At 73.2% G+C, this 57,410-nt stretch carries 51 protein-coding genes and 1 pseudogene (2 of these 52 cut by a window edge); 34 read left to right on the forward strand and 18 right to left on the reverse strand.

The genetic code is table 11. The annotated features are described in order from the left end of the window. Both GA0070608_RS13720 and GA0070608_RS13725 read right to left on the reverse strand, forming a co-directional pair. A protein-coding gene (locus GA0070608_RS13720) for an alpha/beta hydrolase (protein WP_091627839.1) crosses the window boundary here: on the reverse strand, positions 1-1,567 show its 5' portion. The gene continues 137 nt to the left of window position 1, outside the view; only the first 1,567 of its 1,704 coding nucleotides appear in the window; it begins with the start codon at positions 1,565-1,567; its stop codon lies off the left edge, out of view. Then, the gene (locus GA0070608_RS13725; RefSeq protein WP_091627841.1) at positions 1,564-1,860 is read right to left on the reverse strand and encodes a type VII secretion target; all 297 of its coding nucleotides are present in this window, start codon (positions 1,858-1,860) and stop codon (positions 1,564-1,566) included. Before GA0070608_RS13725 ends, GA0070608_RS13720 begins: the two co-directional genes overlap by 4 nt. A gap of 176 nt (positions 1,861-2,036) precedes the next feature. Here GA0070608_RS13725 and GA0070608_RS13730 point away from each other — a divergent pair, with 176 nt between their 5' ends. The 16 genes from GA0070608_RS13730 to GA0070608_RS13805 all read left to right on the forward strand — a co-directional run bounded on the left by GA0070608_RS13730 (position 2,037) and on the right by GA0070608_RS13805 (position 18,097). Then, positions 2,037-2,405, forward strand: coding sequence for a holo-ACP synthase (locus GA0070608_RS13730; protein ID WP_091627844.1), 369 nt, complete (start codon positions 2,037-2,039; stop codon positions 2,403-2,405). A gap of 52 nt (positions 2,406-2,457) precedes the next feature. Then, the gene (locus GA0070608_RS13735) at positions 2,458-3,927 is read left to right on the forward strand and encodes an NAD(P)H-hydrate dehydratase (protein WP_091627847.1); all 1,470 of its coding nucleotides are present in this window, start codon (positions 2,458-2,460) and stop codon (positions 3,925-3,927) included. Positions 3,928-4,008: 81 nt separating this feature from the next. Beyond that, positions 4,009-5,127 (forward strand): alanine racemase, encoded by a 1,119-nt coding sequence (gene alr, locus GA0070608_RS13740; protein ID WP_091627850.1) that lies wholly within the window; start codon positions 4,009-4,011, stop codon positions 5,125-5,127. Continuing rightward, a complete protein-coding gene (locus tag GA0070608_RS13745; RefSeq protein ID WP_091627853.1) occupies positions 5,124-6,227 on the forward strand; it encodes an alpha/beta fold hydrolase in 1,104 nt (367 codons plus the stop codon). Before alr ends, GA0070608_RS13745 begins: the two co-directional genes overlap by 4 nt. Beyond that, positions 6,212-6,694 carry a tRNA (adenosine(37)-N6)-threonylcarbamoyltransferase complex ATPase subunit type 1 TsaE gene (gene tsaE / locus GA0070608_RS13750; protein ID WP_091627856.1) on the forward strand — a complete coding sequence of 161 codons (483 nt, stop codon included), beginning with the start codon at positions 6,212-6,214 and terminating at the stop codon, positions 6,692-6,694. The genes GA0070608_RS13745 and tsaE overlap by 16 nt, the downstream gene beginning before the upstream one ends. Before the next feature lie 198 nt (positions 6,695-6,892). Further along, positions 6,893-7,594: a uracil-DNA glycosylase gene (gene ung, locus GA0070608_RS13755; RefSeq protein ID WP_091635037.1), complete on the forward strand. Its 702-nt coding sequence runs from the start codon at positions 6,893-6,895 to the stop codon at positions 7,592-7,594. A gap of 83 nt (positions 7,595-7,677) precedes the next feature. Beyond that, positions 7,678-8,529 carry a hypothetical protein gene (locus GA0070608_RS13760; protein WP_091627858.1) on the forward strand — a complete coding sequence of 284 codons (852 nt, stop codon included), beginning with the start codon at positions 7,678-7,680 and terminating at the stop codon, positions 8,527-8,529. A gap of 50 nt (positions 8,530-8,579) precedes the next feature. Next, positions 8,580-9,257, forward strand: a complete 678-nt coding sequence (gene tsaB, locus GA0070608_RS13765) for a tRNA (adenosine(37)-N6)-threonylcarbamoyltransferase complex dimerization subunit type 1 TsaB (RefSeq protein ID WP_091627861.1) — start codon at positions 8,580-8,582, stop codon at positions 9,255-9,257. A 120-nt stretch (positions 9,258-9,377) separates the two neighbouring features. Continuing rightward, on the forward strand, positions 9,378-9,830 hold the full coding sequence (gene rimI / locus GA0070608_RS13770) for a ribosomal protein S18-alanine N-acetyltransferase (protein ID WP_091635040.1): 453 nt from the start codon (positions 9,378-9,380) through the stop codon (positions 9,828-9,830). Next, complete coding sequence (gene tsaD, locus GA0070608_RS13775) at positions 9,827-10,873, forward strand: tRNA (adenosine(37)-N6)-threonylcarbamoyltransferase complex transferase subunit TsaD (protein WP_091627863.1); 1,047 nt, start codon at positions 9,827-9,829, stop codon at positions 10,871-10,873. Before rimI ends, tsaD begins: the two co-directional genes overlap by 4 nt. An 18-nt stretch (positions 10,874-10,891) precedes the next feature. Then, a complete protein-coding gene (locus tag GA0070608_RS13780) occupies positions 10,892-11,146 on the forward strand; it encodes a hypothetical protein (protein ID WP_091627865.1) in 255 nt (84 codons plus the stop codon). Between the two features lie 160 nt (positions 11,147-11,306). After that, positions 11,307-13,007, forward strand: a complete 1,701-nt coding sequence (locus tag GA0070608_RS13785) for an ABC transporter ATP-binding protein (RefSeq protein WP_091627868.1) — start codon at positions 11,307-11,309, stop codon at positions 13,005-13,007. Beyond that, positions 13,007-14,782, forward strand: coding sequence for an ABC transporter ATP-binding protein (locus GA0070608_RS13790; RefSeq protein WP_091627870.1), 1,776 nt, complete (start codon positions 13,007-13,009; stop codon positions 14,780-14,782). Before GA0070608_RS13785 ends, GA0070608_RS13790 begins: the two co-directional genes overlap by 1 nt. A gap of 181 nt (positions 14,783-14,963) precedes the next feature. Beyond that, positions 14,964-16,541 (forward strand): Na+/H+ antiporter, encoded by a 1,578-nt coding sequence (locus tag GA0070608_RS13795; RefSeq protein WP_091627873.1) that lies wholly within the window; start codon positions 14,964-14,966, stop codon positions 16,539-16,541. Positions 16,542-16,793: 252 nt separating this feature from the next. Beyond that, positions 16,794-17,468, forward strand: a complete 675-nt coding sequence (locus GA0070608_RS13800) for a nucleoside/nucleotide kinase family protein (RefSeq protein WP_091627875.1) — start codon at positions 16,794-16,796, stop codon at positions 17,466-17,468. 188 nt (positions 17,469-17,656) lie between these two features. Beyond that, positions 17,657-18,097: a hypothetical protein gene (locus tag GA0070608_RS13805; protein WP_091627877.1), complete on the forward strand. Its 441-nt coding sequence runs from the start codon at positions 17,657-17,659 to the stop codon at positions 18,095-18,097. Between the two features lie 166 nt (positions 18,098-18,263). Here GA0070608_RS13805 and GA0070608_RS13810 read toward each other — a convergent pair whose 3' ends face one another. Next, on the reverse strand, positions 18,264-18,551 hold the full coding sequence (locus tag GA0070608_RS13810; protein WP_225851988.1) for a hypothetical protein: 288 nt from the start codon (positions 18,549-18,551) through the stop codon (positions 18,264-18,266). Between the two features lie 355 nt (positions 18,552-18,906). Then, the gene (locus GA0070608_RS13815) at positions 18,907-19,860 is read right to left on the reverse strand and encodes a serine hydrolase domain-containing protein (protein WP_091627879.1); all 954 of its coding nucleotides are present in this window, start codon (positions 19,858-19,860) and stop codon (positions 18,907-18,909) included. 451 nt (positions 19,861-20,311) lie between these two features. Here GA0070608_RS13815 and GA0070608_RS13820 point away from each other — a divergent pair, with 451 nt between their 5' ends. Then, positions 20,312-21,055 (forward strand): SDR family NAD(P)-dependent oxidoreductase, encoded by a 744-nt coding sequence (locus GA0070608_RS13820; protein ID WP_091627881.1) that lies wholly within the window; start codon positions 20,312-20,314, stop codon positions 21,053-21,055. 383 nt (positions 21,056-21,438) lie between these two features. Here the strand turns inward: GA0070608_RS13820 and GA0070608_RS13825 are convergent, their stop codons facing one another. From GA0070608_RS13825 to GA0070608_RS13850, 6 genes are all read right to left on the reverse strand, one after another. Then, entirely contained in the window at positions 21,439-22,620 is a 1,182-nt protein-coding gene (locus GA0070608_RS13825; RefSeq protein WP_091627886.1) for an ROK family protein, read from the reverse strand. A gap of 27 nt (positions 22,621-22,647) precedes the next feature. Beyond that, a complete protein-coding gene (locus tag GA0070608_RS13830; protein ID WP_091627891.1) occupies positions 22,648-23,907 on the reverse strand; it encodes a sugar ABC transporter permease in 1,260 nt (419 codons plus the stop codon). Next, positions 23,904-24,728: an ATP-binding cassette domain-containing protein gene (locus GA0070608_RS13835; RefSeq protein ID WP_091627893.1), complete on the reverse strand. Its 825-nt coding sequence runs from the start codon at positions 24,726-24,728 to the stop codon at positions 23,904-23,906. The genes GA0070608_RS13830 and GA0070608_RS13835 overlap by 4 nt, the downstream gene beginning before the upstream one ends. A 105-nt stretch (positions 24,729-24,833) precedes the next feature. Then, on the reverse strand, positions 24,834-25,934 hold the full coding sequence (locus tag GA0070608_RS13840; RefSeq protein WP_091627895.1) for a sugar ABC transporter substrate-binding protein: 1,101 nt from the start codon (positions 25,932-25,934) through the stop codon (positions 24,834-24,836). 196 nt (positions 25,935-26,130) lie between these two features. Beyond that, positions 26,131-26,610 (reverse strand): Cys-tRNA(Pro) deacylase, encoded by a 480-nt coding sequence (ybaK, locus tag GA0070608_RS13845; RefSeq protein ID WP_091627897.1) that lies wholly within the window; start codon positions 26,608-26,610, stop codon positions 26,131-26,133. Positions 26,611-26,692: 82 nt separating this feature from the next. Next, complete coding sequence (locus tag GA0070608_RS13850; protein ID WP_091627899.1) at positions 26,693-27,916, reverse strand: THUMP-like domain-containing protein; 1,224 nt, start codon at positions 27,914-27,916, stop codon at positions 26,693-26,695. 249 nt (positions 27,917-28,165) lie between these two features. Between GA0070608_RS13850 and groES the strand changes: the two genes are divergently transcribed. Together groES and groL are read left to right on the forward strand one after the other, a co-directional pair. Next, positions 28,166-28,480, forward strand: coding sequence for a co-chaperone GroES (gene groES, locus GA0070608_RS13855; protein ID WP_091627901.1), 315 nt, complete (start codon positions 28,166-28,168; stop codon positions 28,478-28,480). 70 nt (positions 28,481-28,550) lie between these two features. Next, complete coding sequence (groL, locus tag GA0070608_RS13860) at positions 28,551-30,191, forward strand: chaperonin GroEL (RefSeq protein ID WP_091627903.1); 1,641 nt, start codon at positions 28,551-28,553, stop codon at positions 30,189-30,191. Positions 30,192-30,425: 234 nt separating this feature from the next. Here groL and GA0070608_RS13865 read toward each other — a convergent pair whose 3' ends face one another. Beyond that, positions 30,426-30,809 carry a WhiB family transcriptional regulator gene (locus GA0070608_RS13865; RefSeq protein WP_091635048.1) on the reverse strand — a complete coding sequence of 128 codons (384 nt, stop codon included), beginning with the start codon at positions 30,807-30,809 and terminating at the stop codon, positions 30,426-30,428. Positions 30,810-31,061: 252 nt separating this feature from the next. Between GA0070608_RS13865 and GA0070608_RS13870 the strand changes: the two genes are divergently transcribed. Beyond that, a complete protein-coding gene (locus tag GA0070608_RS13870; protein WP_091627905.1) occupies positions 31,062-31,889 on the forward strand; it encodes a helix-turn-helix transcriptional regulator in 828 nt (275 codons plus the stop codon). A 51-nt stretch (positions 31,890-31,940) separates the two neighbouring features. On the opposite strand, the gene GA0070608_RS13875 is transcribed toward GA0070608_RS13870, so the two are convergent. Continuing rightward, positions 31,941-32,351, reverse strand: a complete 411-nt coding sequence (locus GA0070608_RS13875) for a DUF5319 domain-containing protein (RefSeq protein ID WP_091635052.1) — start codon at positions 32,349-32,351, stop codon at positions 31,941-31,943. A gap of 186 nt (positions 32,352-32,537) precedes the next feature. Here GA0070608_RS13875 and guaB point away from each other — a divergent pair, with 186 nt between their 5' ends. The 4 genes from guaB to GA0070608_RS13895 all read left to right on the forward strand — a co-directional run bounded on the left by guaB (position 32,538) and on the right by GA0070608_RS13895 (position 38,350). Further along, on the forward strand, positions 32,538-34,100 hold the full coding sequence (guaB, locus tag GA0070608_RS13880) for an IMP dehydrogenase (RefSeq protein WP_091627907.1): 1,563 nt from the start codon (positions 32,538-32,540) through the stop codon (positions 34,098-34,100). Positions 34,101-34,129: 29 nt separating this feature from the next. Beyond that, positions 34,130-35,248: a GuaB3 family IMP dehydrogenase-related protein gene (locus GA0070608_RS13885; protein ID WP_091627909.1), complete on the forward strand. Its 1,119-nt coding sequence runs from the start codon at positions 34,130-34,132 to the stop codon at positions 35,246-35,248. Positions 35,249-35,297: 49 nt separating this feature from the next. Further along, positions 35,298-36,725: a M1 family metallopeptidase gene (locus GA0070608_RS13890; protein WP_425413229.1), complete on the forward strand. Its 1,428-nt coding sequence runs from the start codon at positions 35,298-35,300 to the stop codon at positions 36,723-36,725. A gap of 161 nt (positions 36,726-36,886) precedes the next feature. Beyond that, positions 36,887-38,350: a M1 family metallopeptidase gene (locus GA0070608_RS13895; protein WP_091627911.1), complete on the forward strand. Its 1,464-nt coding sequence runs from the start codon at positions 36,887-36,889 to the stop codon at positions 38,348-38,350. 6 nt (positions 38,351-38,356) lie between these two features. Here the strand turns inward: GA0070608_RS13895 and GA0070608_RS13900 are convergent, their stop codons facing one another. Then, positions 38,357-39,475 carry an LCP family protein gene (locus tag GA0070608_RS13900; protein ID WP_091627913.1) on the reverse strand — a complete coding sequence of 373 codons (1,119 nt, stop codon included), beginning with the start codon at positions 39,473-39,475 and terminating at the stop codon, positions 38,357-38,359. A gap of 135 nt (positions 39,476-39,610) precedes the next feature. Between GA0070608_RS13900 and GA0070608_RS13905 the strand changes: the two genes are divergently transcribed. Continuing rightward, the gene (locus tag GA0070608_RS13905) at positions 39,611-41,308 is read left to right on the forward strand and encodes an FAD-dependent oxidoreductase (RefSeq protein WP_091627915.1); all 1,698 of its coding nucleotides are present in this window, start codon (positions 39,611-39,613) and stop codon (positions 41,306-41,308) included. A gap of 217 nt (positions 41,309-41,525) precedes the next feature. After that, positions 41,526-43,079 carry a glutamine-hydrolyzing GMP synthase gene (gene guaA, locus GA0070608_RS13910; RefSeq protein WP_091627917.1) on the forward strand — a complete coding sequence of 518 codons (1,554 nt, stop codon included), beginning with the start codon at positions 41,526-41,528 and terminating at the stop codon, positions 43,077-43,079. Between the two features lie 7 nt (positions 43,080-43,086). Here the strand turns inward: guaA and GA0070608_RS13915 are convergent, their stop codons facing one another. Beyond that, positions 43,087-43,404, reverse strand: coding sequence for a PspC domain-containing protein (locus tag GA0070608_RS13915; RefSeq protein WP_091627919.1), 318 nt, complete (start codon positions 43,402-43,404; stop codon positions 43,087-43,089). A 144-nt stretch (positions 43,405-43,548) separates the two neighbouring features. Here GA0070608_RS13915 and GA0070608_RS13920 point away from each other — a divergent pair, with 144 nt between their 5' ends. The 3 genes from GA0070608_RS13920 (at position 43,549) to GA0070608_RS13930 (ending at position 46,999) form a co-directional block, all read left to right on the forward strand. Continuing rightward, positions 43,549-44,496 (forward strand): NUDIX hydrolase, encoded by a 948-nt coding sequence (locus GA0070608_RS13920; protein WP_091627921.1) that lies wholly within the window; start codon positions 43,549-43,551, stop codon positions 44,494-44,496. Between the two features lie 121 nt (positions 44,497-44,617). Then, the gene (locus tag GA0070608_RS13925) at positions 44,618-45,544 is read left to right on the forward strand and encodes an NUDIX hydrolase (protein WP_091627923.1); all 927 of its coding nucleotides are present in this window, start codon (positions 44,618-44,620) and stop codon (positions 45,542-45,544) included. A 534-nt stretch (positions 45,545-46,078) separates the two neighbouring features. Beyond that, positions 46,079-46,999 (forward strand): CDP-alcohol phosphatidyltransferase family protein, encoded by a 921-nt coding sequence (locus GA0070608_RS13930; protein WP_091627926.1) that lies wholly within the window; start codon positions 46,079-46,081, stop codon positions 46,997-46,999. A 64-nt stretch (positions 47,000-47,063) separates the two neighbouring features. Here GA0070608_RS13930 and GA0070608_RS13935 read toward each other — a convergent pair whose 3' ends face one another. From GA0070608_RS13935 to GA0070608_RS13945, 3 genes and pseudogenes are all read right to left on the reverse strand, one after another. Beyond that, positions 47,064-48,317, reverse strand: coding sequence for a phosphatidylserine decarboxylase (locus GA0070608_RS13935; RefSeq protein WP_091635058.1), 1,254 nt, complete (start codon positions 48,315-48,317; stop codon positions 47,064-47,066). A 602-nt stretch (positions 48,318-48,919) separates the two neighbouring features. After that, positions 48,920-49,103: pseudogene (locus GA0070608_RS13940) on the reverse strand (hypothetical protein); the annotation flags it as partial. Then, positions 49,100-50,767 carry a PspC domain-containing protein gene (locus tag GA0070608_RS13945; RefSeq protein ID WP_091627928.1) on the reverse strand — a complete coding sequence of 556 codons (1,668 nt, stop codon included), beginning with the start codon at positions 50,765-50,767 and terminating at the stop codon, positions 49,100-49,102. The gene GA0070608_RS13945 and the pseudogene GA0070608_RS13940, both read right to left, overlap by 4 nt. A 165-nt stretch (positions 50,768-50,932) precedes the next feature. Here GA0070608_RS13945 and GA0070608_RS13950 point away from each other — a divergent pair, with 165 nt between their 5' ends. From GA0070608_RS13950 to GA0070608_RS13960, 3 genes are all read left to right on the forward strand, one after another. Beyond that, on the forward strand, positions 50,933-52,198 hold the full coding sequence (locus GA0070608_RS13950) for an ATP-binding protein (protein ID WP_091627931.1): 1,266 nt from the start codon (positions 50,933-50,935) through the stop codon (positions 52,196-52,198). Next, a complete protein-coding gene (locus GA0070608_RS13955; RefSeq protein ID WP_091627933.1) occupies positions 52,198-52,884 on the forward strand; it encodes a response regulator in 687 nt (228 codons plus the stop codon). Before GA0070608_RS13950 ends, GA0070608_RS13955 begins: the two co-directional genes overlap by 1 nt. Before the next feature lie 188 nt (positions 52,885-53,072). Further along, on the forward strand, positions 53,073-54,230 hold the full coding sequence (locus tag GA0070608_RS13960; protein WP_245715783.1) for a Cys-Gln thioester bond-forming surface protein: 1,158 nt from the start codon (positions 53,073-53,075) through the stop codon (positions 54,228-54,230). Positions 54,231-54,347: 117 nt separating this feature from the next. Here the strand turns inward: GA0070608_RS13960 and GA0070608_RS13965 are convergent, their stop codons facing one another. Then, complete coding sequence (locus tag GA0070608_RS13965) at positions 54,348-55,082, reverse strand: PIG-L deacetylase family protein (RefSeq protein WP_245715784.1); 735 nt, start codon at positions 55,080-55,082, stop codon at positions 54,348-54,350. Positions 55,083-55,514: 432 nt separating this feature from the next. On the opposite strand from GA0070608_RS13965, the gene GA0070608_RS13970 reads away from it, so the two are divergent. Continuing rightward, positions 55,515-57,158, forward strand: a complete 1,644-nt coding sequence (locus GA0070608_RS13970) for a peptide ABC transporter substrate-binding protein (protein ID WP_091627939.1) — start codon at positions 55,515-55,517, stop codon at positions 57,156-57,158. A gap of 147 nt (positions 57,159-57,305) precedes the next feature. Further along, positions 57,306-57,410 carry the start of an ABC transporter permease gene (locus GA0070608_RS13975; RefSeq protein ID WP_091627942.1) on the forward strand. It continues 822 nt past the right edge of the window, so only the first 105 of its 927 coding nucleotides appear in the window; it begins with the start codon at positions 57,306-57,308; its stop codon lies beyond the right edge, outside the window.

Raw genomic sequence — 57,410 nt, forward strand, 5'->3', positions numbered from 1 at the left:
GCTCGCGCTCCGGCGCGCCGAGCAGGCTCCCGATCGCCGGGCCGACCGGCGACGCACCCAGCAGGGCCCGCCGGGCCAGCTCGTCCGGCGGCCGGGCCAACCGGATCACGTCGTCCGGCGCGGTGCTCGCCCAGACCTGTCCGGGTGGCAGGCCCAGCTCACCGGCGTGCGCGACCCCCACCCCGGGCGAGCCGACGAAGACCAGCGCGTCGGCGGCCAGCCCGTGATCGCGGGCGGCCGTGCCGACCACCAGTGAGCCGTAGCTGTGCCCCAGCACGGTCTGCCGGCCCGGGGGCTCGTCGTGGGTCGCCCGCAGCCCCTCCTGGAACCGGTGCAGCGCCGGGCCGGCGTCCCGGGCCTGGCCCGGCCACGCCGCCTCGTGCAAGGAGTCGGGGGCGTCGTAGTCCAGCCAGAGCGCCGCGGCTGTCTCCTCCTCGGGGGCGAGGGCGGCGCAGCGGGACAGCACCAGGGCTGCCCGGCCCAGCTCGCCGGGCACGTCGCCGAGGCTGGCGGTCATCCCCGGCACGTAGGTCAGCATCCGCGTCGACCGGTCCGGGTTGCCCAGCGTCACGACCGCCCGTCCCTCGCCGGCCGTGCCCAGCCCCAGCAGGTAGGCGCGGGGCTGCTCGTCGCCGGCCAGGCGGGCGGCCAGCGCGTCCAGCCCCGCCAGGGACTTCCCGACCCGCAACAGCCCGGCCAGCTCGACCGGCCCGCGCGGCACCCGCTCCAGCAGTCGCCGCCGCGCGGCCAGCAGCTCCTCCCGCCGTGCCCCGAGCAGCAGCCGGTTGGCCTGGTCGCGGTCGGCCGCCGGCACCCCGTCGAGGCGACCGACCAGCCCCGGCTCGTGCACGACCAGCCAGCGGCGCTGCGCGGGGGTGAGCCCGGCCCACCACGCCCGCACCGCTGCCGGCTCGGCGCCGGGCGGCGGCCGACCGGGCGGCGGCGCGGCGACCCACGCCGCACGGGCGGCGGCGGCCAGCGCGTCCAACCGGCCCGCAGCCTCCCGGTCGGCCGCCCCGGCCAGCTCCAGCGCCGCCCGGATCGCCGTGCCCGCCTCGGCCGCCACCGGCCTGGCCCGGACGGTCGCCGGCGCGCGGGCGGGGTCGACGGCGACCCGCCCCTGCCGGTCGACCAGCAGCCCCGCCGCGTCCGCGCGGGCCACCGCGGTGGCGAGCCGGGCCCTGGCCGCGCCCAGCCGGCCGGCGAACTCGGCCAGCACCTGGTCGGTCTCGATCAGGGCGGGGGAGGCCGCGGTCAGCTCGGCGCGCAGCGCCGCGAGCCGGGCGTCGGCGGCACCGGCCGCACCGCCCGACCAGCCGCCTCGCAGCACCGCCGCGTTGGCGGCCAGCTCGTCGGCCCGGCGCGCCACCGGCTCGGTCAGCCCTCGCCAGGCCACCCCGGCGACCCGCCACGCCCCCGGGTCGGCCGCCCAGAGCTGCCGGTAGCCCACGACGGTTGCCCGGTCGGCGGGGTGGGCGGGGCGTCGGGCCGGGCCGGTCCCGGCGGGTTGTGCCGGGCGTACGGGCGGGGCCGTTCCGCCGGCCGCCGGTGTCGCGGGCGCGGTCACCGGGGCACGGTTCCCATCCGGCCGGCCGCCCGGTCGTCCACCGCCTCGTACGCCCCGGCAGCGGCCCGGACCGCCCCGGCCGTGCCGGCCACCCGGGCGCCGAGCCCACCCGCCCAGGCGTGCACGGCCGACTCCAGCCCGGTCAACGCCGCCCCGGCCGACCACTCCGGGGCCACCACCACCAGCCCGGACGCCCCGGCAAACCCGTGCCCCAGCCGGTACGCGTCGTCGTCGAGCCCACTCGCGGCCCGGCGTAGCACTTCGGGTCGTACGGTCAACGGCTCCTCTGCCATCCTCTGCCCCCCCGCCTCGCGGAAACATCGACAGCCGCGACGCTAGGCGGCGTCCACACCCCCGCGCGTGGCCTGTGGACAACGGCCCTGCCGGCGTACGGCCGGTCGTCCACAGGCGTTGCCCCGCGCGGAACCGGCGGCTAATGTGCGGTCGCCCGCGCCGGTAGGGTGAGCGGGTGATCGTCGCTGTCGGCATCGACGTCGTCCTCGTCGAGCGGTTCGCCAGGGCCCTGGCACGGACACCACTGCTGGCCGACCGGCTCTTCACGGAGGCCGAGCGCTGCACCCGTTCCGGCAACCCGCGTTCGCCCGAGTCGCTGGCCGCCCGCTTCGCGGCCAAGGAGGCGGTCGCCAAGGCGCTCGGCGCCCCGGCCGGCCTGAGCTGGCACGACTGCGAGATCGTGCCGGACCCGGACGGCCGTCCCTGGCTGACCGTCTCCGGCACGGTCGCGGCGGCGGCCGTCGAGCGTGGGGTCAACCGCTGGCATCTCTCGTTGTCCCATGACGGCGGGATCGCCTCGGCAATGGTGGTCGCGGAACGGTGAACGGGGGCGTGCCGGGTCGCGGCGCGCCGGGAATCGGACGGGACGGGGTGGCATGAGACCGGTGTGGCGGGTCGCGGACGTACGTGCGGCGGAGGCGGGACTGATGGCCACGCTCCCGCCCGGGACGCTGATGAAGCGGGCCGCCGCCGGGCTGGCCCGCCGCTGCGCGCTGCTGCTCGCAGACCGGGGCGGCGTCTACGCCGCGCGGGTGCTGCTGCTGGTCGGCTCCGGTGACAACGGCGGCGACACGCTCCTCGCCGGCGCCCACCTGGCCCGGCGGGGCGCGGCCGTGTCGGCGCTGCTGCTGACCCCCGGCCGGGCGCACGCGCAGGGGCTGGCCACGCTGCGGGCGGCCGGCGGGCGGGTCGTCGACCGGCCGCCGGGGACCGTCGACCTGGTGCTGGACGGCATCGTCGGGATCGGCGGGCGCGGCGGGCTGCGGGACACCGCCGACCAGCTCGCCGCCAGCCTCGTCCGGCACCGTGGGCGCGACGGCGCCCCGGCCGCCGTGGTCGCCGTGGACGTGCCCAGCGGGGTCGCGGTCGACACCGGAGCAGTGCCGTTGACCGCCTCCGGCCGCCCCAGCGCCGTGCGCGCCGACGTGACGGTGGCGTTCGGCGGGCTGAAGCCCGCCCTGGTGGTGGGCCCGGCCGCCGCGCTCGCCGGTGAGGTGGAGCTGGTGGACATCGGGCTGGAGCCGTGGCTGCGGGGCAGCCCGGCGCTGGGCGTCACCGAGTGGTCGGACGTCGTCGACTGGTGGCCCCGGCTCGGCCCGGCCTCGGAGAAGTACAGCCGGGGTGTGGTGGGCGTCGCGACCGGCTCGGCGACCTATCCCGGCGCGGCCGTGCTCTCCGTCGCCGGGGCGTTGGCCGGCCCGACCGGCCTGGTCCGCTACGCCGGCTCGGCCCGGGCCGACGTGCTGCGCCGGCACCCGTCGGTGATCGCCACCGATCGGGTCGCCGACGCCGGACGGGTGCAGGCCTGGGTCTGCGGCTCCGGCCTGGGCACCGGCGAGGAGGCGGCCGGGGAGCTGCGGGCGGTGCTCGCCGCCCCGGTGCCGGTGGTGCTCGACGCCGACGCGCTGACCCTGCTGGTCGACGGCTCGCTCGCCGACCGGCTGCGCAAGCGGGACGCCCCGATCGTGGTCACCCCGCACGACCGGGAGTTCGCCCGGCTCTGCGGGGAGGAACCGGGCGACGACCGGGTGGGCGCCACGCTGCGGCTGGCCGCCTGGATGAACGCGGTGGTGCTGCTCAAGGGCGACCGCACGGTGATCGGCACGCCGGACGGCCGGGCGTACGTCAACCCGACCGGCACCTCCGCGCTGGCCACCGGGGGCACCGGCGACGTGCTGGCCGGCCTGCTCGGCTCGCTGCTCGGGGCCGGGCTGCCCCCGGAGCGGGCGGCGGCCACCGCCGCGTACCTGCACGGGCTGGCCGGCCGGGAGGCGGCCCGGGGCGGGCCGGTGACGGCGCCCGACGTGGCCGACGCCCTCCGCCCGGTCGTCGCCCGCCTCGGCTGACCCGCCCGCCTCGGTTGCCCCGGCCGTAACGTCTGCCCCGGCCTCGCTCGGGGAGATCGGCGCGGAAAGTAGGCTGGGGGCATGTGGCAGGCCGAGGTGCGCGTGGACCTGGACGCGATCCGCGAGAACGTGAGCCGGCTGAGGTCCGGCACCGGCGCCGAGTTGATGGCGGTGGTGAAGGCCGACGGCTACGGCCACGGCATGGTCCCGGCCGCCCGCGCCGCCCTCGACGGCGGGGCGGACTGGCTGGGGGTCTGCACGCTGGACGAGGCGTTGACGTTGCGCCGGGCCGGGATCACCGTGCCGGTGCTGGCCTGGCTGCTCGCGCCGGGGCTGCCGCTGCACGAGGGTGTCGCCGCCGGGGTCGATCTCGGCGTCGCCAGCCTGCCCCAGCTGGACGAGATGGTCGAGGCGGGCCGCGCCGCCGGCCGGCCGGCCCGGCTGCACCTCAAGATCGACACCGGGTTGGCCCGGGGCGGCGCGACCGTCGCCGACTGGCCGGCCCTGCTCGACGCCGCCGCCAAGGCGCAGGCCGACGGCCTGGTCGAGGTGGTCGGGGTGTGGAGCCACTTCGTCTACGCGGACTCGCCCGGCCACCCGACCATCGACCGCCAGCTCGCCGTCTTCCACGAAGGGCTGGGCATGGCCGAGCAGGCCGGCCTGCGACCGCGCTACCGGCACCTGGCCAACTCGGCCGCCACCCTGACCCGGCCGGACACCCACTTCGACCTGGTCCGGCCCGGGCTGGCCGTTTACGGCCTCTCCCCGGTGGCCGGCGAGCGCTACGGGCTGCGCCCGGCGATGACCGCCCGGGCCCGGGTGATGCTCACCAAGCGGGTCCCCGCCGGCTCCGGCGTCTCGTACGGGCACACCTACACCACCGATCGGGCGGCGAACCTGGCGGTGGTGCCGCTCGGCTACGCCGACGGGGTGCCCCGGCAGGCCTCGAACAGCGGCCCGGTGCAGCTCGGCGGCAGGCGCCGGACGATCTCGGGCCGGGTCTGCATGGACCAGTTCGTGCTCGACTGCGGCGACGACCCGGTGGCCGCCGGCGACGTGGTCACCCTCTTCGGCAGCGGCGCCGACGGTGAGCCGACCGCCGACGACTGGGCCGAGGCGGTCGGCACCATCAACTACGAGATCGTCACCCGGTTCGGCAGCACGCGGGTGCCCCGTGTCTACGACGGCGAGCGCCCGTGACGCCCCGCTCCCGCATCCCGCTGCCGCGCACCGGGCACGCCAGGGCCGCCATCGGTGCGCTGGCCGCCGTCGGAGTCGCCGCCGCCGGGCTCGCGGCCGGCGTCGCCACCGAACGCGCCCTGGTCCGCAAGCTCAAGGCCGACCCCACCGACCGGTACGCCGGGGAGGCCTTCGGCGAGCAGCGGTACGACGAGTCGTTCCGGCTGGAGATGCCCGACGGCACCGACATCCACGTCGAGGTGGTGGAGCCGACCCGGCCCCGGCCCGGCAACCCGACCGTGGTGCTGGTGCACGGCTTCTGCCTCGACATGGGCACCTTCCACTTCCAACGCGAGTTGCTCGCCGAGCGGGGCGAGCACCGGATCGTCGCGTACGACCAGCCCGGGCACGGCCGGTCCGGGCGGCTGGAGACCGGCGAGTACGACCTCACCGCGCTCGGCCGGACGCTACGCGAGGTGATCGACCGGACCGCCCCGGAGGGGCCGCTGGTGCTTGTCGGCCACTCGATGGGCGGGATGACCATCATGGCGTTCGCCGAGCTGTTCCCGGAGCTGTTCGGCGACCGGGTCGTGGGCACCGTGCTGATGGCCACCTCGGGCGGCCTGCTCGCCGAGACCAAGCTGGTGGCGCCCGCGCTGCTCGGCCGGGTCGGCGCGCCGGTGCTGCACGTGGTCGGCAACGTCACCCGCTACGGCGCCCCGGTGATCGACCGGGCGCGCAGGTCCACCACGAACGTGGCCTGGCTGCTCACCCGCAGGTACGGCTTCGGCACCCGCCATCCCAGCCCGGCCCTGGTGTCGTACGTCGAGACGATGAACTCCCGCACGTCCGCCGACACGGTGACGCGTTACCTGCGGACCCTGGCGACGCACTCCCGGTTCCCGGCCCTCGCCGCGCTGGCGGACACCCCCGTGCTGGTGGTCGTCGGCGACAAGGACATGATCACGCCGGTGACGCATTCCGAGGAGATCGTCCGGCGGCTGCCGCACGCCGAGTTCGTCAAGATCTCCGACAGCGGGCACGTGGTGATGCTGGAGCACGCCGACGAGGTCAACGAGGCGCTGGCCCGGTTCCTGGAGGCGTTGTGCGGCACGTCGTGACGCTGCCGACGGTCGACGACACCCACGGGTTCGGGCGGCGACTGGCCGGGCTGCTGCGCGCCGGCGACCTGCTGCTGCTGACCGGGCCGCTGGGCGCCGGCAAGACCGCGCTGACCCAGGGCATCGGGGCCGGGCTCGGGGTGCGTGGCGACATCACCTCACCCACCTTCGTGATCGCCCGGGTGCACCGCCCCGACCCGGCCCGGGGCGGCACGGTGGCGCTGGTGCACGCCGACGCGTACCGGCTGGGGGATGCCGCCGACCCGCGCGCCGAGATCGACGACCTCGACCTGGACGCCTCGGTGGACGAGTCGGTGACCGTGGTGGAGTGGGGCGAGGGCCTGGTCGAGCAGTTGGTCGACGCCCACCTGTGGGTGCGCATCGACCGGCACGACGACGACACCCGGGTGGTCGGGCTGGAGCCGGTCGGCGGCGACTGGGAGCAGCGCCTGGCGGCCCTGCGCTGACCGGTGGAAGCCGGGCTCAAGGCCACCGTCGACCTTCGAGCCCGACCTGCGTGCACATCGTCACGATCGACGGGTGCCGCCGAGCCGGCCGGCGGGAACGCCTACGGCTGAAGGTCCCTGCGTCCCCGCCGCTGGCGGTGCCGAGGAGTGTCGGCTGCGACTGGTATGAAGGTGGCGATCGACTACGAAAGGTTGCCGATGCCCGACGACGCCCCCACCCTGGACCTGCTGGCGCTGTTGCCGGAGGACTGGCGTGCCGTGCTCACCCCCCACCTCGACCCGGCCCGCACCGCCGAACTGGCCGCGTTCGTCGCCGGGGAATACGCGACCCGCACCGTCTTTCCGCCGGTCGAGGACCTCTTCTCGGCCTACCGGCTCTGCGCGCCGGCCGACTGCCGGGTGCTGATCCTCGGGCAGGACCCCTACCACAAGGCGGGGCAGGCGCACGGTCTCAGCTTCAGCGTGCGGGAGGGCGTGAGCGTGCCGCCGTCGTTGCGCAACGTCTTCAAGGAGCTCGGCGAGGACCTCGGCGTGCCGAAGCCGCGCGGCGGCAATCTGAGCGGCTGGGCGGCGCAGGGCGTGCTGCTGCTCAACTCCGTCCTCACCGTCCGCGAGGCGACACCCGGCTCGCACGCCAACCGCGGCTGGGAGGAGTTCACCGACGCCACCATCCGGGCGCTCGACGCGATGGACTCCCGGGTGGTCTTCCTGCTCTGGGGCGGCTACGCGCGCAAGAAGGCCGCTCTGGTCACCAACCCGCAGCACGTGGTGCTGGAGGCCGGGCACCCCAGCCCGATGAACCCGCGTGGCTTCCTGGGCAGCCGCCCGTTCAGCGCGGCCAACAAGGCGCTCGCCGACGCCGGCCTGCCCACCGTCGACTGGGAGCGTCCCGCCAGCTGACAGTGCGCACTCTCGCGGTAACCGCGCGGCTGCTGTCCGTCGTAGCCTGTGCCTCGGATCGGTCGGCGAGCCGGGAGGCGGCGATGGCGGCGACGGTCAGCGAACAGCGGTGGCGGGTGGCGCGGACGGCCCTGGCGGACCAGACAGACCGCTTCCTCGACCTGGTCCGCGCCACCCCACCGGCGGCGAAGGCCACCGCCCACTGGTCGGTGGTCGACACGCTCGCCCACGTGGGCTCGCTCGCGTGGTACTACGTGTGCCTGGTGGACCCGGAGCATCGACCCCTGCCGGTGCCGGGTCTGCACCGGCAGCTCCCCGACATCACCGTCGACACGGTGGCGGACTTCAACGACGTGCTGCTCCGGCATCTCACCGAGCGCGATCCGCAGGCCCTGGCCGACCGGTTGCGGGCCGACGTCGGGCAGCTCCTCCTCGCCTCCGAGGGCCGGCGCCCCGACGAGACGGTGCCCTGGCTCGGCGGGGCCCGGGTGCCCCTCGCCGGCCTCTGCGCGCACCTGGTCAACGAGCTGCTCATCCACGGCCACGACGTCGCCCACGTCACCGGGCGGCCGTGGTCGCTCCCCGGCCGGGACGCCGCGCTTTTCATGGAGCTGTTCCTGGCCGGAGTGGTCCGGCACGGCTACGGGCGGCTGATCGACGGCGGCGCTCCGCCGAGCGAACGCCCGGTCGTGGTCGAGTTCCGCTCGGCGTACGCGGCCCCGGTCCGGCTCATGCTGCACCGGGGTCGGATGACGTTCGCCGCCCCCGACGCTCGTCCCGACGCCCGGATCGACCACGACCCAGGCACGCTCAACCTGATGATGTTCGGTCGGGTCAGCCGGGCCCGCGCGGTGCTCACCGGCAAGGTCCGGATCAGTGGGCGGCGCCCCTGGCTGCTGCCGGGGTTCCTGCGCAAGTTCCGCACCCCGAGCTGAGCCGCATCCGCCGCCCGGGGCGTGACCGGGGGTGACTAGGCTGGCTTACCGTGCTCGTACTGGTGGTGGACAGCTCGACCCCCGCGGTGACCGCGGCGCTGGTGCAGGTCGCGGCGGACGGCGTCGCGACCCGCGCGTACCGCTGCACGGTCGACGCCCGCGCCCACGGTGAACTGCTCGCCCCTCAGGTCGACGCCGTGCTCGCCGAGGCCGGTGCCCGTCCGGCCGACCTGGGCGCGATCGTCGCCGGGCTCGGCCCCGGCCCGTTCACCGGGCTGCGGGTGGGGCTGGTCACCGCCGCCACCATCGGGCAGGTGCTGGGCGTCCCGACGTACGGCGTCTGCTCGCTGGACGCCATCGGCCACCCGGCGGCCGCCGGCGAGCCGGTGCTGGCGGCGAGCGACGCGCGCCGCCGGGAGATCTACTGGGCGGTCTACGACGGCGCGGGCCAGCGGATCCTCGGACCGGAGGTGTCCGTGCCGGCGGTCGCCGCCGAGCGCGCCCGCGACCTGGCCGTCACGGCCGCGGTCGGCGACGGCGCGCACCGGTACGCGGACGCGCTCGGCCTGCCGGTGCGGGACGAACCCCGCTACCCGGACGCCAACGTGCTGGCGACCCTGGCCGCCGAGCGCATCCGGGCCGGCGCCCCGTCAGAGGTGCTCACCCCGCTCTACCTGCGCCGCCCGGACGCCGTGGCGGCGACCGCCCGCAAGCCGGTTCTGCCGTGAGCGTGAGGAGTGAGCCGGGTTTGCGAGCCCCGCAGTCGCGAACTGAGGTGGCACCGTGAGCGTGAGGAGTGAGCCGGGTTTGCGAGCCCCGCAGTCGCGAACCGAGATCGCACCGTGAGCATCCGGCTGGAGCGGTTTCGGTGGTGGCACGTCGACGAGGTGCTGCCGATCGAGGCGGACCTGTTCGGCGCCGAGCAGTGGTCGGCGGCGATGTTCTGGAACGAGCTGGCCAACGGGCACTTCTACCTGGCCGCCACCGACGACGACGGCTCCCTGCTCGGCTATGCCGGGCTCGCCGCCGCCCCGCCCGACGAGGCGTGGGTGCAGAACGTCGCGGTGCGCCGGGACGCCCAGCGGCGTGGCGTCGGCCGGCTCCTGCTGGAGGCACTGCTCGCCGAGGCCGCCCGGCTCGGCACCCGCAGTACCCTGCTGGAGGTCGCGGCGGACAATGCCCCCGCCCAGAAGCTCTACGCGGCGTACGGCTTCGAGCCGATCGGAGTGCGGCGCGGCTACTACCAACCGAGCAACACCGACGCGCTGGTCATGCAGCGCAACGCGGGAAGTGAGCGATGACGGACGAACCCCTGATCCTCGGCATCGAGACCTCCTGCGACGAGACCGGCGTCGGCATCGTACGTGGGCACACCCTGCTGGCCGACGCGCTCGCCTCCAGCGTCGAGCAGCACGCCCGCTTCGGCGGGGTGGTGCCCGAGGTGGCCAGCCGGGCCCACCTGGAGGCCATCGTGCCGACCATGGACCGGGCGTTGAAGGAGGCGGGGGTGACGCTCGCCGACATCGACGCGATCGCGGTCACCTGCGGCCCGGGGCTGGCCGGCGCGCTGCTGGTCGGGGTGGCCGCCGCGAAGGGCTACGCGCTCGCCGCCGAGAAGCCGGTCTACGGCGTCAACCACCTGGCCGCGCACGTCGCCGTGGACACCCTGGAACACGGCCCGCTGCCCGAGCCGGCGATCGCCCTGCTGGTCTCCGGCGGGCACTCCTCCCTGCTGCTCGTGGACGACCTCGCCCGGGGTGTCACCCCGCTCGGTGCCACCATCGACGACGCGGCCGGCGAGGCGTTCGACAAGGTGGCCCGGCTGCTCGGGCTGCCGTTCCCCGGCGGTCCGTACATCGACCGGGAGGCCCGGGCCGGCGACCCGGCTGCCATCGGGTTCCCGCGCGGCCTGACCGCCCCCAAGGACCTTGCCGCCCACCGCTACGACTTTTCCTTCTCGGGGCTGAAGACGGCGGTGGCCCGCTGGGTCGAGGCGCGGCAGCGGGCCGGCGAGGCGGTGCCGGTCGCCGACGTGGCCGCGTCCTTCCAGGAGGCGGTCTGCGACGTGCTGGTGCGTAAGGCGCTGGACGCCTGCCGGACCAACGGCGTCGAGACGCTGGTGATCGGCGGGGGCGTGGCGGCCAACTCCCGGCTGCGGGTGATGGCCGAGGACCGCGCCGCCGCGCAGGGCATCCGGGTCCGGGTGCCCCGGCCCGGGCTCTGCACGGACAACGGCGCGATGGTCGCCGCCCTCGGCTCGCACCTGGTCGCTGCGGGTGTCGCGCCGAGCCGGCTGGACCTGCCCGCCGATTCCGCCATGCCGCTGACCACGGTCAGCGTTTGAACCCCGAGGATGGCTGACGTGATCGTGCGGATGTGGGAGGCGCGGGCGGAGCCGTACGGCGCCGCGGACCTGATCACCTGGGTCTGCGACACCGCGCTGCCGGAGTTCGAGCACGACCCGATGCACCTGTCCAGCGAGGTGTTCTCCTCCACCGACCACCGGGTGGTGGTCATCTCCAAGTGGCGCAGCAACCCGCGCCCGCTGCCGGAGCCGCCGGCGACGCTGCTGGCCCGCCCGCCGCACTCCTGGGACTTCACCCAGGTCGACCGCTGAGGCGCCCGGCCGGGCGGAGAGTGTCGTGCCCCGGCGGGCCGTGGCCGGGCGGAGGCTGGCGACCGACGAGCCCGGCCGGGTCCGGGAACGTGACTCGCAGCACGCCGCCGCAGTAATTGGTTGGCGGGACGGTCGGCCCGCCACCTAGCGTCGGTGGGCCATGCGCTTTTCACCGGCCGGGAACCCCGGCGTACCTGACACCCGATCGGCGACCCGCTACCTGGTGTGGCTGGCCGGGCGGCACAAGGTGCTGCTCACCGTCGGCATCCTGCTCGGCATCGTCTGGATGGTCGCCCAGGCGCTGGTGCCGGCGGCCGTCGGCCGGGCCGTCGACGGGCTCACCCGCCGGGACGAGGACGCGCTGCTGACCTGGGGGCTGGCGGTGCTCGGGCTGGGTGTGCTCCAGACTGTCGCCGGGATCCTGCGGCACCGCTGCGCGGTGCACAACTTCCTCGCCGGGGCGTACCGGACGGTGCAGTTGACCGTGGGCGCGGTGAACCGGCTCGGCGCCGCGCTGCCCCGCCGGGTCTCCGCCGGCGAGGTCGTGAGCATCGGCACGGCCGACATCAACCACATCGGTTCGGCCATCGACATCACCGCCCGGGGTGCCGGCGCGGTCGTGGCGATCGTGACCGTGGGGGTGATCATGCTCGACGCCTCCGTGCCGCTCGGTCTGGTCGTGGTGCTCGGCGTGCCGCTGCTGATGGCGGTGGTCGGGCTGCTCATCCGGCCGCTGCACCGGCAGCAGCATGCGTACCGGGACTCGGAGGGGGCGTTGACCGCCCGGGCCGTTGACATCGTCTCCGGGCTGCGGGTGCTGCGCGGCGTCGGCGGTGAGCCGATGCTCTCCGCCCGCTACCGGACACGGTCGCAGACGCTGCGCGCCGACGGCCTGCGGGTGGCCCGGGTCGAGTCGCTGCTGGAGGCGGCCCAGGTGCTGCTGCCGGGTGCGTTCCTGGTGCTGGTCACCTGGCTCGGCGCCCGGTTCGCGCTGCGCGGCGAGATCAGCGCCGGCCAGCTCGTGGCGTTCTACGGCTACACCGCGTTCCTGGTCAGCCCGCTGCGGCAGCTCACCGAGGCGGTGGACAAGCTGACCCGGGGGCACGTCGCCGCCCGGCGGGTGGTGCGACTGCTGCGGCTCGCCCCGGAGCTGGTCGACCCGTCCCGCCCGGCCACCCTGCCGGACGGCCCGGGCGAACTGGTCGACGTGGACTCCGGCGTGACGGTGCGACCGGGCCGGTTCATCGCGCTTGCCGCGACCGCGCCCGAGGACGCGGCGGCGATCGCCGACCGCCTCGGCCGGTACGTCGACTCGGACGCGACGCTGCACGGCGTACCGCTGCGGGACGTGGCGCTGGCGACGGTGCGGCAGCGGATCCTGGTGGCCGACAACGACGCGCACCTGTTCACCGGCCCGCTGCGCACGGAGCTGGACCCGCACGACCGGGCCGGTGACGCGGCGATCGCGGCGGCGCTGGTGGCGGCGAGCGCGACCGACATCGTCGAGGCCCTGCCCTCCGGGCTGGACAGCACGGTCGCCGAGCGCGGTCGGGAGTTCTCCGGCGGGCAGCAGCAGCGGCTGCGGCTGGCCCGGGCTCTGGTCGCCGACCCGGAGACCCTGCTGCTGGTCGAGCCGACCAGCGCCGTGGACGCGCACACCGAGGCCCGGATCGCCGAGCGGCTCGGCGCGGCCCGGACGGGCCGCACCACCCTGGTCTGCACCACCAGCCCGCTCGTGCTGCACCGCGCCGACCAGGTGATCTTCGTGGAGGACGGCAAGGTGGTGGCCGAGGGGTCGCACACGGCACTGCTCGACGACGAGCCGCGCTACCGGGCGACGGTCAACCGGGGGGAGGACTGATGGCCACCGCATTGCCGGTCGCCGACGCGCGCCAGGTGCGTCGCTACGCCCGCACGCTGGTCCGCCGGCACCCGAGGGCGCTCGGGACCGCGCTCGGCCTGCACGCGCTGGCCGCCGCCGCCGGCCTGGTCGCGCCGCGGCTGCTCGGCGACCTGGTCGAGGGGATCTCCCGGGGCACCACCGGCGTCACCGTCGACCGGATCGCCCTGCTGATCGCCGGGTTCGTGCTGGTGCAGTCGGTGCTGGTCCGGTTCGCCCACCTGGCGTCGGCGCGGCTGGGCGAGGGGGTGCTGGCCGAGTTGCGCGAGGAGTTCGTCGACCGGATCCTGGCGTTGCCGCTGGCCACCGTGGAACGGGCCGGCACGGGCGACCTGCTCACCCGGACGTCCCGGGACGTTTCCGCGCTGTCGCGGACGGTCCGGTTCGCAGTGCCGGAGACGCTGGTCGCCGTCGTCACCGGCTGCTTCATCGTCGGCGCGCTGCTCCTGGTCAACCCGCTGCTCGCACTGCCCTGCCTGGTCGCGGTGCCGCTGCTGTGGGCCGGCACCCGCTGGTACCTGCGCCGCGCCCCGGCCGGCTACCTGCGGGAGAACGCCGCCTATTCCGACATCACCGACGGCATCAGCGAGACCGTCGAGGGTTCGCGGACCACGGAGGCACTGCGGCAGCAGGCGCGCCGCCGGGCCCGCAGCGACGCCGACATCCGCCGGTCGTACGCGGCCGAGCGCTACACCCTGCGGCTGCGTACGGTGTTCTTCCCGGTCGCCGAGATCGGCTACGTGCTGCCGGTGGTCGCGACGTTGATCGTCGGCGGCTGGTTCTACCTGAAGGGCTGGGTGAGCCTCGGCGAGGTCACCGCCGCCACCCTCTACGTGCAGCAGCTGATCGACCCGGTGGACCGGCTGCTCTCCTGGCTGGACGAGTTGCAGGTCGGCGGCGCCTCGATGGCCCGCCTGCTCGGGGTGGCCGACGCCGACCCGCCGGCCGGGTTTCCGACCCGGCCCACGTCGTCGGCCCCGGCCGACGCGCCGGGCGCGGGGGACCGGCGGCTCGCCGCCCGGGACGTCCGGTACGCGTACCGGGAGGGCCGGGACGTCCTGCACGGGGTGACCCTGCTGCCGGAGCCGGGGGAGAAGCTGGCCATGGTGGGCCCCTCGGGCGCCGGCAAGTCCACCCTCGGCCGGCTGCTCGCCGGGGTGCACGCGCCCCGCTCCGGCTCGGTCACGGTGGCCGGTCGGCGGCTCGACGAGCTCCCCCTGGCCGAGCTGCGGACACACGTCGCCCTGGTCACCCAGGAGCACCACGTCTTCATCGGCACGCTGCGGGAGAACGTGGCGATGGTGCGACCGGGTGCCGACGAAGCGGCCGTCCGGTCGGCGCTGACCGCCGTCGACGCGCTGGACTGGGCCGACGCGCTGCCGGACGGGCTGGGCACGATCGTCGGCGCCGGCGGGCATCCGCTGTCGCCCGCGCAGGCCCAGCAGTTGGCGCTGGCCCGGCTGGTGCTGGCCGACCCGCACACCCTGGTGCTGGACGAGGCCACCTCCCTGATCGACCCCCGCGCCGCCCGGCACCTGGAACGCTCCCTCGCGGCCGTCCTCCAGGGGCGTACGGTCGTGGCCATCGCGCACCGCCTCTTCTCGGCGCACGACGCCGACCGGGTCGCGGTGGTGGAGGACGGCCGGATCATCGAGCTCGGCTCGCACGACGAACTGGTCGCCGCCGACGGTTCGTACGCGGCCCTCTGGCGTTCCTGGCACACCACCGGCTCCTGACCGCACGGCTGCACCGGCTCCTGACCGCGCCGCGCGGCTGGGCACCGGCTCCTGACCGCGCCGCGCGGCCCCGTTTCGGGATTCGGCGGTGCCGCGTCGCAGCGCCGTACCACGATGGTGGAGCGGCAGGCGACCGGCGCGCACCCGTCACCACGGCGCCGGCCGGTGACGGGGGTGCGACGTGGGTGGTCTCGAACTGATCGTGGTGCTGGTCGTCACGGTGCTGGTCGGCACCACCCTCGGCGGGCGGTACAGCGTGGCGCCCCCGGTCCTGCTCATCACGATGGGCGCGCTGCTCGCGCTCCTGCCGCCGCTGTCCCACGTGGTGCTGGAGCCCGACGTGGTGCTGCTGCTGTTCCTGCCGGCGATCCTCTACAAGGAGAGCATCACCACCAGCCTCCGCGAGATCCGCACCAACCTCCTCGCGATCACGTTGCTCGCGGTGGGACTGGTGGTGGCGACGATGGCCGCGGTGTCGCTCGTCGTGCAGCGGTTCGGCATCGACCCGGCCGCCGCCTGGGTGCTCGGCGCGGTGCTCGCGCCGACCGACGCCGCGGCGGTCGCCGGCCTGGCCAAGCGGATGCCGCGCCGGATCCTGACCACCCTGCACGCGGAGAGCCTGATCAACGACGGCACCGCGTTGGTGCTCTTCTCCGTCGGGCTGGGCCTGATCGTGGGTGGCACCGAGCCGGGGGTGCTCGGGCTGGCCGAGCGGTTCGTCGGCGCGTCGGTCGGCGGCATCGCCGCCGGCCTGCTGGTCGGCGGGGTGGTGATCCTGGTCCGGCGACGCCTCGACGATCCGCTGCGCGAGGGCGCCCTGAGCGTCCTCACGCCGTTCGTGGCCTTCCTCCTCGCCGAGTTCGTGCACGCCAGCGGCGTCCTGGCGGTGGTGGTCGTGGGCCTGATGCTGTCGTACGCCGCCCCCCGGGTCATCCGGGCCCGCTCCCGGGTGCTGGCGTACGGCTTCTGGGACCTCGCCACCTTCCTGATCAACGGGAGCCTGTTCGTGCTCCTCGGGTTGCAGATTCCGCGCGCCCTGCGCGCCGTCACCAGCCTGTCGGTGCAGCGGGCGCTGGTCGTCGGCGTGGTGGCGACCGGCGTGGTCGTGCTGACCCGGATGCTGTGGATCCACCTGGCGGCGTTCGCCTTCCTGGTCGTCGACCGCCGGGCGGCGCAGCAGGACGAGCGGGTCAACTGGCGGGTGCGTACGGCGCTCGGGTGGGCGGGCTTCCGGGGTGCGGTCTCTCTCGCGGCCGCCCTCGCGGTGCCGGTGACCACGCCCACCGGCGCACCCGTGCGCGAGCGTGACCTGATCATCTTCGCCACCGCCGTGGTCATCCTGCTGACGATGCTGATCCAGGGCCCCACGCTGCCCGCCGTCGTCGGGTGGGCGGGTCTGGTCGGCGACTCCCGGCGGCTCGGCGAGCTGCGGCTGGCCCGGACGCGCGCCACCGAGGCGGCACTGGCGGCGCTGCCCGATGTCGCCGACCGGCTCGGTGCCGCACCCGACGCGGTGGACCGGATCCGGGCGGACTACGAGCAGAGCCTCGACGACGTCCGCTCCGCCGACGAGGGCCGGGCGGCGGAGCGGGCCCGGGAGCTCGACCGGCGGCTGCGGCTCGCCGTGCTCGAACACAAGCGACGCGAGATCACCAGGCTGCGGGACTCGAACGAGATCGACGACATCGTCCTGCGGGAGGTGCAGGCCGTCCTCGACATCGAGGAGATCCGGCTGCTGGGGCCGGAGCCCAGCGATTAGTGCCGCCGACCGTCCTGCCCGGGAGATGCCGGGACCCAGGCCGACCGCTGAGCGGACGCCCACCGCCGATACTCACCGTGACGAAGCTGGCAGGGGAGCGTCGACACCACGGACGGTAGTCATCTTCCGCAGAGCAGAGGGGGACTGACGCGCGGCGCGGTTCGGCGCAGACTTCCAGAAGGAACGCGGGTCCAGGAAACGGTCATCGGGTTTCCCGCGGGTGTCGGCCGAGCGGGTAGGACGGGGCAGGACGTGGACCAAGGAACCCGCGACGAGATGCTCGGCCGCCTGGCTGAGGCAGTCGGGTCCGTCACAGTCACACACCCGACGCGGGTCGCCATCGACGGACCGCCCGCCGTAGGCAAGACCACCCTCGCCGACGAGCTGGCTGTCGTCCTACGCGAACAGGGCCGCGATGTCATCCGCGCGACGATCGACGATTTCCTCTTCCTCCGGGCGCACCGCTATCCGCGCGGCGAGTATTCGGCCGAAGGCTGCTACTTCGACACCCACGACTACGACGCGCTGAACCGGGTTCTGCTCGATCCGCTCGGCCCGGGCGGAGATCGACGCTTCCAACACGCGGTCTACGACCGCACCGTGGATACCGCGCTGTCCCCACCGGTCACGACTGCCCCCGCCGACGCCGTGCTGGTCTTCGACGGCGTCTTCCTCATGCGCCCGGAACTGATCGACCGGTGGGACCTGCGCATCTTCGTGTCGACCGCGCTCGAGAAGACCGTGGATCGTGCTGTGATCCGAGAGCGCCGGGTGTCATCCCGGGCCGAAGTCGAACGGCGCTGGCGCGAGCGTTACATCCCCGCCCAACAGTTCTACTTCGCTATGGTCCGCCCGACCGATCACGTCGACATCATCGTGCACAACGACGAGCCCCAGCAGCCGGTCTGGGAGACCCAGACACACTGACCGCACTCAATTCGGAGTCGCTCGTCATGTTCCGGAGGCCGGGTGGGCGGCGGGTGGCCGTCGAGGTTCTTGCGGGCGCGGTCGTAGCGCATGGTGGTGCGGGAGTCGGGTGACCTTGCCACCCTTGCCGCGTACGCCATGCGGCCGGGGCTGTCGTTGGCCGGAGGCTGACAGGCTAGTTTTCTTGGATGAGTCTTCTCGATGACGTCGCGAGGCGTGACAGTTGGCGATGCTGGGTGTGCGACGAGGCGGTCGACGCCGACATGTCGGTGAACGACCCGCGTGGTCCCAGCGTCGACAGCCGTACCGCTGACAAGAAGGCCAAGGTCGCCGAGCGACTCGCGCACCGTGCCTGCAACACCCGCAAGGGCGCGGTCAAGGTGGTCATCGCCTGGCCGGACCATCTGCACGTGGTGGAGCCCGCGCCACTGATCACCGTCGCCGAGCGCCTCGAACGCAAGGGTGGCCGCGAGCTGGTCGCCCGCTGCCCGAGCAAGAAGGACGCCCAGGAGGCGGCGGACTGGCTGGTCGACCGGTTCTCCCGGCTGGTGCCCGGACTGCCGGTGACCGCAAGCGTCGACGCGGGCGGCGGACAGTACCTCGTCGCCCTGGCCACCGGCCGCCGCTGACCGGTGGCCCTGGTCGGTGGGCCGGGAGAACGGTACGCCTGACCTTCGGCGACGCCCAGCCACGGGGAGAGGCAATGCGCCCGGCAGCTATCCGAACGCATTGACATCGGCGGGTCGCGCACCGGCCGTCTCCAGCCGGTGGCGTCGGCGGCGATCAGTTTCCTGATCAGAAGGGGGGTGCGTCCTCGCCCATCAACGCCAGCACGACGCCGCCCTTCCCGCTCTTGAGGCCCTGGACCACGACCTTGCCGGTGCTGCCGTCGGGCAACTCCAACGTGAAGGTCTTCCCGACCGCGTTCTTGGGGCCATTGCCGGCGCTGTTGGCGGGTCGGAAGTCGCCTGCCCACGGCGGGGTCCCACCCTTGCGGGCGGGCTCGGCGAAGAGTGCGGCGGTGCCAGGGGTCCTGGTGCCGTCCGAGGAGAGAAGCACTGAGGCGCTGCGATAGGTAGCCATATGCGCCAAGGCTATCCCGGACTGCGCTCGTTCGCGCCATGACAACTTTCCGTAACGCGAACGGCCGCGTGGGGGAGCGACCTTGATCTGCTCTCACCCCTTGGGTCGACCGTGCGTTGGCCGCGGTCCGGGCTGGACCCGGTCGCCGAACCTGTAGCTTCGGCGGCCAACAGACCGCCGGCTCGGCCGACGTCTCGCCACCGCGTCCGGACCTGCCCGCACCAGGCCCAGCGGCCTCGCAGATTGTCGGCGCGCACGATCGGTGGCATGAGAGGACGTCGCACTCCTCGTCGAGGAGCTTCTCTCGAAGAGTGTCTGCGTGCCCGCATTGCTGGGTGAGTTGGCGCTGCCGGCGTTAGCCGTAGTTGCGGCCGGCCAGTTCGATGAGGGCGAGCAGCGTGTCGTGGCAGTCCTCGGCGTTCATCATCACGGCGACCGCTGTGCCCGACACCGGCCAGGCAAACGAGAAGCAGCTGTAGCCGGTGTTCTGCCCGGTATGCCCGAAGCGCCCGGCGCCAAGTTCGGTGCCAAGACCAAACCCGCCGGGCACCTGCGGGGTCAGCATCTGTGCGGCCAGATCCTGCGGCAGTAGCGCGGATTCGCCGGCGGCGGCACGGCCGATCTCCAGCTCCAGCCGCACCAGGTCCGCCGGGGTACTCCACAGCCCAGCGCCGGCCATCTCCGGCTGCGTATGCCAGCCGCCGTGCACGGGGGTGCCGCCACAGTGGCCGCGGGCCGCACGGTCCCGGTGTTCGTTCGGGAAGTGCTGGTCATAGCTGCTGTCCGCCATGCCCACCGGTTCTAGCACGAGCGTCGCCATCAGCTTGTCGAACGGCGTCGAAGTCACGTCGGTCAGGAGCTGCTCAAGAACGGCGTAGTGGCTGCCTGAATAACGGAATTCAGTGCCCGGCGGCAGCTCGCGCCGGACCCTGGGCGTGTTGGCCGGTGGCTCACCCCGCAGGATCTGCTGCAGTGATGGCACGAGCTTGCCTGCGGCGTACCCGGGGAACCAGTTCTTGGTCAGGCCTGCGGTGTGGGCCAAGAGTTGGCGTACGGTTACCGTACCGGTTCCGGGCAGCTGCCAGGCGGACAGGTAGGCGTTGACGTCGGTGTCGAGATCGAGGGTCGCGTCGGCGACCAGCCGCAGCGTGCCGAACGCGGCGACGTGCTTGCTGATCGAGCACGCCGGGAACAGCAGGTCGTGACCGGCAGTCCAGACGTCACCGTCGAGCCCGCCGACCGCGACCCCGATTTCGGAAACGCGGTCGGTACCCGGAACCAGGTCCTGCCACTCCTCTTCGAATCCCATGACTCCCGAGTATGCCGTGGCCGGACCACGCTGATGAGTTTCAGCAGCCGGGCCACCGCCTGGCCGCAGCCGCCACGGGAGGACGGCGAACTCTCTGAGAGACCGGTTACCGCTGGCTGCGCGCCGTACTTTCTGCCACAAGGCGCGGGACGGTGGAGCCGCCGATCAACAATGGAATGGCCTGCACCGCTTCGCGGCAGAAGCGAGCGGTGGCCTCCGGTCGGCTCGATGCCGGGCTGGTGTACTCGTCCCAACATCCGCCCGACGCTCTACTGTCGGGGTGCATGCCAGGACGGAGAACATCGCCCGGACGACGGCATGAGCGGGTAGCTGGTCGGCAGTGAGTCGGGGATGGTTGTCGCCGGTGCGTTGGGACGTTGGCGCCGGTGACGCGAACGCGACGTCCGATCACCGCCGGACGGTTGGCCTCTGGTCGGCCAGGCTTGCCGTCATGAACAAAGCACTTGACGGCAAGGTCGCTCTGGTCACCGGTGGTGGTCGTGGCATCGGCGCGGCGGTGGCGTTACGCCTGGCCGAGGAAGGCGCCGATGTGGCGCTGACGTTCCAACAGAATCAACCGCGCGCCGACGACGTGGTAAACCGGATCAAGGCTGCGGGACGGCGGGCCATCGCCGTGCAGGCGGACAGCGCCGACCCGGCGGCGGTGCTCACCGCGGTGGACCGGGCCGCCGGTGAGCTGGGTCGATTGGACATCCTGATCAACAATGCCGGCGCGTTCCTGCTCGGCCCTCTCGAGCAACTGACGATGGACCAGTTCGAACAGACCGTCGCGGTCAACGTCCGGGCACCGTTCGTCGCCTCACAGGCCGCGGCACGCCACATGTCGGCCGGTGGCCGGATCATCAACATCGGCAGCAACGTGGCCGAACGCGCGGTCTTTCCGGGCTTCTCGCTCTACGCGATGAGCAAGACCGCCCTGATCGGCCTGACCAAAGCGCTCGGACGCGAACTCGGCGGCAGGGCGATCACCGTGAACCTGGTGAACCCAGGCGCCACCGACACCGAGCTGAACCCCGCCGACGGCCCGAACGCCGACACGATCAACGGATTCACCGCCCTCGGCCACTACGCGCAGCCATCGGACGTGGCCGCCACGGTCGCATTCCTCGCCGGACCGGACGGACGCTACATCACCGGCGCAACGGTCAACGTCGACGGCGGCTTCGCTATCTGATCATCGCCCCACCCATCCTCTCGCACCACCACGGCCCGTCCCCACCCGTCTCGCCGGGGACGGGCCGTACCTCCGCCGAGCCCCGGCTGGCCGTCCTGGAGGATGCGGCGGTTACGGCCAGACGGATCCGCGTCCATCTGATGCCGTGACCACGATCAGGTCCAGCAGGTCGACGACGACGCGACCAGGATGATGTGCGACAGCCCAACAGTGCCGGACCTGTACGTGATGTCCCGTATCCCGCCCGCTCTGCGGCTAGAGGATGTCCGGGGCTTCAGCCGCGGCTGGCGTACAGATGCACGGTGACGGCGTCGGGTGCCACCGGATGGCCCTGCTGTCACCCTGCGTAGTCACCGAGTCCGCCCCGGCCGGGGCGGTCCGGGTCAGCCGGCGTCGAGCGGGTCGGCGAGCAGGCGTTCGAAGGCCAGCTCGGCGGCGCCGATCAGCGCCGCGTCGTCGCCGAGTTTCGGGGTGCGCAGCCGGACGTGTTCCAGGCAGGCGGGCAGGGCGACCGAGTTGAGCCGGCTGCGCACCTGGGCCGCCGACGCGAGGTAGAGGTCCCGCAGGCCGCCGCCGAAGATCACCATCTCGGGGTTGAAGATGTTCACCAGGTTGGCCACCCCGAAGCCGAGCCAGTCGCCGGCCTGGCGTACCGCCGTCTGGGCCCGCAGGTCGCCCCGGTCGGCGGCGTCGAAGACGGCCAGCAGCGCGTCGCGGCCCCGGGCGTCGGAGCGGCCGGCCGCGCGGAGCAGCGCGTGCTCGCCGATCTCGGTCTCCCAGCAGCCCCGGGAGCCGCACTCGCAGGGCGCGCCGTCCCGGACGACGACCATGTGGCCGACCTCGCCGCCGTAGCCGCCGTGCCCGGTCAGCCGCCGCCCACCGGCGATGATGCCGGCGCCGACACCCACGTCGCCGTACAGGTAGATGACGTTGTCACAGCCGGCCGCCGCGCCCCGGGCGTGCTCGGCGAAGGCCGCCACGTCGGCCACGTTGCCGACCGTGACGGGCACCTCGCAGCCCAGCTCGGCGCCGAGCGCCGCGCCGATCGGCTCGTCCACCCACCCGGTGGTCGGCCCCAGCCGGACCAGCCCGTCGTCGCGGCGCACCATGCCGCAGACCGCGACACCCGCGCCGACGCAGACGGCGTCCGCCGGCACGGCCTGCTGCATCTCCTTGACCGCCCCGGCCAGCAGCGGGGCGGCCTCCGCGGCGGTCAGGCCCCGGGGGCGGTCCAGCTCCCGGCGGTCGAGCACCGCACCGCCGAGACCGATCCGCGCGGCCCGCAGCCGGTCCACCTCGATGCTGTACGCGTACGCGTGCACCCGGTCCGACTCGGGCCGGACGACCAGCGACGGTCGCCCGGCCCGGCCGGTCTCCTTCGGTGTCCCCTCGCTGACCAGCCCCGCGCCGGCCAGGTCGGCGGTCAGCGCGCCGATGGTGCTGCGGTTGAGCCCGAGCGTGGTGGTGAGTTCGGCCCGGGTGGTGGCCCCGTGCACGTGCACGTACCGCAGCAGCGCGCCCAGGTTCTGCCGACGGATGTCGTCCTGGCTCGGTCCCGCGCGCATCGCTGTCGTCACTTCCGGTGCCGGTGCTCAGCGGTTGCCGGTGGCGGTGGAACGCCGGCGGGAGAACGCGTCCACGCTCGCGGCGAGCAGCAGTACCACGCCGGTGACCACGTACTTCACCCCCGAGCTGTATCCCATCAGGCCCATCCCGTTGTCGATGACCGCGACGACCGCGCCACCGAGGACGGCGTCGAGCACCCGGCCCTTGCCGCCGAAGAGGCTGGTGCCTCCGATGACCGCCGCGCCGACCGCGTAGAGCAGTACGTTACTGCCACCCGTGTTGGGGTCCACCGAGTTGGCCCGGCTGGCGGCGACGATGCCGCCGACGGCCGCCATCGAGGAACAGATCACGAAGACCGAGATGCGGATCCGGTCCACGTCGATGCCCGCCCGGCGGGCCGCCTCCTTGTTGCCGCCGACGGCGTACACGTGCCGGCCGTAGCTGGTGCGCTGGAGCACGAAGGTCCAGAAGACCAGCAGCACCGCGATGATCGGCACCACGATCGGCACACCCTTGAGGGAGCTGATCACGATGTTGCGGCTGCGCTCCAGGTTGAGGATGAAGACCGCCGCGCCGAGGATGAGCGCCAGCCCGCCGATCCGGGCGAAAACCACCGCGATCGGGTCGGTGACCAGGCCCCGGGCGGCCCGGGTACGGTGCCGGAGCAGTTGCACGGCCGCGTAGCCGGCGACGGCCACGGCGGCCAGCAGCCAGCCGAGGACGGGGGAGAGGTTGCGGTTGGCGATGGCCACCAGCACCTCGTCCCGGACCGAGATGTTGGTGCCCTCCTCCATCAGCATCAGCACGATGCCCTGGAAGGCGAGGAACCCGGCGAGGGTCACCACGAAGGACGGGATGCCGATCTTCGCGACCAGGAAGCCGAGGCTGGTGCCGATCGCCACGCCGGTGACGATCGCGGCGAGCACGGCCACGTACCAGGGGTAGCCGAGCACGGTGACGACGTTGGCGAGGACGGCGGCGCAGACCCCGCTGGCGAAGCCGGCGGAGAGGTCGATCTCGCCGAGCAGCAGGACGAAGACCAACCCCATCGCGATCAGGGTGACCGCGGCGCCCTGGGTGAACAGGTTGGCGAAGTTGCCGGCGGTGAGGAACGACGGCCGCATGATCGAGAAGACCGTGCAGAGCACGACCAGGCCGAGTACGGCGGGCAGCGCGCCGATGTCGCCGCCGCGTACCCGGCTGACGTAGTTGCGGACGTGGCTGCCGAGGGTGGGCGGCGGTGTGCCGGCCCCCGGGCCGTCCTTGTGCACGACGGTGGTGGTCATCGGACGCCTCCTGGGTTGCTGTCGGCCGGCTCCGCGCCGTGTCCGTTGCCGCCGTTGGCCGGTTCGGCGGCGAGCCCGAGCCCGCCGGAGCGGCCGGCGGTGATCAGTTCGACCACCTGCGAGTGGGTGATGTCGGTGGTCTTCACCTGGGCGACCATCTGGCCGAGGTAGAGCGCGGCGATCCGGTCGGAGACGGCGAAGACGTCGTTCATGTTGTGCGAGATGAGCACGACGGCCAGGCCGTTGTCGGCGAGCCGGCGGACCAGTTCGAGCACCTGGGCGGTCTGCGCGACGCCGAGCGCGGCGGTCGGCTCGTCGAGGATGACGAGCCTGCTGTTCCAGAGCACCGCCTTGGCGATCGCCACGGTCTGGCGCTGGCCGCCGGAGAGGCTGGAGACGTGCTGCCGCAGCGACTTCACGGTGCGTACGCTCAGCCCGGCGAGGGTGTCGGCGGCCATCTGCTCCATGGTCGGCTCGTCGAGCACGATGCCGCTGTGCTTCTCCCGGCCGAGGAACATGTTCTGCACGATGTCGAGGTTGTCGCAGAGCGCGAGGTCCTGGTAGACGACCTCGATGCCGAGCGCGGCGGCGTCGCGGGGGCTGTTGATGTTGACCGGCCGACCGTCGAAGAGAAACTCACCGGCGTCGGTGGGGTAGATGCCACTGATGCACTTGACGAGGGTCGACTTGCCGGCGCCGTTGTCGCCGACCAGCGCGGTCACCTCGCCCGGGTGGGCGGCGAACGCGACGTCGCGCAGGACCTGGACGGGACCGAAGCTCTTGTCGATCCCGCGTAGTTCCAGCAGGGGGGTTGCGGACACGGGGGTCTCCTTCAGGTGGAGGGAAGGTCTCGGATCCCGTCCGGCGCGAGCCGCCGCCCGGCACAGGGTCCGTGCCGGGCGGCGTGCGCGTGGATCGGATACGGGTCAGCTGATGCCGGCGTCGGCGCAGAGCTTGGCGTACGCCCCGCCGCAGACCTCGTCCTTGGTGACGAAGCCGTCGGCGATGACGTCCTTGACGTTCTCCTTGTAGATCGGCTTCGGGGTCAGCAGCACCGCCGGGACGTCCCGGCCACCCTCCGGGTCCTTGACCGTCTGAGGGGTCTCCTTCTTCTCACCCTTCGCCACCGCGATGGCCAGGTCCGAGGCGGCCTTCGCCTCCTCCCGGATCGCCTTGTAGACGGTCATGCACTGGTCGCCGGCGAGGATGTTCTGCAGGCCCTGCGGGGTGGCGTCCTGGCCGGTCACCGGGACCTTGCCGTTGAGCTTGTTCTTCTTCAGCACCGAGATGGCCGCGTTGCCGAGACCGTCGTTGGCGGAGAGCACGCCGTCGATCTTGCCGCCGGTCTGGGTCAGCATCTGCTCGAAGATGGTGGCGGCCTGGGCGTTGTCCCACTCCGGAACGTTCTGGTCCGGGCCCTTGGCGTACTCCTTCGAGTCGAACTTCGGCTTGAGCACCGAGTCGTACCCGTTCTTGAACAGGGTGGCGTTGTTGTCGGTCGGGGAGCCGTTGAGGTACGCCACGACCGGGCTCTTGACGCCCTTGTCGGTCAGGCACTTGCTCAGGCCCTCGCCCTGGAGCTTGCCGACGGCCTCGTTGTCGAAGCTGACGTAGTAGGTGGCCGAGCCACCCAGCGTGAGCCGGTCGTAGTCGATGGTCGCCACGCCCTGCGACTTGGCCTTGTCGAGCACGGCCTTGCCGGTGCCGGAGTCCAGGTTCACGATCATCAGGGCGGTCACGCCGTTGGTGATCATCTGGTCGGCGATGGTCTGGAACGCGCTCTTGTCGCCCAGGGCGTTCTGGATGTCGTACTGGACGCCGGCAGCCTTGAACGCCTCCTCCAGGAACTTGCGGTCCGCGCCCTCCCAGCGGGCGGAGGACTTGCTGTCCGGCAGGATCACGCCGATCTTCGGGGCCTTGTCGCTGCCGCCGGCCTGGTCACCGCTGCCGGACTCGTCGCCGCAGGCGGCCATGCTGCCGGTGGCGAGCAGGCCCACGGCGGCGAAGGTGAGGAAGCCCTTGCGCATGTGCAGGGTCCTTTCGGGGGGTGGGGGATGAAGTTTGGTTTGTTGTGTCCGGCAACGTATTCCGCGTCACGCTTCAGGCACAAGAGTGCCGAGGTGGCGAGTTTGTTGTCGGCAGTAACAATTCAGCAACGTCCCTGACACCTCGCCCGCCGTCCACGCGGGAGCGCTCTCCCGTCAGCGGGGGAAACGGCCCAGCTCAGCGGGCGGACAGCGGGGCCGTGGCCGCCCCGGTGAGGGCGACCAGGTCCTGCGGGGCGAGCTGGAGTTGGAGGCCGCGCCGGCCCGCCGAGACGTAGACGGTGGGATGGTCGAGCGCCGACGAGTCGAGCACCGTGGGCAGCCGCCGACGCTGGCCGAGCGGGCTGATCCCGCCGCGCACGTAGCCGGTGGCCCGCTCGGCCACCGCCCGGTCGGCCATGGCGGCCCGCTTGCCGCCGACCGCCGCGGCGAGCGCCTTGAGGTCCAACTCGCCGGTGACCGGCACGACCGCCACGGTCAGCGCGCCGTCGACCTCGGCGACCAGCGACTTGAACACCCGCTCCGGCGGCACCCCCAGTGCCGCCGCGACCAGCGCGCCGTAGTTCGGCACGTCCGGGGAGACCTCGTACGGATGGGTGCTGTGGGCGATCTTCCGCTTCGTCAGCAGCGCGGTCGCCGGAGTGCCCTGTCCCGCCATGACCGTCAAGCTAACCCGGGGCGGCGCGACCCGCGAGCCGAAAGGGCCAGGCGGTCGACGCCGGCGCCCACGGTCTCGCGTACTACCCGAGCGGCCGGCAGACCAGCACAGTCGGTGCCCCGGCGACCCGGGTCAGCACCAGGCTGGCCCCCTCGTCGCCGGCCAGCCTCAGGTCCCGCCGCAGCTTCTCCGGCTCCAGCGCGGACCCGCGCTTGAGGATCTCCACCCGCCCGACCCGGCGCTCGCGCAGCAGCGCGCGCAGCCGCTTGAGCGAGAACGGCAGCACGTCGGTGACCTCCAGGCAGCGGGCGAACGGCGTCGGCGTCGGCGAGTCCGCGTAGAGGTAGGCGATGCTCGGGTCGGCCAGCGTGGCGCCCAGGATGTCGGCCAGCTCCGCGACCAGGTGCGCGCGGACCACCGCCGGGTCCGGGTCGTACAGGAAGCGGCGTGCCGGGCCGACGGCCGCCTCGGCGTCGCCGGCACCCGTCAACTGATGGCAGGGGACCCTTCCTCTGCCGGAGGCGTCGAGAGAGCGCCCTTCCCTACCGCGCAGCAGGGTGGCTCGGCGGGGGGTCTCGGCGAGCCGGCCGCACCACATGGCCGCCTCGACGAGGTCGCCGTCGACGCTCACCCACTCCGCCTCGGCACCTGCGGGAATCAGCGCGTGGTCGATGCCGGGCGCCACCTTCACCACGGTGTGCGGCACCCGTTCGGCCAGCCCGACCACGAAGTCCCAGGGTGGGGAGTAGGCGTTCGGGTCGAAGATCCGCCGCCCGGTGCCCGCCTTCCGGCGTGCCGGGTCGCAGAACACCCCGTCGACCCGGCGTACGTCGAATGCCGTGGCGTCGCCGCACTCCACGGTGAACCTCTCGGCCAGCCCGGCCGCCTCGGCGTTCGCGGCGGCCATCGCGGCGGTCACCGGGTCGGCTTCCACGCCGTACACCCGGAGGCCGGCGCGGGCGGCGGCGAGCGCGTCCGCGCCGAGGCCGCAGCCGAGGTCGGCGAGGGCGTGCACCCCGGCCGCCCGCAGCCGCTCGGCCCGCCGCGCCGCGACCACGCCCCGGGTGGCCTGTTCCAGCCCGGCCCGGGTGAGGAACATCCCCGCCGCCGCCGGCCCGAACTTGCCGACCGCCCGGCGTCTTAGCTCGGCCTGGGTGAGCGCGGCGGCGGCCAGGCCGGCCGGCAGTCCGGCTGAGCGGAGCGCGGCCGCCGCGGTCAGCGGATCACCGCCGGCCACCCGCGTGGCCGCGTCGAGCGCGGCCGACCCCTCGGGCGTACGCAGGGCGGCGAACTGATCGAGATCCACTCGTTCATTGTGGTCGGCGGGCCCGACGCGCCGGTCGGCGGGCTGGCACTCTCCTTGACGGAGTGCTAGCCGAGGAATAACCTGCGATTAGCACTCTCACCCTGAGGGTGCCAGCTTCCGGGTCTCGTGGCCCGGGCGCTGAACGCCAGGCGGACCGGCACCCGCGACGACGGCCCCGCCCGGTGGCATGTGGCAGATTGACGCTGACCGGCTTGCCGGCCAGTAACGAAACCAGTACCCCAGGAGGGTATGCCCGTGACTACCGCGACCAAGGTTGCGATCAAGCCGCTCGAGGACCGCATCGTGGTCCAGGCGAACGAGGCTGAGACCACCACGGCGTCGGGCATCGTGATCCCCGACACCGCCAAGGAGAAGCCGCAGGAGGGCACTGTCCTCGCTGTCGGCCCGGGCCGGATCGACGACAAGGGCAACCGGGTTCCGGTTGACGTCTCCGTCGGCGACACCGTCCTCTACTCGAAGTACGGCGGCACCGAGGTCAAGTACGCCGGCGAGGAGTACCTGGTGCTCTCCGCCCGCGACGTCCTCGCGGTCATCGAGAAGTAAGCAACCGATCAGTGTCGTCGCCCCGGTCCGGCTCGCCGGGCCGGGGCGACGTCGCATCGAAGGGACATTAATGGCGAAGATCCTGAGCTTCTCGGACGACGCCCGGCACCTGCTCGAGCACGGTGTCAACGCCCTCGCGGACGCGGTCAAGGTCACCCTCGGCCCGCGCGGGCGCAACGTCGTCCTGGACAAGAAATTCGGTGCGCCCACGATCACCAACGACGGCGTGACCATCGCCAAGGAGATCGAGCTCACCAACCCCTACGAGAACCTCGGTGCGCAGCTGGTCAAGGAGGTGGCGACCAAGACCAACGACGTCGCCGGCGACGGGACCACCACCGCCACCGTGCTGGCCCAGGCGATGGTCCGCGAGGGCCTGCGAAACGTGACGGCCGGCGCCAACCCGGCCGGCCTCAAGCGGGGCATCGACGCGGCGGCCACCAAGGTCTCCGAGGCGCTGCTCGGCCGTGCGGTCGAGGTCGCCGACAAGGAGTCGATCGCGCACGTCGCGACGATCTCCGCGCAGGACGCCACGATCGGCGAGCTGATCGCCGAGGCGATGGAGCGGGTCGGCCGCGACGGTGTCATCACCGTCGAGGAGGGCTCCGCCCTGCACACCGAGCTGGACGTGACCGAGGGTCTCCAGTTCGACAAGGGCTTCATCTCGCCGAACTTCGTCACCGACGCGGAGTCGCAGGAGTCGGTCCTGGAGGACCCGTACATCCTGATCACCACGCAGAAGATCTCGGCGATCGAGGAGCTGCTGCCGCTGCTGGAGAAGGTCCTCCAGAACAGCAAGCCGCTGCTGATCATCGCCGAGGACGTCGAGGGCCAGGCGCTGTCGACCCTGGTGGTCAACTCGATCCGCAAGACCCTCAAGGTCTGCGCGGTCAAGGCCCCCGGCTTCGGCGACCGCCGCAAGGCGATGCTCCAGGACATGGCGATCCTCACCGGCGCCGAGCTGGTCGCCCCTGAGCTGGGCTACAAGCTCGACCAGGTGGGCCTGGAGGTGCTCGGCACCGCCCGGCGCGTGGTGATCGACAAGGAGAACACCACGGTCGTCGACGGTGGTGGCCAGTCGAGCGAGGTCGCCGACCGGGTCGCGCAGATCCGCAAGGAGATCGAGGCCTCGGACTCCGACTGGGACCGGGAGAAGCTCGCCGAGCGGCTGGCCAAGCTGTCCGGCGGCATCGCGGTCATCAAGGTCGGTGCCGCGACCGAGGTCGAGATGAAGGAGCGCAAGCACCGCATCGAGGACGCCATCGCGGCGACCAAGGCCGCGGTCGAGGAGGGCACCGTCCCCGGCGGTGGCGCCGCCCTGGCGCAGATCCTGCCGGTGCTCGACGACGACCTCGGCTTCACCGGTGACGAGAAGGTCGGCGTCTCGATCGTGCGCAAGGCGCTGGTCGAGCCGCTGCGCTGGATCGCGCAGAACGCCGGCCACGACGGCTACGTCGTGGTGCAGAAGGTCATCGGCAAGGAGTGGGGCCACGGCCTCGACGCCGCCGTCGGCGAGTACGTCGACCTGGCGAAGTCCGGCATCGTCGACCCGGTGAAGGTGACCCGCAACGCGGTCACCAACGCCGCGTCGATCGCCGGCCTGCTGCTCACCACGGAGAGCCTCGTGGTGGAGAAGCCGGAGAAGGCCGAGCCGGCCGCCGCCGGTGGGCACGGCCACGGTCACGGCCACCAGCACGGCCCGGGTTTCTGACCCTCGCCGTACGCCTCGTCGGGGCGCACCGTCCGCATGACGGTGCGCCCCGACACCTTTCAGCGGACGGGGGAGTGACCTGCCTGCCGGCCGGTCCGTCGGGACACCGGGTGGGGGGAACGCCTCGCGCCGGGCTCCCCGGCGGGAAAACGCCGCGTCCCCGGCGGGAAAACGCCGCGACGCCGCGTCCCCGGGCGGGGACGCGGCGTCGGTGTGGTCTCGTGGACCGCCGGCTCAGGCGATCTTGCGCTGGGCGGGGACGGTCGACCGGTGCGGCTGGCCCAGGCGGGCCTCCAGCCGGGCCACGTCGACCCGGCTCTGGCGGCGGTCGGCCACGTCCTCCCAGCCGACGGCGAGCAGCCGCAGCCGCTCCGACTCGCTGAAACCGCCCCACACGCCGTACGGCTCACGGACGGCGAGGGCGTGTGCGGCGCACTCGGCCCGGACCGGGCAGGCGCGGCAGACGGACTTCGCACCGGACTCCCGGCGTAGGCGGGACGAGCCGCGCTCGCCGTCCGGGTGGAAGAACTGCGCGCTGTCCCGGCCCCGGCAGGCACCGAGCCGCTGCCAGTCCCAGAGGTCGACGATGGGTCCGGGCAGTCTGCGTACGTTCGACATCAGCACCCCTCCTCCCGCGCGGCACCGCGCAGATCCTGGTGAATCGGCGTCCGGGCGACGGTCCGCGCAGGCGCGCCGTTTCCGGCCTGGGCCCTTCGTACCCGGGCTGTTGCCGGCTCACACTCCTGTGATCGAAAACTTCCGGCAACTGGCGGCATATGCCCTACATGTCGGAAAAGTTCGGAGGATTGTCCGAACCCCCTCGCGACCCGACCCGGCCATGGTCTGCTCTTGTGCGGAGAGGAGACCACTGTGCGTACGGTTCTCGTGTGCGTTCGGACACCGCTCGCGGCGCAGCATCTGGCGTCCGCGGCGGCACGGCTCGGGTTGTCGGCCGTGGTGCGGACGGCTGTCTCCGACCCCGAGGTCATGTTGCGACTGGCCGAGCGCCCGGCCGACGTGGTGCTCGCGGACACGGCCCTCACCCGGCCCGACAGCGCGGGTTTCGTCCGCCGGGTGCTCGCCCGCGCGCCGCAGGCCTCCGTGCTGCTGCTCGGCACCGAGGAGTCGGAAGCGGCCGCCGCCACCATCAGCGCCGGTGCCCGGGGCCTCATCCAGGGTGTCGACCAGGACCTGACCAGCGCGGTGGCCAAGGCCCTGCTGCTGCTCTCCGCGCCCGGCCGGGCGGCGCGGCGCCGGATCACCGACCCCGCCCGGGACACGGCGGCGGTCGGCGGCCCTGCCCGCAACACCACCCCGGCCGGCCGGCCGCCGGCCGAGCCTGGTGCCAACTGGTCGGCGACGACCCCCGACGGACCGGGCGGCGCCCCGACGGTCGTGCCGTCGCAACGCGGTGACGACCCGGCAGAGCCTGCCGACGAGCCGGCGGAGACCGCGCCGCCGGGACGGCGGGGCGGGTCCGCCGGGCGCGGCGGCCGGTCCCAGATCGGACTGACCGAACGCGAGCTCCAGGTGCTGCTGGGCATGGCGGAGGGCAAGAGCAACGCCGAGATCGGCCGGGAGTTGTTCGTCTCGGAGGACACGGTGAAGACCCACGCCCGGCGGCTGTTCCGCAAGCTCGGCGCCCGGGACCGCGCGCACGCCGTGGCGGCCGGCTTCCGGGCCGGCCTGGTGGCCTGAGCCGCGCCCCGAGTGGGGCTGGTGGCCCTGACCCGGGCCCGGCGACACGCCTCAGCTCTCGGAGTCGGGCTCCTCGCCGGCGACCTCGGTCAGCGTGTCGTGCACCCCGTCGGCGTAGCCGCGGGCGTAGTCCCAGGTGACGTAGTGGTCCGGGTCGGGGTCGTAGGCCGGCTCGTGCACCCGGGGACGCCCCGAGCTGAGCAGGTGGCGCAGGTTGCCCCGCAGCAGGTCCCAGTCGAAGTAGTGCGGCTCCCGGCAGTCCTCACACTCGATGACCAGCCCACGCACCCCGATCGGCGCCAGCAGCGCCTGGTAGATCTCCAGGTCGGCGAGATCCTCCAGCACGTCCTGGCGCTCGACGTCCGTCAGCGGGTCGAGCGGGGCGTCGTCGCCCGGATCGTGCAGGCCGGCGGCCGGATCAGCCGGGTCGCCGTTGAAGGGGTCGATGGGCTCGTCGTGCACCCCCTCACCGTAGACCCAACGCCACGGCCGCGTCCGCCCCCGGCCACCGGTGACCTGCGCCGCCACCGGCCGGAGTCGGCCCAGGTCGGTGGGTACGATGAGACGACGCGCCCGTCACCCGGCGTGTGCCGGTGCCCGCCCGCGCCACCTCGCTGAAGCCCGTACGAGCAGCTCAGGGGAGCAATCGTGGAATTTTCGCCCAGCACCGACCTACCTGCCGGCGCTGACAGCGGCGAGCTGGGCGGCCATCTGCCCGAGCTGCCCGCCGGCTCCGCCCGGGTGGTCCCGCTCGGGTTGACCTTCGACGACGTGCTGCTCCAGCCGGGCGAGTCGGACGTGGTGCCCAGCCGGGTCAACACCGTGACGAAGCTGACCCGCAACATCAGCCTGTCCATCCCGCTGCTCTCCAGCGCGATGGACACGGTGACCGAGGCCCGGATGGCGATCGCCATGGCCCGCCAGGGCGGCATCGGGGTGCTGCACCGCAACCTCTCCCTGGAGGACCAGGCCCTCCAGGTCGACCTGGTGAAGCGCTCCGAGTCCGGCATGATCACCAACCCGGTGACCGCCAGCCCCGGAGACACCCTGCGCGACGTCGACGCCCTCTGCGGGCGCTACCGCATCTCCGGGGTGCCCGTCGTGGACGGCGAGGGCCAACTGGTCGGCATCGTCACCAACCGCGACATGCGGTTCGTCTCCGACCCGGCCACCCCGGTCCACGAGATCATGACCCGGACCCCGCTGATCACCGCCCCGGTCGGGGTGAGCAAGGACGACGCCCTCGACCTGCTGCGTCAGCACAAGGTCGAGAAGCTGCCGATCGTCGACGACTCGGGCCGGCTGCGCGGGCTGATCACGGTCAAGGACTTCACCAAGAGCGAGCAGTACCCGGACGCCACCAAGGACGACGCCGGCCGGCTGCGGGTCGCCGCCGCCATCGGGGTGGGCGACGACGCCTACAAGCGGGCCCGGGCGCTGGTCGACGCGGGCGTCGACGTGCTGATCGTGGACACCGCGCACGGCCACCAGCGGGCGGTGCTGGACATGGTCCGCCAGCTCAAGAAGGACGTCACGATCGACATCGTCGGCGGCAACGTCGCCACCTACGCCGGGGCGAAGGCGCTGGTCGACGCCGGCGCAGACGGCGTGAAGGTCGGCGTCGGGCCGGGCGCGATCTGCACCACCCGGATCGTCGCCGGGGTGGGCGTACCGCAGATCACCGCGATCATGGAGGCCGCGCGCGCCGCGCGGCCGGCCGGCGTCCCGGTGATCGGCGACGGCGGCATCCAGTATTCGGGCGACATCGCCAAGGCGATGGTCGCGGGCGCCGACACGGTGATGCTCGGCAGCCTGCTGGCCGGCTGCGAGGAGAGCCCCGGCGAGCTGATCTTCATCAACGGCAAGCAGTACAAGGCCTACCGGGGCATGGGCTCGCTGGGCGCCATGCAGTCCCGGGGCCAGGCGAAGTCCTACTCCAAGGACCGCTACTTCCAGCAGGACGTGACCAGCGACGAGAAACTGGTCCCGGAGGGCGTCGAGGGCCAGGTGCCGTACCGCGGGCTGCTCGCCCAGGTCGCCCACCAGTTGGTCGGTGGGTTGCGGCTGGCGATGGGGTACGCCGGCGCGGAGAACATCCCCGATCTGCACCGTCGCGGTCAGCTCATCCGGATCACGGCGGCCGGGCTCAAGGAGAGCCACCCGCACGACATCCAGATGACGGCCGAGGCGCCCAACTACCACTCCCGCTGACCTTCCCCCTGCGACAACTGGAGTCCCCCATGCGTGACGTGGTCGAGATCGGGCTGGGCAAGACCGCGCAGCGCGGCTACCACCTGGACGACATCGCCATCGTGCCGAGCCGCCGGACCCGGGACGTCGATGACGTCTCCACCGGCTGGCAGCTCGACGCGTACCAGTTCGGCATCCCCTGCGTCGGGCACCCCTCCGACGCGACGATGAGCCCGGCCTCCGCCGTCCGGCTCGGCGAACTGGGCGGTCTTGGCGTGCTCAACGTCGAGGGCCTGTGGACCCGCTACGAGAACCCGACCAAGGTGCTGGAGGAGCTGTCCGGGCTCGACGAGGACGCCCGCACCACCAAGCGGCTCCAGGAGGTCTACGCGGAGCCGATCCGCCCCGACCTGATCGCCGAGCGGGTCCGCGAGCTGCGCGCCGGCGGCGGCACGGTGGCGGTGCGGGTCTCCCCGCAGCACACCCTGGCGCTGGCCCCGGTGATCCTCGACGCCGGCGTGGACATCCTGGTCATCCAGGGCACCATCGTCTCCGCCGAGCACGTCTCGACCACCGACGAGCCGCTGAACCTCAAGGAGTTCATCGCCGACCTGGACCTCCCGGTCGTCGTCGGTGGCTGCACCGACTACAAGACGGCGCTGCACCTGATGCGCACCGGCGCGGCCGGTGTGATCGTCGGCATCGGCGGCGACGAGTGGTCCACCACCGAGTCGGTGCTCGGCATCCGGGTGCCGATGGCGACCGCGATCGCCGACGCGGCAGCGGCCCGCCGGGACTACCTCGACGAGACCGGCGGCCGGTACGTGCACCTGATCGCCGACGGCGACATCGAGACCTCGGGCGACATCGCCAAGGCCCTCGGCTGCGGCGCGGACGCGGTGATGCTCGGCGAGCCGCTATCGCTCTGCGCGGAGGCGCCGGCCGGCGGCGCCTGGTGGCACTCCGCCGCCAGCCACCCGTCGCTGCCCCGGGGCGCGTTCGAGGCCGCCGGCGAGCCGCTCGGCTCGATGGACCAGTTGCTCTTCGGCCCGGCCGACGAGCCGGACGGTCAGCTCAACCTCTTCGGCGGGCTGCGCCGGGCGATGGCCAAGTGCGGCTACCGCGACCTCAAGGAGTTCCAGAAGGTCGGCCTGGTCCTCGACCGCTGACCTGCGCAAGCAGCGCCACCCGCACCGGCCGCGCCGATAGGCTCGGCCGGTGCGTCGTACTCCTGACCGGATCAGTCGGACGCTCGCCGTCGCGGCGGCGGTGGTCACGCTGCTGTTCGCCTGCACCACCGATCCCGCCGAGCCCCGGCAGGGCGAGCGCGACGGCCTGCGCCCGGGCAGCGTCGACCTCGCCGACCCGTACGTGCCCGGCGCCGGCAACGGCGGTTACGACGTCTCGCACTACCGGCTGGCCGTCCGGTACGACCCGGCGACCGACCGGCTGACCGGGCGGGCGAAGGTCATGGCGACGGCGACCCACGGGCTGTCCCGGTTCACCCTCGACCTCGCCGGCCTCGACGTCACCGCGGTCACGATGGGCGGCAGCCGCGCCGAGCACCGGCGGGAGGGCGACGAACTGGTGGTCACCCCGCGCCACGGCCTCCCGCAGGGACAGCGGTTCGCGGTCGAGGTCGACTATTCCGGGGTGCCGGCGGCGAAGGCCGACGGGCAATTCGGCAGCGGCGGCTTCCTGCACACCGCCGACGGCGCGGTCGCACTCGGGCAGCCCTGGTCGGCGGCCACCTGGTTCCCGGTCAACGACCACCCGTCCGACAAGGCCACGTACGACATCGAGGTGACCGTCCCGGACGGGCTGGCCGCGCTGAGCAACGGGGTGCCGGGGGAGAAGACCAGCGCCGCCGGCTGGACCACCTGGCGGTGGGCCGAGGGGACGCCGATGGCCAGCTACCTGACCACCCTGGTGATCGGCGACTACCGGGTGGAGACCGGCACGCACGCCGGCAGACCGATGGTCACGGCGGTGCCGGCGAGCCTGCCGGCGACCGGGCCGGAGGCCGCCTCGCTGGCCCGCACCGGCGAGATCGCCGACTTCCTGGCCAGCAGGTTCGGGCCGTACCCGTTCGACTCCTACGGCGGCGTCGTGGTCACCGACGCCCGGGTCGGCTACGCGTTGGAGACCCAGTCCCGACCGGTCTACGGGCCGGGCTTCTTCCGGGGCGGGCGACCCAACCCGGGCGTGGTCGCGCACGAGCTGGCCCACCAGTGGTTCGGCAACAGCGTGACGCTGAGCCGGTGGAGCGACATCTGGCTCAACGAGGGCTTCGCCAGCTACGCGGAGTGGCTGTGGGAGGAACACGACGGCGGTCGCACCGCGCAGCGCAACTTCGAGCTGGAGTACGCCGGCACCGACTGGTCCCGGCCGTCCGTCGACCCCGGACGGTCCCAACTGTTCGGGGCGGCCGTCTACAAGCGCGGCGCACTCGCCGTGCACGCGCTGCGCCGCACGGTCGGCGACGACACGTTCTTCCGCATCCTGCGCACCTGGACGGCCGAGCGGCGCGGCGGCAACGCCACCACGGCGGACCTGGTCGTGCTGGCCGAACGGGTCGCCGGGAAGCCCCTGCGCCCGATCTTCGACGCCTGGCTCGTCGGCGCGAGGGCCCCCGCACTGCCCTGACACGCCTCGCGTCGGCGCTCGGTAGGCTGCCGCCGGACCCCGGCGCCGCACCACCGGCCCGGCCGCTTCCGTGCGGCCGGCTGGGGCGAGCGGCACCGACCGGGCGCGGATCCGCCACGGGTCGCCGGTTCGGCGACCGGTGGTGCAGGGGAGGAGAGACGATGACGCTCTCGCGGCGGATGCTGTGCGCGGGCACCGGCCTGCTGCTGGCCGGCACGCTCGGGCTGGCCGGATGCGGGTCGGCCGAGGAGTCGGCCCCGAGCCCGTCCCCGGCCACCGCCGCGCCGGACACGCCGCGGCAGTTCCTCCTGGGGGCGGCCGGCGCCGGTGACTCCTACTTCCCGACCTACGGCAACGGCGGGTACGACGTCAGCCGCTACACCGTCAAGGTGCGGTACGACCCGGCGAAGGACCGGCTCACCGGCACCACGACCGTGCAGGCGGCGGCGACCACCGACCTGTCCGCGTTCAACCTGGACCTGGTCGGGCTGACCGTGCGGTCCGTGACGGTGGACGGGGCCCCGGCGAAGCACGGCCGCAAGGGTGACGAGTTGGTGGTGACGCCAGCCCGCGGCCTGATCGCGGGCAACGGCTTCGTCGCCGAGATCGCGTACGAGGGCGAGCCGGAGCCACTGTCCGACGAGACACTCGGCGTCGGGGGCTTCCTGCACACCGACGAGGGGGCGATCGCGCTCGGCCAGCCCCAGTCGGCGAGCACCTGGTTCCCGGTAAACGACCACCCCTCGGACAAGGCCACCTACGACTTCGAGATCACCGTGCCGAAGGGGCTGACGGCGGTCAGCAACGGGGTGCCGGCGGGGAAGAACACGGCCGGCGGCTGGACCACCTGGAAGTGGGCCGAGCGCAGCCCGATGGCGAGCTACCTGAGCACCGTGGTGATCGGGAAGTTCCGGATCACCGAGGGCGAGCACAAGGGACGGCCGGTGTTCCACGCGGTCACCACCGACCTGCCGCAGGGCGCGGCGGACCGGTCGATCGCCGGCACGGTCGAGGTGGCCGACTACCTGGAGAGCGTCTTCGGGCCGTATCCGTTCGGGGCGTACGGGGGCGTGGTGATCTCCGACTCCCGGATCCGGTACGCCCTGGAGACGCAGAGCCGCCCGGTCTACTCCGCGAACTTCTTCTCCGGCGGCGAGAACACCGGCGTGGTCGCCCACGAGCTGGCGCACCAGTGGTTCGGCAACAGCGTCTCGCTGGCGAGGTGGCAGGACATCTGGCTCAACGAGGGCCTGGCCACGTACGCCGAGTGGCTCTGGGCCGAGCACGACGGCGGGCGTACCGCCCAGCAGGCGTTCGACGCCCGTTACACCGGCTCGTCCGGTCAGGTGTGGCGGACGCCCCCGGGTGAGCCGGGGGCGGCGAACCTGTTCAGCGAGTCGGTCTACCAGCGCGGCGGGATGACCGTGCACGCGCTGCGGGTGGCCGTCGGCGACAAGGCGTTCTTCGAGATCCTGAAGACCTGGGCGGCGCAGAAGCGCGACGCCAACGCGACCACCGCCGAGTTCGTCGCGCTGGCCGAGCGGGTCTCGGGTGAGCAGCTCGACGACCTGTTCCAGGCGTGGTTGCACGGCACCCAGCGTCCCGGCCGTCCCGAGCGCCGGTGACGGCCCTCAGCGGGTGAGGCGCAGCTTCGGGTTGGCGGCGAGGTAGGCGTCCGCCCGGCCGGCGCGCAGCTCGGTGAGGAACTTCCGGCCGGTCTGCGTGAGCTCCTCGCCCCGGTAGGCGCTGCCTTTGCCCACGCCCGCGCCGGGCAGGTCGACGGACACGAACCGGTCCGGCGCGAGCCCGCCGAGGGCGTACGCGATGTCCACGATGCGCGGCCCGCCCGCGTAGACCAGGGTGTCGCCGAGCGCGTCGACCACCTGCTGCACGCGCTCCGGCTGCCGGGCCAGGTTCTCGTCGAGGATCTTCGTGACCAGCGCCTTGATGAGCTGCTGCTGGTGGCGCTGCCGGGCGTATCCGCCGCCGGTGATGTAGCGCTGCCGGGCGTAGTCCAGCGCCTGCCAGCCGTTGAGGTGCCGCTCGCCCTTCTCGTACACCATCTGCGGCCCGACGTAGCCCCCGCCGCCCGGCGCGGGTTCCCGGTGCCGGCCGTCGGGGCGGCGGTGCAGCGAGACCACCCGCTGGTCGATGTAGAGGTCCACCCCGCCGAGGGCGTTCACCAGCTTGTCGAAGCCGTTGAAGGTGAGCACCGCACCGGCGTCGATGCGCAGCCCGGTGTAGCCGCTGACCGTGCTGCGCAGCAGCTCGTACCCCTGGGCGGTGCTCGGCTGCTCGGGCTTGCCGGGCACCCGGCTGCCGTAGCTCATCGCGTGGGTGAGTTTGGTCTTCCCGCCGCGGTAGTCGGCCTTCGGGAAGGCCGGGATGTCGACCAGCAGGTCGCGGGGCAGGGAGAAGAGGTACGCCCGGTCGAGGCCCTTCGGCACGTGCAGCACCAGCACGGCGTCGCCGTGCGGCTCCCAGCCCGGCACGCTGACCCGGGTGTCCACCCCGACGAGCAGCAGGTTGAGCGGGCCGGTGATGCCGGCGCCCGGCGGCGCGGTCGGGCTCGGGGTGGGACTCGCCTGCGGCGTCCGGGTGGCGCCCGCCGGCCCGATGGCGCGCTGCGGCCCGTCGTCGCCGACGAGCCGGGTGACCACCAGGGCGCCCACGGCCGCCAGGACCACGACCGCGAGGGCGGCCAGCGCCAGCATCCACCGTGGGCGCGGCGCCCCTGTCCGCTGACTCATGCGACACCCCCGTGATGACAACGCCCCGACGGGGGCCCCGAGTTGCGGGTGGGCGCCCCCGGATCGTGGACCGGGAGCATGATCGCGCGAAAACGGGCGCTGGCGCGATGGCTACCGGTCGGTAATGATGCGGTGATGCGGTACGACGTGCTCGTCATCGGGTCCGGCTTCGGCGGCAGCGTCACCGCGCTGCGGCTGGCCGAGAAGGGCTACTCGGTGGGGGTGCTGGAGGCCGGGCGGCGGTTCGCCGACGACGAGTTCCCGCAGACCTCCTGGCGGCTGCGGCGGTTCCTGTGGGCGCCCCGCCTCGGCTGCTACGGCCTCCAGCGGCTCACCCTGCTGCGGCCGGCCGACCGGAAGGCCGGCGGCGGGGTGCTGGTGCTCTCCGGCGCCGGGGTCGGCGGCGGTTCACTGGTCTACGCCAACACCCTCTACGAGCCGCTGGACGCCTTCTACACCGACCCGCAGTGGCGGGACGTCACCGACTGGCGCGACGAGCTGGCCCGCCACTACGACCAGGCGAAGCGGATGCTGGGCGTCACCACGTACCCGGTCGTCACCCGCGCGGACCGGGCGATGCGAGTGGTGGCCGACCGGATGGGGGTGGGGCACACCCACCACGCCACCCCGGTCGGCGTGTTCATCGGCCGGCCCGGCCAGCACGCCGCCGACCCCTACTTCGGTGGGGCCGGGCCGGAGCGTACCGGCTGCACGCACTGCGGCGCGTGCATGACGGGCTGCCGGCACGGCGCGAAGAACACCCTGGTCAAGAACTACCTCTGGCTGGCCGAGCGGCTCGGCGCGCGGGTGCACCCGCTGACCACGGTGACCGCCGTCCGCCCGGTCGACGGCGGCGGGTACGCGGTGCACACCGTGCGTACCGGGGCGTGGCTGCGCGGGCGGCGGCAGGTGATCCACGCCGACCAGGTGGTCTTCGCGGCCGGCGCGCTCGGCACCCAGCGGCTGCTGCACACGATGCGGGCCCAGGGGGCGTTGCCCGATCTCTCGCCCCGCCTCGGCGAGCTGACCCGGACCAACTCGGAGGCGATCCTCGGCGCCTCGGTGCCCCGCCGACGGGCCCGTGCCGACGGGCTCGACTTCACCGAGGGGGTGGCGATCACCAGCTCGTTCCACCCCGATCCGCAGACCCATGTCGAGCCGGTCCGCTACGGCCGGGGCTCGAACGCGATGGGGCTGCTCCAGTCGTTGCTGGTCGACGGCGGGCCGCGCCGGGTCCGGCGCTGGCTGGGTAGCCTGCTGCGGCAGCCGGCCACGGCGGCCCGGCTGCTGTCGGTCCGGGGCTGGTCGGAGCGGACGGTGATCGCCCTGGTCATGCAGTCGGCGGACAACTCGCTGACCACCCGGCTGCGGCGCGGCCCGTTCGGCCGGCACCTGGTTTCCGGGCCGGGGCACGGGACGCCCAACCCGACCTGGATCCCGGCGGGCAACCGGGCGGTCCGGCTGCTGGCCGAGGAGATCGGCGGTACGCCCGGCGGGGCGCTGACCGAGCCGTTCGACGTCCCGGTGACCGCGCACATCCTCGGCGGGGCGGTGATCGGCGGCACCCCGGCCGACGGCGTGATCGACCCGTGGCACCGGGTCTACGGCCACCCGGGGCTGCACGTGGTCGACGGCGCGGCGGTCTCGGCGAACCTCGGGGTGAACCCGTCGCTGACCATCACCGCCCAGGCGGAACGCGCGATGTCCTTCTGGCCCAACAAGGGCGAGCAGGACCCCCGCCCGCCCCTGGGTGCCCCGTACCGCCGCCTGACGCCGACCCCACCCCACCACCCCGCCGTCCCCCCTGACGCCCCAGCCGCCCTCCGCCCCTGACCCCCACCCCCACCCCCGCCCTCCGCCCCCGCCCCCGCCTCCGCCCCCTGACCTCGGCGATCTTGCACTTTCGGCCCCTCGGATGCGGCTTTCACCCCTATTGTCGGGGCGGAAGGTGCAAGATCGCGCGCGGTGGGGGCGGGGGTCGGCGGGCGACGGGGTGAAGTGTGGTGGGGCGAGGTGGGGGCGGGCGCCAGGGTCGGTAGGCTTTCTGCACATGAGCACGCCTCGCCCCGTCCTCGTGGTGGACTTCGGAGCCCAGTACGCCCAGCTCATCGCGCGCCGGGTGCGTGAGGCCAACGTCTACTCGGAGGTCGTGCCGCACTCGATGCCGGTCGCCGAGATGCTGGCGAAGGACCCGGCCGCGATCATCCTCTCCGGCGGTCCGTCCAGCGTTTACGCCCCGGGCGCCCCGCAGATCGACGCCGGCATGTTCTCCTCCGGGGTACCGGTCTTCGGCATCTGCTACGGCTTCCAGGCGATGGCCCAGGCGCTCGGCGGCACGGTGGCCCACACCGGCAACCGCGAGTACGGCGGCACCCCGTTGCGGGCCCGCCCGGAGGCCGGGGTGCTGCTCCGCGACCTGCCGGACGACCTGCCGGTCTGGATGAGCCACGGCGACTGCGTGACGGAGGCCCCGGCGGGCTTCACGGTCACCGCCGAGTCGGCTGGGGCGCCGGTCGCCGCGTTCGAGGACGTCGCCGGCCGCCGGGCCGGGGTGCAGTTCCACCCGGAGGTCGGGCACACCGCGCACGGCCAGGAGATGTTGCGCCGCTTCCTGCACGACATCGCTGGCATCGAGCCGACCTGGACGCCCGAGAACATCATCGACGAGCAGGTCGCCCGGATCCGCGAGCAGGTCGGCGACAAGGAGGTCATCTGCGGCCTCAGCGGCGGGGTCGACTCGGCCGTCGCCGCCGCGCTGGTACACCGGGCCGTCGGCGACCAGCTCACCTGCGTCTTCGTCGACCACGGCCTGCTGCGGGCCGGCGAGGCCGAGCAGGTGGAGAAGGACTACGTCGCCGCCACCGGCATCAAGCTCAAGGTGGTCGACGCGCAGGAGCGGTTCCTCGACGCGCTGGCCGGGGTGACCGACCCGGAGCAGAAGCGCAAGATCATCGGCCGGGAGTTCATCCGGGTCTTCGAGGCCGCCGCGCGGGAGGTCGCCGCCCACGGTGACGTCGAGTTCCTCGTCCAGGGCACCCTCTACCCGGACGTGGTGGAGTCCGGCGGCGGCACCGGCACGGCCAACATCAAGAGCCACCACAACGTCGGCGGCCTGCCGGAGGATCTGAAGTTCGCCCTGGTCGAGCCGCTGCGTACGCTGTTCAAGGACGAGGTCCGGGCGCTCGGCCTCCAGTTGGGCCTGCCCGAGGCGATGGTCTGGCGGCACCCGTTCCCGGGCCCGGGCCTGGCCATCCGGATCATCGGCGCGGTCGACCGGGAGCGGCTCGACCTGCTCCGCAAGGCCGACCTGATCGCCCGGGAGGAGTTGTCCGCCGCCGGCCTGGACCGGGGCGTCTGGCAGTTCCCGGTGGTGCTCCTGGCCGACGTGCGTAGCGTCGGGGTGCAGGGTGACGGCCGCAGCTACGGGCATCCCGTGGTGCTGCGGCCGGTCTCCAGCGAGGACGCGATGACCGCCGACTGGTCCCGGCTGCCCTACGAGGTGATCGCCCGGATCTCCACCCGGATCACCAACGAGGTCGCCGAGGTCAACCGGGTGGTGCTGGACGTGACGAGCAAGCCGCCGGGCACGATCGAGTGGGAGTGAGCCCGCCTCACCCCGCCGGCGGGTAGGTCGGCGGTGCCGGCCGGGTGCCGGCCGTCGGCGGCACGGCGGGCGACGCGGCCTGCGCGGGATGCGGCCAGGCGGGCGCGTCGGCCGGCTCCTCGGGCATCAGGAACCACATGATCGGGTACGCGATCAGCGCGATCCCGCCGGTGAACAGGCCGGCGACCGCGAAGACCACCCGGACCAGGGTGGGGTCGACGGCGAAATAGCGGCCGAGGCCGCTGGCCACGCCGGCGATCATCCGGTCCGTGACGGGGCGACAGAGCTGCTTGTACGGGGGCCGGGGAGGGGCGGTGTAGGTCATGCCTCCACGCTCCGCGCCGGCTGCCCCACCGGCCTCGGTGACCGCCCGGATGCCTACCCTGACCTGCCCCTGAGGCGCGAGCATTCAGTCAGGAATCTGACTCTTTTCGATGGAGGCAACCCGGGCCGGGGAGAATTCGGCCCCGTGACCACCATGCTGGAGCCGCTCCGCAGAATCGCGGCATACGCAGTTTGTGCTGATTCAGTCGGCCGGGTGTTGCTGGTTCGCGCATCGGAGCGCTCCGGCACCCCCGGCACGTGGTCGCTGCCCGGTGGGGCGGTCGACCACGGTGAGGACCCACACCACACCGTCGTACGGGAGACCGCCGCCGAGACCGGCCTCTCCGTCACCGTCGCCGGCCTGCACGACGTGCTCGCCGACATGCGGGCACTGCCGGAGCGGGGCATCACCATCCACACCGACCGGCTGGTCTACCAGGTCTCGCTCCGGGGCGGGACGCTCGCCGACCGGGTCGACCGGCCGACCGACCTGGCCCGCTGGTTCACCCCGACGGAGGCCCGCGAGCTGCCGCTGCGGTCGTTCACCGCGTGGGCCCTGGGCCTGCCCGCCTCGTCCGCCGACATCGTTCCGGACGAGGCGCCGGATTTCCCGTCGTTCTACGCGGTGCCGGGCCCCGACGGGCTGCACCGGGCCCAGCGCTTCGCCGCGTATGCGGTGGTGACCGACCCGGACGACCGGGTGCTGCTGACCCGGGTCTCCGACGGCTACCCGGGGGCGGGCTGCTGGCACCTGCCGGGCGGTGGCACGGACTACGGCGAGCAGCCCGGCGCGGCCCTGATCCGAGAGCTGGTCGAGGAGACCGGACAGACCGGCCGCCTCGTCGAGCTGCTCGGCGTGGCCAGCCACCGCGACGCCGCCTCCCTCGGCCCGGAGGGCTATCCGATCGACTGGCACGGCGTCCGTGCCTTCTACCGGGTCGTGGTCGACAAGCCGGCCCCGCCCACCGTCGCCGATGTCGGCGGCTCCACCTGTGAGGCCCGCTGGTTCGCCCGCGAGGAACTGGGTGCCCTTCCCACCGACCGCCTGACCGAGGTGACGGCGGAAGCCGTCCAGGCCGCCCGCCTCGCCTGATTCCCCCACCCCCGCCCTCCGGTTCGTCGATCATGAGGTTGACCGGGCGGCACACCGGATCCGCTGCGGCTAACCTCATGATCGAGGTAACCGGTCGACGCGGGCGGGGGAGTACGGGCGGTTGGAGCAACGGCGGCGGGTCGGGGCGTACGGGGTGTGTCGGGGCCCGGGCGGGCGGGTGTTGTTGGCCCGGGGCTCTGCCTCGGGTCCGTTTCCGGGGGTCTGGCAGCTTCCCGGGGGCGGGCTGGAGCACGCCGAGCATCCGGCGCACGCGGTGGTCCGCGAGTTCGCCGAGGAGACCGGCCTCGCCGTGGAGGTGACCGGGCTGCGGGCCGTGCTCGCCGACGTGACGACCTTCCGTGACGCCGGCGTCGCCGTGCACACCGACCGTCTGGTGTTCGACATCACCACGCGGGGCGGGGAACCGCGGCCGGAGCCGGCCGGCGGCAGCGACGGGCTGGCCTGGTTCACCACCGCCGAGGCGGCGACAGTGCCGCTGATGCCGTTCACCGCCGACCTGCTCGGCCTGCCCGTCTCGCCCCTGCCGCCGGATCTGCCCCGATCCCCGGTGGCCGGGCCGGCCAGCACGCCCCCGGCCGACCGGCGACAGCGCTTCGGGGCGTACGGGCTGGTCATCGACCCCGCCGGCCGGGTGCTGCTCACCATGATCGCGGACGGCTACCCGGGCGCGGGCCGGTGGCACCTGCCCGGCGGCGGGACCGACCACGGGGAGCAACCGGTCGCCGCGCTGCTGCGCGAACTGGTCGAGGAGTCCGGCCAGCTCGGCCGGATGGTCGAGCTGATCGGCGTCGAAAGCCTGCACAATCCGGCAGCGCTGGGCCCGGAGGGGCGCCCGATCGACTGGCACGGCATCCAGGCGGTCTACCGGGTGGCGGTCGACGTGCCGACCGAGGCGCGGGTGACGGAGCTGGCTGGCGGCTCCACCGCCCGGGCGGCCTGGTTCGCGCCTGAGCAGCTCGCCGGGCTGCCGCTCACCGAGATCGCCTCGTTCGCGTTGGCCGCCGGCCCCACAGGCGATCGTCCGTGAGCCGCATCACGGGGCGATCGCGACCGGCGCCGTGAGCTGTTCACCCGGGACCGCGCCCGGCGCCGTGAGCTGCTAGTCGGGGATCGCGGTCGGCGCCGTGCGCTGCTCACCCGGGATCGCGGCCCGGCACCGCCCCGGCCTGGGGGTGCCGGGCCTGCGGGCGAGCGTCCGTGACCGAACCCCGGTCCCCGGCGCACGCTCGCCGAGCCGGCCGAGACAAGGTCCGGTACATTCGATGTGGGGTTGGTGGATGAAACGGGCGATGGGGCCCGGGATGGGAATCAGAGAGCGGTTTGCGCGGTTAGACCAGATATAAGTACCGCCGGCAGCTATCGCCAACCCCCGTTCCCTTATGCGATGGTGTACTCCGCAAAACGGCTGCCGGGCCAGAAAGGTCCGGCACGAGACAGCCGGACGCCCACCCTCGTGGTGGTCAGCCGATCCGGTGATGGAGGAAACGTGCCGAGAGCCCCATGGCGCCGGCGTCGTACCACTGACAGTCCGCGTCCCGCAGGGCGTCGCTGGGCGGGCCCGTTGCGCCGCAGCAGCACGCTCGCCCGACAGGTGCTGCTGGTCCGGGTCGGTCGCCGCGACGGTGACCTGCACGGAACCGGAGACCTCGCACTGCCCGAGCACCGCTACGCCGACCGGCCGCGCCGCCGCTACGGGCTGACCCGGGTCGAGCGCGCCGAGGTCGCCTCGGTCATCCCGGTCAGCCCCGCCGTCGGCCCCACGACCCCGGTCGACGACGAGTCGGCGATGTCGATCCCGCTGCTCCCCGGCGAGCGGACCGTCGCCCGCCGGATGAAGTTCGCGGTGGTCAACGCCTGCACGCTCAGCAGCCTGATGCTCGGCATGCTGGCGATCTTCCTGGCCATGCAGGGCGAGGTGCGGATCGCCGCGCTCTGCCTGATCGCCTGCGTCATCTTCGACGGCCTCGACGGGGCGCTCGCCCGCAGGTTCGGCGTGGCCAGCCCGTTCGGCGCACAGATGGACTCGCTGGCCGACATGTGCTCGTTCGGGCTCGCCGCCCCCGTGGTGGTCTACGCCTCGCTGGCCGGCTCGGTCTCCACACCGGCCGCCGCGGTGGCCTGTGCCCTCGTCGCGGCGTGCGCGGCGATCCGGCTGGCCCGGTTCAACGTCTCGCCGAAGGACGGCAGGTTCTTCTGCGGCGTACCCACCACGATGGCGGCCGCCGTGCTCGCCCTGACCGTCGCCATCGGGCTGCCCGTGCCGGGCATCGTCCAGGTCGCCGGCGTGGCGCTGCTCGCCTTCGCCATGGTCTCCAGCTTCCCCTACGCGAAGCTCGCCCGACTGGTGAAGCTGCCGCCGTGGCTGTGGCTGGCCCCGGTGATCGGCGCACTGGTCGACATCCGGCTCACCTTCGCCCTGATCGTGGTCGGCTACCTGGTCAGCGGCCCGGTGCTCTGGCTGCGTCAGCGCCGCACCGCCTGACCCACGTACGCGAGAAGGGGCGCCGCGATCCGCGGCGCCCCTTCTTCGTGTCGTCCGTTCGACCTCAGCGCCAGCGGGCGATGACGCTCGCGCCCCCGACGACCTTGTCCCCGGGGCCGACCAGCGGCTCCGCGGCGTCGGCCGGCAGGTAGACGTCGGTACGCGAGCCGAACCGGATCAGGCCGAAGCGCTCACCCCGGGCCAGCAGCGCGCCGATCGGCGCCCGCTGCACGATCCGCCGGGCGATCAGGCCGGTTCGCTGCGCCACGACCACCGTCCCGCGTGCGGTGTCCAACACCGTGTACGCGGCCACGTTGTGCTCCGCCGCCGGCTTCATCGCGTTGGCGAAGCCGCCGTCGGCGACGAAGTAGTCGACCACCTTGCCGGCCACCGGGGCACGGTTGACGTGCACGTCCAGCACCGACAGGAAGACCGCGATCCGCAGCCACTCGCCCTCGCCGAAGCGCTCGTCGTGCAGCCGCTGCACGGACAGCACCCGCCCGTCGGCCGAGGCGACCACTGCCGACGGGTCCTCCGGCACGTCGCGCTCCGGGTCCCGGAAGAAGGCGGCCACCGGGGCCGCGGCCAGGGCCGGGAGCAGCCAGAGCTTCGACTTCGGCCGGGTCGCCCGAGCCACCGCGGCCAGGCCCAGCGCGATGCCGGCCGCCGCCACCCCGTTGGAGTCGATGTGCATGCCGCGGGTCAGCGGGACGCTGGACGGGCGGTACGCCGGGGCCAGCCGGGCCGCCGAGGCGGCGTCGGCCGGGGTGTAGCGCAGCCGGTACACCCGCAGCGGCGGCGTGTTGCGCAGCACCAGGTCGACGCCGACGCCGTACAGCGCGCCCTGCCGGTCCAACTCGGCGGCAGCGCCCGCGGTACGCCCCGGCGTGGCGGTCGTGGCCACGCTCAGCACCGCGCCGTCGGCGAGGTACTTCGTCAGGCCCTCGACGGCGGCGCGGGTCTCGTCGGCCGTGCCGGTGAGCGGCTCCCCGGCGACGACCACGGCGGCGGGCTCGGCCTCGGCGAGGGTGTCGACCACGCGGACCCGGTCGGCCACCCAGCGGCCCTGGGCGGTGACGTGCTCCCGGAGGGCCGCCGAGGAGGTCGAGTCGGCGGGCACCAGGGTCAGGGTGTCGCCGGGCAGCAGCGCCTCGATCGCCGCGGCCAGCACCGCGGACTCGGGCGTCGCGCCGACCAGCAGCGCGGCCTTCGGGTCGTTGATCCGGGCGAGTTCGGAGACGAGGGTACGGGCGGCTCGCTCGCCGATGCGGACCGGACCGGACCGGCCGAAGGTGCGCACGGCGGGGGACTGCGTCATGTCGGACGGACTCCTGACGGGGTAGAGACGGGAATCGCGGCGGGACCACCACGGCGGCGCGGTCCGGCCGGCGCGGCGCCAGGTCGGCGCGGGCCGGCCGGCGGAGGCGAGTTCTCCACCGGCCAGCATAGGCCGCCACCGAGGCCGGCCGCACCGCTGTGGTCAGCCGCGCTGGCGCTCCCCACCGGCCGAGGGCTCGTCGCCCCGGCCCGCCGGGGCGTCCTCCTCGTCAGCGGCGCGGTCCTCGACCGCCTCGGGCCGGACGTCGGTGACGGCCTCCGTCGGCCACTCGTCGGCCTCGTCCCGCTCGGGCCGCCCGCCCCAGTCGGACCGTTCGCCCCAGTCGGACCGCTGGCCACCCCACGCCGCCGGGTCGTCGGCCGGTGCGGCCCGGTCGAGGTCCCACCGCGTCGGGTCGACCTCGGTGGCCGGCCGATCCGAGGTCCGGTCCACCGGTTCCGACTCGGTGGCCGGTCGATCCGACGTCCGGTGCACCAGTTCCGAAGCCGGCGGGGTGGAGACGGCCTCGGCCGCGCCCGGGGCGTCGAAGGCGGAGTCGGATGTGGCGTCGGTGGCGACGTCGGAGGTGGCCGCGTCGGCGGACCGCCCGGAGCGCAGCGCGCCCACCAGGCCCAGCAGTCCGATCAGGATCAGCGCGCCGGCCAGGAACCAGCCGACCGGCGGGAGGGCGAGCCCGAGCAGTTGGGCGAGCAGCCACCAGGCGGCGAGGCCGAGGAAGACCAGCCCGAAGGCGAACGACACGATGTCGGTGCGGTGGACCTTCACCGGGTCACCTCCAGGTTGCCGGCGTTGACGTGGATGTAGAGGCGCAGCGTTCCGCCGCCGGGGCCGTCCGGGCCCAGGTCGGCCGCCTCCCGCAGCTCCCCGGCGAGCCCGCCGGAGCGCTTGCCGAAGACGACCGCGTCGCCGGCGTTGACGTCGGCCACCGTGGTGACGTCGACGTTCGGTGGCACCACCACCGTGCACTCGCCGAAGTTGACGGAGACGGTGATCTCGGTGTTCTTCTTGTCGAAGTCGACCCCGCGCAGGTCCAGGACCGCGTCGCCGAAGCTGTTCTCGTACCGCAGGGCGAGGTCACGGTGGTCGGTGGGCGCCCAGGTGACGTTGCCGTCGACACCCCGGATCCGGTCGTAGGACTCGGCCACGGTGGCCACCCCGAGCGCGGCGGCGGCCACCAGGCCGAGCGCGATCAGCCATCGGGCCCGGCCGAACCAGGTGCCGACCAGCAGGCCGAGCCCGATGGTGGCCAACGTGGCCGCGAAGTACGCCGACGCCCCGACGTCGAAGACGTCCAGCAGGTCGATGACGGCGACCACGCCCAGGGCGAGGAAGATCAGCGAGAACGTCACCGCGCCGAGCGGGGAGCGCTCGCGCGGTCGCTTCGGCGGCTTCACCGGCGGCTTCGGCGGCGCGGGCGGCACGACGGTCTGCCCGGCGTACGGGCCGTGCGGGGCGAACGGGGGCCGGTAGCCCGGGGGCAGGGGCGGCGGCATCGGGTGACCCGGTCCCGGTGCCCCCGAGGTGGCGGCGGGCCAGCCGGAGGTGGGCGCGGCCGTCGGCCAGCCGGCGGTCGGCGTACCCGTCGGGGGGACGACGGGCGGAGTCGGGGCGGCTGGCGGCCAGGCGGGCAGTTCGGCGGTCGGCTCGGCCTGCCGGCCGGGGACCGGGGCGGACCAGGCGGCGTGGACGGCGGCCACCGGCGGGGTCGGGACCGGGCCCGCCACGGGGGGTACGGCCACGGTCGGCGGGGCCGCGTACGCGGCCGGGGCGGGATAGCCGACCGGCGGCACCGGCCCGGGCGGGGCGGTGGGCGGACCCGGCGGTACGGGGCCGACCGGCGGGCCCTGAGCGCCCCTGTTGTCGCGGTTCAACAGCAGCGCGCCGCCCACCAGGATCGTGGCGCCGAGCAGCACCGCCCGGAACGCGTCGGTGACGATGTAGCCGAAACTGATCGCGACCAGGATGCTCAACACGATCACGGTGACCGGGGACATGCTGGACCGACCCCGGCCCAGCATCGACTCGACGGGGGAGGCGCTGTCCCCCTCGCCCGGGATGATCAGCCAGGCGGTGACGTAGACCAGGATGCCGATGCCGCCGAAGAAGCCGAGCACCGCCAGCAACACCCGCCAGAGGACCGGATCGGTGTTGGTGGCCCGGCCGATCGCCGCGCAGACGCCGGCCAGGTAGCGGCCGTCGCGGGGGCGCACCAGCCCGTACCGCGAGGTGAAGCCGGTGCCGCCGAACGACGGCTGCGGTCCCGCGCCGGGCGGTGGCCCACCCGCGTCGCCGGTCACGGGCGGTGCGGTCACGGGCGGTGGCCCCCAGGAGCCGGCGGGCGCGGGCCCCCTGGGCGGTGTCGCGGTGGGGGGCGGCCCACCCGGCTGTGCCGCCCCGGGGCCGGCGGACTGGGCAGCTTCCTCGGTCATACCTCGATCCTGCTGTCCCGACCCGCCGGAGAGCCTCAGGACCCGACCCTGACCCCACCCTGAGATCCCGACGGCCCGGATGTCGGGGGCGTCCCCGTGGTCGGGTGGCGGCCCGTCGTGTGACGATCGATTCCGGCGACGGACCGTCGCCCGCTCCGTGCCACCGTGACCAGGGAGTCTCCGATCAGCGCCGTGACCCAGCCAGCCCGCCTCTACCGCGCCCCCGAGCATCGGATGGCCGCGGGGGTGGCCGCCGGCATCGCCGACCACCTCGGCATCTCCGTGCTGCGGGTGCGGGTGGCCTTCATGGTGCTGCTCGGGCTGAGCGGGCTCGGCCTGCTGCTCTACGCGGCCTTCTGGGCGGTCGTGCCGCTGCGTCCGGGCGACACCGCCGTACCGCCGCGCAGGGACCTCGCCCAGTTGCTGCCGTTCGTGGCGATCGGCCTCGGGGTGCTGCTGGTGCAGGTGATGGTCTTCGACTCGGTCGGCGCGGCCGGCACCGCCGGCTGGCTGGTAGCGATCATCGCGGTCGGAGCCGGGGTGATCTGGCACCAGTCGGCTCCGGAACGGCGGCAGCAGTGGGGCGACTCCATGCCGGTGCCCTGGCTGGGCGCGGTGGTGGAGGAGAGCGACCGGCGGGCCTTCGTGCTCCGGTTCATCGGCGGCGGGGTGCTGGTCGCGGTCGGCATCATCGGCGTCGCCGCGGTGTACTCCCCGGCGCAGAACTTCGACGCCGTGCTCAACGGCGTGATCTTCGCCCTGGTCGGGCTCGCCGGGGTCGGCGTGGTGGCCGCGCCGGTGCTGTGGCGGACGTACAACCAGCTCCGGTCGGAGCGCGAGGGCCGCATCCGCGAGCAGGAGCGGGCCGAACTGGCCGCTATGGTGCACGACCAGGTGTTGCACACCCTGGCCCTGATCCAGCGCAACGCGAGCGACGTGAAGGCCGTCCAGCGGCTCGCCCGGGGTCAGGAACGCTCGTTGCGCAACTGGCTCTACAAGCCCACCAGCTCGCCCACCGAGCGGTTCGCCGCAGCCCTGGAGCAGGCCGCCGCCGAGGTCGAGGACACGTTCGCGATCGCGGTGGAGGCCGTGGTGGTCGGCGACCGGGAGACCGACGAGCGGGTTGGCGCGCTGGTGGCGGCCGCCCGCGAGGCGCTGGTGAACGCCGCCCGGCACGCCGGGGTGCAGACCGTCTCGCTCTATGCCGAGGTCGAGCCCGAGCAGGTCAGCGTCTTCGTCCGGGACCGGGGGAAGGGCTTCGACCCGGATACCGTGGAGGATCACCGGCACGGGGTCCGGGGCTCGATCATCGGGCGGATGAAGCGGCACGGCGGCCGGGCGGAGATCCGCTCCGAGCCGGGGGAAGGGACCGAGGTCCGGTTGATCCTGCCGATCACCCGGGACCCGGCAACGGCGGAGAGGGACAAGTGATGACCGAGCAGTCGATGGAACCGGTCGAGGGGGCGGCTGCCCGCGCCGCGCGGCTGCGGGTCTTCCTCGTCGACGACCACGCCATGTTCCGGGCGGGGGTCCGTGCCGAGCTGGGGGCGCACGTCGAGGTGGTGGGCGAGGCGAGCACCGTCGGCGAGGCGGTCACCCGGATCGCCGCCACGTCGCCCGACGTGGTGCTGCTCGACGTGCACATGCCTGACGGCGGCGGCCGGGCGGTGCTGGAGGCGATGCGGCGTACCCACCCGCAGGTCAAGTTCCTGGCGCTGAGCGTCTCGGACGCGGCGGAAGACGTGATCGGGCTGATCCGGGCCGGCGCGCGGGGCTACGTCACGAAGACGATCTCCCCGGAGGAGCTGGCCGCCGCGGTCCGCCGGGTGGCCGACGGCGACGCGGTGTTCAGTCCCCGGTTGGCGGGGTTCGTGCTGGACGCGTTCGCGGCCCGTCCCGACGCCCCGGTGGCCGATCCGGAGCTGGACCAACTCACCAACCGCGAGCGCGAGGTGCTGCGGCTGCTCGCCCGCGGGTACGCCTACAAGGAGATCGCCAAGGAGCTCTACATCTCCATCAAGACCGTGGAGACGCACGTGTCGAACGTGCTCCGCAAGCTCCAGATGTCCAACAGGTACGAGTTGTCCCGCTGGGCGGCCGATCGTCGGCTCGTGTGATCCATTTCTTCCCGTAATTTCGGATGAAAGCGACGAATTCGGTCCACAGGGGCTGACAAGCGATCAACTTTCGTCTCATAATGCCCCGTCGCGTTCTCGCGTGCGGGTGGTGCACATCCCGCGGGAACGGCGGCTTCACGCAACCCGCCGTGCGCGGGTCACCCCTGGGGAGAGGTGCACGAATCTTGATGTTCGGACAACGAGGACGACGCTGGGCGCGGATCGCCCTGGCGACCGTCGCCGGTGGCGCCCTGGCGCTCGGCTCCGCACTTCCGGCCGCCGCCACTCCGGCCACCGGCGTGGCCAAGACGGCGGGCGCCAGCGCCAAGCTGATGCTCAACGGCAAGGTGGGGCAGCAGAGCGCGCTCGCGCTCGAGATCGACGGCAAGCTCGTCCCGGCCTTCTGCATCGACTACCACACCAAGGTGGCGCTCAACGAGAAGTACCAGGAGGGCACCTGGGGCGAGTCCCAGGTGAAGAACCTCGGCAAGGTGCAGTGGGTGCTCACCCACGGCTACCCGAACGCCGACTCCGCCAAGCTGCTGGCCGCCGCCGGTGCCACCGCGCCGGCGCAGGCCGACGTCGACAACCTGCTCTACTTCGGCACGCAGACCGCCGTCTGGCACTTCAGCGACGAGGTCAAGCTCGGTGACTGGGTCGAGGGCAAGGACCTGCTCGCCAAGGACAAGTACGACGTGGTCAAGAAGGTCCGCGACTACCTGGTCGCCAACGCCACGGACCAGCCCGAGCCGAAGGCCGACCTGAGCGTCGACCCGGCCAGCGCCAAGGCCACCGTCGGCGAGAAGGCCGGCCCGTTCACGGTCAAGGGCCCGGCGGGCGAGATCACCGTCGCGGCCAGCGGCGGCTCGGCGGTCGACGCCGAGGGCAAGCCGGTCACCACGACCACCAACGGCGGGCAGTTCTGGCTGACCGCGGACGGCGCGGGCGAGGTGAAGGTGACTGTTTCCGCCCAGGGCTCGGTCTCCTTCGGCCGGGTCTTCCTCTTCACCGGCGAGCGCGCCGCGCAGAAGCTGATCCTCGGCGGCAGCGCTGGCGAGACCGTGACCGCCAAGGCTGGGGCCGCGTTCGCCGCCGCCCCGACCGAGTCGCCGACGCCGAGCGCCCCGGCGGAGTCGCCATCGCCGAGCGCGCCCGCGGAATCGCCGTCGCCGACCGCCCCGGTGGACAGCCCGGCCCCGTCGACCTCGCCCGCGAGCAGCGGTGGAGACCTGCCGCTGACCGGCTCCCCGATCGCCGCCGCGATCGCGGGCGGCGTGGCCCTGCTGGCCGCCGGCGCGGTCGCCGTGCTGGTGTTCCGTCGTCGCAAGCTGCGTTTCACGGCCTGATCGACGTCCGTTGCACGGCTCCGGCCCCGGCACCGCCCTCGCGCGGTGCCGGGGCCGGAGCCCGTTCGGCCGCGGCGCGGTGGCGTTGTCGGCGGCGGGCGGACCGCACCGTTCAGCTCACCCGGTGCGCAGCACGGTGAAAGACTCGGCCAGCCGACCGGCCGGCAGCCCGGCCTCGTCCGCCGCAGCGGTGAGCTGGTCCCGCACCCAGGTCGCCACGTCCATCCGCCCGGTCTGTGAGCGGTGTGCCGCCATGGCGGCGACCTTGCGCGCGTACCGGTCGGTGACGTCGACGGCATGGTCCGGCGCGGGGCCGCCGGCGTACCAGATCTCCCGGACCACCCACGGCTCCAGCCCCTCGGCCAGCAGCTCCTGGTGGGCGAACCGGTTGCGCGCGTCCGGGTAGACCGCGCAGGTGGTGGCCTCGCCCACGGCGAGGTGGTCCGGGTGACCGGGCCCGACGAGCTGCTCCCACCGGCGCAGCGGCGAGTTGGTCAGTACCCGGTCGGGCCGGAACCGGCGGATCGCCGCCGTGATGTCCCGGCGCAGGTCGAGCGTCGGGGCGAGGGTGCCGTCGAGGTACCCGTCGAGAAACTCGACCTGCCGTACGCCGACCGCGGCGGCTGCCGCCCGCTGCTCCTCCTCCCGTAGTCGGCCCACCTCGGCGCGTGGGATGTCGTCGGACCCTCCGGAGTCGCCCCGGGTGACAAGCAGGTACGACACGTCGACACCCTCGTCCACCCAGGTGGCGATGGTGGCCGCACAGCCGAAGTCGACATCGTCCGGATGGGCAAAAACGGCCAACGCGCGGACGACGTCGGCGAGCACCGGAGCAGAAGCGGGGAAGCTCACAGCCGCCGAGCCTACGCCGGGGTCAGCACCCCCGCCGAACCATGTCTTTCCTGCTCAGAGCGGTACGACCGGCGTACATCATGATCTTTTTTCAGGTATCGGCAACGTGGCGACCAACTAACGGCTTGATAACGGCACCTTCACGGAATGGGCCGGTGGGTGTCACAGTGGCAACACCTCAGCCCCGGTGTGAGGCACTCCGTACGGCCTGACGACCGCGGACCCCGCCTGTCGGCGGTGTGCCGTGGTGGTCTCGTGTGCGCGGTGCCGATCGCGAACGGTCGAGGTGGCCCGGCGGATCGGTACAACAGTTTGTCCCGAATTCACTGCGGTGAAACCGGCTTCCCGTGATGCGGGTCGCCGGACGTGTCACCCCACCACGTGCGTGAAACCCACGACGGATCCAGGTTCAGAAAGAGGAGGCCCCTCGGAATGAGAGTCTCGAAGCGGGCAAGCAGCGCGGTCGCGCTGGGCGCGGCGTTCGCGCTCGTCGCGTCCGGTTGCTCGAGCAGCGACGGCGACGGCGGCGACGCTGGCGCGAGCGCCGACGGCAAGATCACCATCGACGGCACTCAGCCGGAGGTCGGCCTGGTCCCGGCGGCCACCACCGAGACCGGTGGTGGGGCGATCATCGACTGGCTCTGGACCGGTCTGGTCGAGTACCCGAACGACGGCAGCGCGCCGCGCAACGCGGCCGCCGAGTCGATCGAGACGACCGACTCCAAGGTCTACACGATCAAGATCAAGAAGGACGCGAAGTTCCACGACGGCACCGTCGTCAAGGCCAAGAACTTCGTGGACGCCTGGAACTGGGGTGCCTACTCGCCGAACGGCGCGCAGAACGGCAGCTTCTTCGCCGACATCCAGGGCTTCGAGGACGTCCACACCGAGGACCCGGACGGCGCCGAGGGCCCGCAGAAGGCCCCCGAGCCCAAGGCCAAGGAGATGTCCGGCCTGAAGGTCGTCGACGAGTTCACCTTCGAGGTGACCCTCGCCGCGCCGACCGCCGTGTTCCCGACCAAGCTCGGCTACAGCACCTTCATGCCGCTGCCGGACGCGTTCTTCACCCAGGGCGCCGAGGCGTTCGGCAAGAAGCCGATCGGCAACGGCCCGGTCAAGTTCGTGTCGTGGGAAGACGACGTCATGATCAAGCTGACGCGCTTCGATGACTACTCCTTGAACGACAAGATGAAGATCAAGGACGTCGACATCAAGCTGTACCAGGACGACACGGCGGCGTACAACGACCTGCTCGCCGGCAACCTGGACTTCCAGCAGCAGATCCCGGTGTCGGCCATCGCGGGCGACAAGTGGAAGACCGACCTGGGCCCCCGGGCCATCTCGTCGACCACCCCGTCGACCGGCATCATCGCCTTCCCGATCTACGACAAGCGCTTCCAGAACGCCAAGCTGCGCAAGGCGATCTCGATGTCGATCAACCGCCAGGAGATCACCGACAAGATCTTCTTCGGTTCGCGCAAGCCGGCCGACAGCTGGGCCAACCCGCTGACCCCGGGCGCCAAGGCCGGTAACTGCACCTCCTGCCAGTTCAACGTCGACGAGGCCAAGAAGCTCTTCGCCGAGTCTGGTGGCTTCACCGGTGAGCTGGTCATGTACTACAACGCCGACGCCAGCCACAAGGAGTGGATGGAGGCCGTCGCGCAGCAGGTCAAGACGAACCTCGGCATCAACGCCCGCGCCGAGGGCGTGCCGACGTTCGCGGTGTTCCGTCAGGGCATCAACGCCGGCAAGATGAAGGGCATGTACCGCGCCGGCTGGCAGCAGGACTACCCGGACGTGGAGAACTGGGTCAACCCGCTCTACGTGAGCGGCGGTTCCTCGAACGACGGCAAGTACAGCAACCCGCAGGTGGACGCCCTGGCCAAGGAGGCCATGGCCGCGCCCAGCCTGGAGGCCTCGCACGCCAAGTACGCCGAGGCTGTCGCCCTCATCGACCAGGACGTCCCCTCGATCCCGGTCTACTTCCAGGGCCAGCAGTCCGGTCACTCGGAGAAGATCAAGAAGCTCGAGGTCTCCAACGTCGGTGAGCTCGACCTCACCTCGGTCGAGCTCTGATCCGAACGGTCTGACCCCGGGTCGGGCTCACCTACCGGTGAGCCCGACCCGGGCCGTTCCGCGAGGGGTGTCACCACACTCCCTCGCCACGTCTGTCATCCCCGTGTCGGCCGTCCGACGCGCGCCCCCTGTCTGGAGGACCACCCCATGGGCCGTTATCTGTTGAGACGGCTACTCCAACTCGTCCCGGTCTTCTTCGGGACGACGTTCCTGATCTACTGGCTCGTGTGGTCGGTGCCCGGTGACCCGTTC

The sequence above is a fragment of the Micromonospora peucetia genome (assembly GCF_900091625.1).
Taxonomy (GTDB): domain Bacteria; phylum Actinomycetota; class Actinomycetes; order Mycobacteriales; family Micromonosporaceae; genus Micromonospora; species Micromonospora peucetia.

Coding starts and splice junctions, on each gene's coding strand:
- GA0070608_RS13725 (WP_091627841.1), bottom strand. CDS start 1,860: ATGGCAGAGGAGCCGTTGACCGTACGACCCGAAGTGCTACGCCGGGCC.
- GA0070608_RS13735 (WP_091627847.1), top strand. CDS start 2,458: ATGAGACCGGTGTGGCGGGTCGCGGACGTACGTGCGGCGGAGGCGGGA.
- alr (WP_091627850.1), top strand. CDS start 4,009: ATGTGGCAGGCCGAGGTGCGCGTGGACCTGGACGCGATCCGCGAGAAC.
- ung (WP_091635037.1), top strand. CDS start 6,893: ATGCCCGACGACGCCCCCACCCTGGACCTGCTGGCGCTGTTGCCGGAG.
- GA0070608_RS13760 (WP_091627858.1), top strand. CDS start 7,678: ATGGCGGCGACGGTCAGCGAACAGCGGTGGCGGGTGGCGCGGACGGCC.
- tsaD (WP_091627863.1), top strand. CDS start 9,827: ATGACGGACGAACCCCTGATCCTCGGCATCGAGACCTCCTGCGACGAG.
- GA0070608_RS13785 (WP_091627868.1), top strand. CDS start 11,307: ATGCGCTTTTCACCGGCCGGGAACCCCGGCGTACCTGACACCCGATCG.
- GA0070608_RS13790 (WP_091627870.1), top strand. CDS start 13,007: ATGGCCACCGCATTGCCGGTCGCCGACGCGCGCCAGGTGCGTCGCTAC.
- GA0070608_RS13805 (WP_091627877.1), top strand. CDS start 17,657: ATGAGTCTTCTCGATGACGTCGCGAGGCGTGACAGTTGGCGATGCTGG.
- GA0070608_RS13810 (WP_225851988.1), bottom strand. CDS start 18,551: ATGGCTACCTATCGCAGCGCCTCAGTGCTTCTCTCCTCGGACGGCACC.
- GA0070608_RS13815 (WP_091627879.1), bottom strand. CDS start 19,860: ATGGGATTCGAAGAGGAGTGGCAGGACCTGGTTCCGGGTACCGACCGC.
- GA0070608_RS13820 (WP_091627881.1), top strand. CDS start 20,312: ATGAACAAAGCACTTGACGGCAAGGTCGCTCTGGTCACCGGTGGTGGT.
- GA0070608_RS13825 (WP_091627886.1), bottom strand. CDS start 22,620: ATGCGCGCGGGACCGAGCCAGGACGACATCCGTCGGCAGAACCTGGGC.
- GA0070608_RS13830 (WP_091627891.1), bottom strand. CDS start 23,907: ATGACCACCACCGTCGTGCACAAGGACGGCCCGGGGGCCGGCACACCG.
- GA0070608_RS13840 (WP_091627895.1), bottom strand. CDS start 25,934: ATGCGCAAGGGCTTCCTCACCTTCGCCGCCGTGGGCCTGCTCGCCACC.
- ybaK (WP_091627897.1), bottom strand. CDS start 26,610: ATGGCGGGACAGGGCACTCCGGCGACCGCGCTGCTGACGAAGCGGAAG.
- groES (WP_091627901.1), top strand. CDS start 28,166: ATGCCCGTGACTACCGCGACCAAGGTTGCGATCAAGCCGCTCGAGGAC.
- groL (WP_091627903.1), top strand. CDS start 28,551: ATGGCGAAGATCCTGAGCTTCTCGGACGACGCCCGGCACCTGCTCGAG.
- GA0070608_RS13865 (WP_091635048.1), bottom strand. CDS start 30,809: ATGTCGAACGTACGCAGACTGCCCGGACCCATCGTCGACCTCTGGGAC.
- GA0070608_RS13885 (WP_091627909.1), top strand. CDS start 34,130: ATGCGTGACGTGGTCGAGATCGGGCTGGGCAAGACCGCGCAGCGCGGC.
- GA0070608_RS13895 (WP_091627911.1), top strand. CDS start 36,887: ATGACGCTCTCGCGGCGGATGCTGTGCGCGGGCACCGGCCTGCTGCTG.
- GA0070608_RS13900 (WP_091627913.1), bottom strand. CDS start 39,475: ATGAGTCAGCGGACAGGGGCGCCGCGCCCACGGTGGATGCTGGCGCTG.
- GA0070608_RS13905 (WP_091627915.1), top strand. CDS start 39,611: ATGCGGTACGACGTGCTCGTCATCGGGTCCGGCTTCGGCGGCAGCGTC.
- guaA (WP_091627917.1), top strand. CDS start 41,526: ATGAGCACGCCTCGCCCCGTCCTCGTGGTGGACTTCGGAGCCCAGTAC.
- GA0070608_RS13915 (WP_091627919.1), bottom strand. CDS start 43,404: ATGACCTACACCGCCCCTCCCCGGCCCCCGTACAAGCAGCTCTGTCGC.
- GA0070608_RS13935 (WP_091635058.1), bottom strand. CDS start 48,317: ATGACGCAGTCCCCCGCCGTGCGCACCTTCGGCCGGTCCGGTCCGGTC.
- GA0070608_RS13945 (WP_091627928.1), bottom strand. CDS start 50,767: ATGACCGAGGAAGCTGCCCAGTCCGCCGGCCCCGGGGCGGCACAGCCG.
- GA0070608_RS13955 (WP_091627933.1), top strand. CDS start 52,198: ATGACCGAGCAGTCGATGGAACCGGTCGAGGGGGCGGCTGCCCGCGCC.
- GA0070608_RS13960 (WP_245715783.1), top strand. CDS start 53,073: ATGTTCGGACAACGAGGACGACGCTGGGCGCGGATCGCCCTGGCGACC.
- GA0070608_RS13970 (WP_091627939.1), top strand. CDS start 55,515: ATGAGAGTCTCGAAGCGGGCAAGCAGCGCGGTCGCGCTGGGCGCGGCG.